The organism is Motilimonas pumila (assembly GCF_003596335.1).
Taxonomy (GTDB): Bacteria; Pseudomonadota; Gammaproteobacteria; order Enterobacterales; family CBDFNC01; genus Motilimonas; species Motilimonas pumila.
Genome location: NZ_QZCH01000008.1, coordinates 57,672 through 115,342, shown reverse-complemented (window position 1 = coordinate 115,342; position 57,671 = coordinate 57,672). Strand labels below are relative to the sequence as shown.

Below are 57,671 nucleotides of genomic sequence, written 5' to 3'. Positions count from 1 at the left end.
AAATTCCCACATCAGCTTTCAGGTGGTCAACGTCAGCGTGTTAACATTGCTCGTAACTTAGCAGTAGAAGCTGAAGTTATCTTAGCGGATGAACCGACGTCTATGCTTGATGTATCTATTCGTTTAGGTGTTCTTAACCTAATGGAAGATATGAAAGATGACGGTATCTCTATGATGTACATTACCCACGATATCGCAACAGCCCGCTACTTGGCTGAAGATATTGGCGTAATGTACGTGGGTCACTTGGTTGAATGGGGTGAAGTAGATGAAGTACTTCAAAAACCGGCTCACCCTTACACCCAGCTTCTTATGTCTGCGGTACCAAACCCAGAGAAAAGCATCCATGATAACTTAGAAGGCGGCCGTAAGGGTGAAATACCACTATGGACACCTGAAAGTATTGGTTGCCCATTTGCAGGTCGTTGTTTACAAGCGATGGACAAATGTACGGATGCTTTACCAGAGCCTAAAGAAGTGGCACCAAACCACTTTGTACGTTGTTTTTTACATGACTAAACAATAAGGATCCTGCCATGCAGCTGTTGACTAACCACATTGGTTATCAAGTTGGTGCAAACAAAGTGGCAGTTATCAAAGCAAAAGCCGGGCTCAATTTGAGCCCGGCTTCTTTGGTTTCATGCCAGGATAAAACTGTTTGTTTTTCGGCCAACATTATGGCACAAGGAAGTGTTGACCAGTGGAGCGACTGGTACTTTTATCATATCGATTTTTCGGCATTTGATGAGCAAGGTGAGTTTTACCTTAGCCTAGAACATCAAGGTGAGACCATTCACTCACACCCTTTTTGCATTGCTGAAGAGTTACTGATCCACCAAACCTTGTCCGACAATATTTTTTACTTTAAAGGTCAACGCAGCTCTGGTGAGTTTGATAAAGCGGACCAACGCCTGCCTTTCTGGGGTGAAACGGATAAATTCGCTGACGTGCGCGGCGGCTGGTTTGACGCCAGTGGCGACATGAGTAAATACTTGAGCCACCTTTCTGTTGCTAACTACCTTAATCCACAGCAAATTCCTATGGTTGTGTGGAACATGAGCCGTGTTCATCGCGAGTTCACAGGCAGCGACGATATTCGTAAAGTAAACCTCAATAAGCGCCTGTTAGACGAGGCCTTATTTGGTGCTGACTTTCTGATGCGAGTACTTGATGAGGAAGGTTATTTCTACATGACCATCTTTGACAAGTGGAGTAAGGACGTCAACAATCGTCATATTTGTGCCTACTCGACCCAAGAAGGTATTAAGTCTGCCCAATGGCAAGCAGCCTTTCGACAGGGCGGTGGTGTCAGTATCGCAGCTTTGGCAGCAGCCTCTCAAATGGCACCATTGGGAGAATACACGCCGGCGCAGTACCTTGAAGGCGCTAAGCACGCGTACGCGCATTTGTGTCAACACAATGAACGCTACTGTGATAACGGCAAAGAAAATATCATCGATAACTATTGTGCCCTACTCGCTGCTACCGAGCTATACCGCGCGACAACAGACACTTACTACCTATCGGAAGCCAGACGCTGGTCTGAAGCTTTGCAAGCGAAACAAAGCAGCGATGACAAGGTTTCTCACTTCTGGGCAGTTGAAGATGGTCATAGCCGACCTTACTACCATGCCGCAGAAGCCGGCTTGCCCATGATTAGCCTGCTAGAGTATCGTCAAATTGAAACAGACCAAGCTTGCATTGCGAAGCTTGACGCTTGTGTACAACAAGCCATGCAGTTTGAACTCGACATTACGGCTGAAGTCACCAACCCCTTTGGCTATGCCCGTCAATACGTGAAAGCGGTTGATGAAGCAGAAAATCGCACGGCGTTTTTTGTGGCGCAACAAAATGAATCAGGTTATTGGTGGCAAGGTGAGAATGCCCGCTTGGCTTCACTAGCCACAGCAGCCAAATTGGTCGCCTGCACCTATCAGACAACAGAGCCCGTTTTGGCTCAACAAGCTCGCGATTTTGCTCAGCAACAACTCAACTGGATACTGGGCCTCAATCCATTCAATGCTTGTATGCTATACGGCCATGGCCACAATAACCCTGAGTATGTTGACGGTTACCCAAGTGCACCGGGTGGCATATGCAATGGCATTACTTCTGGCTTTGATAATGAACGGGATATTTCATTAGTGCCAGAAGCGCAAAAAGACGACTTTTTGCAAAATTGGCGCTGGGGTGAGCAATGGATCCCTCACGCGGCTTGGTACATGTTAGCTATCAGCCTGTAACCCCTTCCCACAAACAAGCAAGTATATTTGCTTGTTTGTGGTTTTCAGCCTCATTTCATACTGGTTTCGGTCGACAGCGGCATTTCCTTAGATACACTTAAAGCAGTTAAACCGATAAAGCAGCCCATTATTCGAGAATTAGCCATGGCCTTAACCTTAACAATCACTGAACTCAACAACCTTGATAGTGCCTACAACATATGCTTTGAACTGTACAATGACTCTGAACAACCACTGCATAACTGGCGTTTGCACCTTTCCTTGGTGGGACTGATTAACGCAAGCAGTTGTCACGGCGCGACATTTGTTCGTCAAGATGGCAGCTACTTAGCACTGCAGTCGCAAACTGGCGCAACCTTAGAGGCAAAGCAAACCTTGGCATTTGGCTTTACCGGCGAAAAGCTGGCGATGAAAAAAGTCACAGACATGCCAATAGGTTGCTACTTGAGCGCCGATAATATTGAGCAGCCTATTATGCTGGAGTTAGTGCCGTTTACCTTACCCAGCATTGCCGTCAATCCATTACTGATGCCTGAGCGAAATAACGATTACTTGTCTGATGTTGCTATTATTCCTCGCCCTGCAGATATCAATCTCAATCAAACGCCATTAAAGCTGCCGCAACAGCTACTATTTGATGACAATGACTTTGGCCATTTAGCGACCCTATTTTCAGCTCAACTCAAACAGCATGACGTCAGTTTAGCCTCCGCGCGAAGCGCGAATATTCGATTACAGCTTGATCCCAGCTTGCCTTGTGAAGCATACCGCTTATGCCTCGATGACGTGGTGGTAATTTCTGCTTCTGGCGAGCAAGGTTTTGCTTATGGTCTGACGAGTTTGGCACAATGCTTAAACAGCTCAACCGCCCAAAGAAAAGGGGTGATCAATGATTACCCTCGATTCACTTACCGCGGTTTCATGCTTGACTGCGTGCGACATTTTCGTAGCGTTGAAAAAATTAAGCAGCTGATCGATCAGCTTGCCTATTATAAATTTAACACCCTGCATTGGCATTTAACCGATGACGAAGCATGGCGGTTAGAGATCAAGGCATTTCCACAGTTAACCAAACAGACTGCGTTTCGCGGCCATGACCAAGCCATAGAAGCGCAATTTGGCAGTGGCCCAGCACCTTACGGCGGCTACTACAGCCAGCAAGACGTCAAAGACGTTGTCAGCTACGCCCAGCAAAGGCAAATTACGATTATTCCAGAAATTGATATTCCAGGTCACTGCCGAGCGGCATTAAAAGCATTACCAGAGTTGCTAATTGAACCGGCTGATACCTCGAACTACCTATCAGTGCAGTTTTATCATGACAACGTACTAAACCCTGCGCTAGAAGGTACCTATCAGTTTATCGATGCGGTCATTCAAGAAGTATGTGCGCTTTTTCCTGGGCCTTATGTACACGTCGGCGCCGATGAAGTGCCTAAAGGTGTATGGCAGGACTCCCCTGCTTGTCAGGAAAAGATGCAAGCCCAGGGCTATCAAGACATTCGCGAACTACAGGGTTACTTATTACGCCATGTCCAAGATAACCTGCGCCAACAAGGTAAAACCTTGCTGGGTTGGGAAGAAGCATTAGACGGCGATAAACTCGCCCAAGACGCCATTATCTGTGCCTGGAATGGCACCCAAAACGGTATCAGCGCTGCCAATAAAGGATATAAGGTGATCATGACGCCAGCGCATTATACTTACCTAGATATGGCATACGACAACTCAGAGTCAGAGCCAGGCACGACTTGGGCCAGTGCACTTAATTTACAACAGTGTTACGAATACGATGTATTTGATGCTGAATTAACCGCCACGGGCAAAGATAATATCTTAGGTATGCAGTACGCCATTTGGACCGAGTTCATCAATACTGATAAACAGTTAGACTATATGGTCTTTCCACGCCTTTTGGCCGGAGCAGAAAATGCTTGGACAGGCCGCAGTAACAAAAACTGGCAAGGCTTTGTACAAAGGCTGTATTTACAGCAAGACTATTTAGATTGGCAAGGTATTCAATACCGTCCGCTATAAATAATAAGTCCGCCTACTGGCGGATTTTTTATTTGCGGCTAACTTGTAAACATCACTTTTGCTAAGAGATTTTTTATGACAAAAACTGGCTTATTTTCAGTCCGTCGCGCAGCAGTAAACCCTTTATTATATCGGCCCTGCTCATCCATATTTAAGCTATCCGTTGGCACCTTGCTCACAGTCCTAATAATGAGCTTATTGCCAAGTAAAACCCAGGCTAGCGCTCAAGTAACCGATAGCTTTACGCCAGAGTCAGCGACAGCACGCCAGCAAAGCCAAGTGGTCACGGCACGCCACACCATGGTGGTGACCGCGAACCCGCATGCTACCAACGCAGCGTTAGCGATCCTCAAGCTAGGAGGCAGTGCCGTTGACGCCATGGTGAGTGCCCAATTGGTGTTAGGCTTGGTTGAGCCGCAGTCTTCAGGTATCGGCGGCGGCGCATTTATGCTCTACTTTGATCAGCACAAACAACAGCTGTTATCGTATGACGGCCGCGAGACTGCGCCCAGTAATATCCCAGATAATATATTTATCGATAAAGATGGCAAACCATTACCCTTCTTTGAAGCCGTGGTCGGCGGACGCTCAGTCGGCGTGCCCGGCGTCATTGCATTGATGGCGAAAAGCCATCAGCAACATGGCAAGCTCCCTTGGCAAACACTGTTTCAGCCCGCAATTGAATTGGCGCAGAAAGGGTTTGTTGTTTCTCCTCGGCTACACACGTTATTAACCAAAGACGCTGCGCGCCTCAGCCAAGATGAAGCGGCCAAGGCTTACTTTTACGATAATCAAGGTAACGCCGTTGCGGCCGGTGCAACGCTTAAAAATCCGGCCTATGCTCACAGCTTAACTTTGATTGCCAAGCAAGGAACCGCAGGGTTTTATCAGGGCCCACTGGCCAAAGCCATGGTGGATAAAGTGTCTCGCCATACTACTAACCCTGGTTACCTTTCGATGCAAGACATGCAAGAGTACCAGGCCAAGTTACGCTCACCTGTTTGTTCTGATTACCGTCAAGTTAAAGTCTGCGGCATGGGGCTGCCTTCGTCAGGTGGTTTAACCGTCAACCAAAGTTTGGCTTTATTAGCGAACAGCAACCTTGCCGAAATGGGCCCAAACAGTCCCGAGTCATGGCGGTTAATTGGCGAGGCCTCTCGTTTGGCGTTTGCCGACCGAGGTAAATATATGGCTGATCCTGATTTTTATCAGGGGCCGAACCTTAATTTGTTGGCACCAGAGTACATCCGCCAGCGTCAAAACCTGCTTCAACCGGGCGGTAAAGCGCGCGCGGCTATGCCTCCGGGCCAACCTGATATGGCCATGCCGCAAGCTAACCTGAGCGCAGAAGTAAGCATTGAGCAACCCTCTACCACACACTTCGCCATTCGAGACCAAGCAGGAAATCTTGTATCGATGACCTCAAGCATAGAAAATGTGTTTGGCTCGCGCTTGATGGTGGGCGGCTTTTTACTTAATAACCAGTTAACCGATTTTGCTTTTTCCCCCAAGCAAGCTGGCCTGGATGTGGCAAACAAAGTTGCGCCGGGGAAGCGGCCGCGCTCGTCCATGGCACCGACCATTGTTTTTAAGTCTAATCAGCCTTACTTAGTGATAGGCTCGCCTGGTGGCAGCCGTATCATTAATTACGTACTGACAACACTGATAGCGCACCTTGATTGGGGCATGACGTTACAACAAGCCATTGAATTACCACATATGGTTAATCGCTTTGGCAGTTATGAGCTCGAAGCAGGCACCGCCGCTACTAAGTTTGAAGCGTCATTGAAAGCAATGGGCTATGAGGTAACCGTAAAAGATCTTAATAGTGGGTTACATGGCTTTATAATTGACGGCAACAGCATCATTTCAGGTGTCGACACTCGACGTGAAGGCAGTGCGGCGACGCTTGATTAATGGCATAAGCAGCGGGTAATAAAATAACCCGCTGTTTGCTTTTTTGCGAAGCTACTCCCAGTCAAATTCGTAGTAGATATCAAATGCATTGTTGAGCCCACTGACCGCCTCAAGATATAGCTTAGGCAAGACCTCATAACGAATAGCAACGTCGGTCACTGAATCAAATAGGCCAATGCCATAACGTACCTGAACTCCGGGTAAAATGTAGCCACTGATGGTCAATTTAGAGCTATCACCCGAGCCTGAAGAATCGACCGATAAGTCTTTGACACCAAATGCTTCGCCGATTTGGTTTATCGTGCCTGCCGTTCTACCTACCCCCATGGATATCAACATGGTGGTGACCATAGAGTTATCGCCAGAATCAGAGTCCATGCCACGGCCTCGTAACAAATAAGACAGGGCATTTTGCTGATCCATCGCCGGTTGCGAGTAAATAGTCACTTCTGGCTCTGACACTGGGCCTTCTAGTTTTATACCGGCGGTCACGTCGTCTTCAATTAAGTCTGGGTCACGGATCGCATCTACCGACAAAAAGGGTTTATCCGGTGGGCCAGAAAAGATTATTTGGCCACGGTTAATAACCAGACTTTGGCCAAAGGCACGGTAGGTACCATCCACTAAGTGAATTTCACCGTTAGTTAAAACCGGGCCATCCACTTTTTTCTTCACCGCCAACAAGCCTTGTAAATGAGTACGAAGACCGAACGCGTCGATCTCTACCCGGTCCAAAATCCTGATGGCTAAATCCATAATAATAGGCATATTGGACGTTTGTTTAGGGGCAACCTCATCATCAACGACCACGATATCATCTGACATGCTCACCGCACCGGCAGGTAAACTTGTCACATGAATCAGCCCAGAAGGTACCTCAACTTGACCAGTTAAGCTGACAGCTTTGTCTGCAACCGCTAACTTAATATCCGGGCTTACATTCAGCCTAACTTGTGATAAATAATCAACTTCCAGCTTGTCGCCCTTTAAAGTAAGCCACGCATCCAGCTCTTTTTGCCAATCAAACTCGCCATCAAGCTCTGCTTTACCTTTTCCACTGTAAAACTCACCACTTAATGCACCTTGATAACCATCCAGAGTCAGCTTAGTTTGTAGGCCTGTCAGCATCATTGGCATACTGCCTCCGCCTAACTCAGCATCGGTTAAAACTAACTGGCCTTGAATTGCAGGCTTCTGGAGCGGACCTGAAACCATCATGTCTAAAGACAGGGCGCCTTTTAGGCGCTCAAGCACGGGCACGAGATAATGCAATGCCGCCAGATCTAAGCCTTGATAACGCAAAGTACCTTGTACGTTTTGCTGCTCACTATAAGGGGCAACGCTCAGGGCGACATCGGCTTGGCCTAGGGCTGCTGCGTCTAATTTAAAGTCAATCTTCGCTTTGCTTTGATCGAGTTGACCGTCTAGTGATAACTGCTTAATTGGCACCGCATGTTCAGTCCCCTTGTCTTCAATAAACGTGAAGCCGGCATCTTCTGCTGCCAACGTTAGCTTCGCCGTGGGTTTAGTGTCAGGGCTCCATTTCAGCGCAAGCTGGCTACTAATGCTGCCATTAAGCACAGCTTGTGCAGGCATAAAAGGTTGCACCCGGTTCAGTAAGTAACGTTCAAGGTTTAAGCTAGCTTGGCCACTGCTGCCTACTTGGCTTGGCTCAATACAAAAACGGCTGTTGTCCGAGTGCCAACATTGCTGAGCTAAATCTAACGCCGCTTTATCTATGTCGGCCGTGATGGCCGCAGGCGCAGCTAATTGCCAGCGCCCCTCTATACTACTAAACCAGGCCTGATTAAGGCTGCCTTGCCAGGTATTTTTTTGTAACTTACCACTGACAACCACATTGGCTGCAACAGGTGTACCTTCGATAGCCAATGCGGCTTGGTGCGCATTCGCATCACCATCAAGCGAGAGTGCAACCTTGGTCAAGTTGAATCCGGGTTGCATAATATCCTCAGCGACAAGGGAGATATTGCCCGAAGGTTTCTCTGCAGCCACGACCTTACCTTGAACGTTAGCTTGAGCAATCGAGAGCTCTGCAAAGCCTAATGCCAATGCCGATAAGTTTATGTCTAATTCAGGCGCAGTCAGCGCACCAGACACTTTGATTTCACCTTTAATCGATCCCCTACCGTCGGGGTAAGATTTGGTGATATCGGGTACATCAATGCGAACGTGTAAATTGGCTTGTTGACTTACTTTGCCCTTGGCGTGTATTTGATTCAGACCATTGACGATATCTACCCCGGGAATATCAAAAGCAAGATCTTGGTTGGTACTAAACTGCCCCGAAATATGCAGCGGCTCATTCATCAAGCTGCCATCTAACTTAAGGTCAGGCACATTAACCGCCCACTTATCTCCCGCCAGCTTAAATTCATGCGTTATATTTCCAGATACATCGGCTGGAAAGTCAGGTGCCAATTCATCGCTGCGAATATTATCAAGGCCAAGTTGGCCTTGCCACGCAATGCTATCACCTAGGCTTAAGTCACCGCTTAAGAGGGCTTTGCCTTGTAAGGTATCCAACTGTAACCGCTTCACTTTTATCTTAGATAAGTTACCGGTCACATCGGCCGCAAAAGCAAACTCAGGCACGCCATCGATATTGGCTTTGGAAAACGCGCTGGCGGCAAATTGCTTTAGACTGCCTTTACTGCTCATTTCCCCGGCGGCTAAGCGATAATCACCTTTCCCCGTTAACGGCCACTGTAATGTTGGCCACGTCAGCTTAAGCTGATGAGGAAAGTCCAAATTGAGTGGCGCAACGTGCCCGGAAAGCTGAGCTTCAATAAGTTGATTCAAATGCACATCGGCATGAAGCTTGTCCAGGTCGCCTTGCAGATTTAGCGTCAGTTTTTGCCCCGTCACCGGTGCAAAATCTTTGACCTCGGCGCTGGCATCTAATTGCATTGGCCAAGTATCTTGCATCTCTACATTAGCCGACATAGCCGCGTTAGCTTGCGGCATGACCAAATCTAACTCCGTAATCTTGATATTGGCATCTTGCGCTTTAGCACGCAGTAATACACTGGTGACGTCGATACGCGTAGCATCTTGAGTAAACACAAATTGGCTCAGTGAGGCCGGGGCAAGTTCAATGGCAATGGGCAAATGTATTTCAGGTAAGGAAAGAAGGCTCTTATCTTGGGCAGTAAGGTTCCCCTTTCCTGCCGCCGAGCTTGAATTATGCTGCGAATGCGCTGGTTCTGTCTCCTGTGCGGGTTGATCAGGCAGCATGGCAACTGTCAATCCATGGATACTTGGGTTGGCCCAAACACCTTGCTGATTATTGACTTTCAATTGCGTGAAAAAGTGCTCTAAATCTACCACTAAGCCGGGCTGGCGATAGCTCACCTGCTTAAGGTCAATATTACCTACCTCTAAGGCGATGGGCAGTGATATGGAGCCAAGGGAAGCTTCCGCATCATTGGAGGGCGTATCACTATCCGTTGACAAGGCGAGTAACGCAATATTTGCTTGCGCAGCGGCTAACTCGGTCAAACACAAAGTTTGCGGTAAGCAAGACCAATCCATCCGGTATCGAATATTCGCAATGTCTAGTTCGATCATCTCATCTTGCCAACTTAAATGAGAAATTTCTGCGCCAAACAGCAAGGTGCCTTGGGATAGCTCTATTTGTAACTGAGGAACCCAGCGAGTTGTCAGCTTAAGCAGCCAAGCATTGCCCTGATGACTGAGCAGCAGACCAATGATCACTGTGATGAAAAAAATACCCGCTAAGAATATACGCCTGAGCCACATCATAATTCCGGCCCCATTAAGAAGTGAAACTTAACGCCGTCTTCTTCATCATCGTTAACTGGCACCCCGAGAAACATTTTCAACGGCCCCACGGGTGATGACCAAGCAACACCAATACCCGCTCCCACTTTTAACTCTTCGTCAAAGTCATTGGTGGCATTGCCAAAATCAACAAACGCCGCGCCGCGCCATTTCTCCAAAATCGGATAACTGTATTCAACGCTACCAACGCCAAGGTAGCGCCCACCAATCAATTTACCGGCTTCGTCCTTAGGCGCGATACTTTTATAGTCGTAACCCCGGATAGACTGGTCTCCCCCTGCGAAAAAACGCATCGACGACGGCACATTATAGATAGAGTCGGCCTGAATAAAACCAAGCTCAAGCCGGGTTAACAACCTATGGGTTTGGTTAAAAGTGCGCAGCCACTTGGTTTGGCCGTGTAGCCTGATGATGTCTTCATCTGAAGTCCAAATTTTGTTAGAAAGCTCTACCGACATTAACTGTTTGTCGCCCCAATAGGCATTAATGCCCCCCCTTACTCGCGTTCTAACATAACTTATACCAGGGATAATTAGATTGGTTTTAAGCGCTTGGCTACCTTGAATACTGTCCTCAATATCATATTTTAAAAAAGCAGTTCGCTCCCAATTACCGGGTGTACGCCAAAAGCGCCTGACAGTCAGGGTGTATTTTTTACTGTCAGTGTCATTCTCGTCAAGGCGCTGGTAACCAGTTTGAAAATTGAAATAACTGTCGTTAGGATCATCCACAGGTACCTTATAGAACGCAGAGATAATCTGCTTGGGTTCACTTAACTCTAATTCCGTCCCCAAACTGTGGCCATGCTGGTTGACCCAAGGCCGCGTCCATTTAAATTTCACTCGCGGCCCAGCATCGGTTGTCACCCCCGCTCCCACCTCGTAGGTGTTCTTGGGTTTTAAATCAATGCTGACTTCGATAGGTACCTGATTGCCCACCGCCTTTTCAATATTGGGCCGAACCAATACGCTGTCAAAATAGTTGGTATCACTCAGATCTAAACTGTATTGGGAGATAATATTGCCATGGTAATAGTCACCCTGTTCAAATGGGACCATTTCACGACTCAGAGCTTCTGCTGGCGAGTCTAATACAAATTCCACTTGACCAAATCGATAACGAATGCCCGAATCAAAGTGAAGCGTGATCTTGGCGGTATTTTGTTTAGCTTTTACCTCTACTTTAGCTGTTTGGTACTTGCCGTTAAAATAACCGCGTTGCAAAGCTTGACTGACCACGCTGGATTTGGCGCTACTATAAGTACCATGATTCAAGTTCATGCCTTCTTTGAGCGGTAACTTATTGACAAACTCTAAGAAGGTTTCATCATGACGTGCCTCACCGAGTAACTTTAAATCGAGCTCCGTGACTTTGACCGGTGGTCCAAGCACAACTTTCACCTTGACCTTGAGTTGCTTTTTCTTATCGGGATTTTCGCTGACGTCGAGAGAGACGGTACTGTTGTAATACCCTAGAGCTTTCAAACTTTTGTATGCTTCTTCCGTCAAGCTATCTTGGTAAGGGCCAAGATTTTTGGCCCCTGATTTAGGCGCCGCGATAGACTCTAGGTAAGCTAAAATATTATCTTCAACTTCACTTTTTACACCGGTTACTTCAAAGCTGACTTTGGCATTGGCAAATGCGCTAAAAAGCACGCACAAACACACCAATAAACGAACGAGAAACAAATTCAAACCCTATTGAACATTGCACTACACATCAAAATAAGAAGGCATGTGTAAAAATATTGATTAGATTACTTTCGACCGTCGTACTATTAGAAACATACGAAAGCAGACGACGATAAAGCAACGCAAAAACGTGCCCTTAGATTCATAATAATACACTATGAGGCTAAGCTGAATGCTTGTAAATTAGGAATTTATTTTCACTCGCTGCATTAATTTTGCAATAAACTCATAACCGCCCCGGTCACATCAATAACAACAATACAGGTAAGCCGCAGATGAGAGTAAACGTAAAACCCCTCAAACAATACCCTTTTTGGTTAAAGCCCTTCTTCGCCACCCAAAAAAAGAACTATGGTCAGGTACTCATTCCTGGCATGCTGTGGGGTCGAAGCCCTAAATTATTTGCTGCTGTGGCCTGCCTGTATGGCGTCATCAATCGACGCCGCTCCCCCATCACACCGGTCATTCGCTCTCTGGTCACAGTCAAAGTATCGCAGATCAACGCTTGTCACTTTTGCGTCGATATCAACAGCATGACGCTGGCGAAACGGGCAGGTTCAGAAGACAAGGTGTTAGCCTTGCATAACTGGCGTCACAGTGATTTATTTGACGATATTGAGCGAGCGGTTTTGGCCTATACAGAAGCCATGACAGACACTCAGCAAGGGGTCACCGATCAGCACACCAAAGATTTAAAAGCTTGGTTTAACGATGATGAACTGGTTGAGCTCACCGGCCTTATCGCGTTTCAAAATATGTCGGCAAAGTTTAACGCTGCATTAGATGTGCCTTCACAGGGTTTTTGCCATTTACCGACAGGGAGTCAACAAGATGGATAGTAAAAAAATCACCCTATTGGTCAGCTTTTTGGTGTTATTCATTGCTTTTTTTGCCTTTGAATTAGACCAGTACTTAAGCTTGTCATACTTACAAAGCCAACAAGCTCACTGGCAACAGCAAGTCAGTACTCACTTTTGGCGCTACTTGTTGGTGTTTTTTGTTATCTACTTAGTCAGCACAGCGCTTTCTTTTCCGGGGGCGGCGCTATTAACTCTGCTCGCGGGCGCCTTGTTTGGGTTATTTTGGGGGCTGGTCATCGCCTCGTTTGCCAGTACCTTAGGGGCTAGTTGCGCTTTTCTATTTTCTCGTTATGTGTTTAAAGATGCAGTACTTAAACGCTGGCAGCATAAGTTATCCGGTGTCCAACAGGGGATGACAGAAAACGGAGCCAAATACCTTTTTAGTCTTAGGTTAGTGCCTATCTTTCCGTTTTTTTTAATTAACCTATTAATGGGCTTAAGTGATATTCGGCTGCGCACCTTTTACTGGGTAAGCCAAATAGGCATGCTGCCGGGCACTTTAGTGTACGTGAACGCGGGCACTGAGCTGGCAAAAATCCAAAGCTTATCGGATCTTACCTCACCATCGCTACTGATAGCTTTCGCGTTGCTGGCTCTTTTACCCTACGTCACCCAGTTTATCAGTAAACAAGTTAATCGCTGGCAACAGGCTAAGCGCTTTAACAAGCCGACTAAGTTTGACTACAACATGATGGTGATTGGCGCCGGTGCCGGTGGCCTAGTGAGTAGCTATATAGCCGCCACCGTAAAAGCGAAAGTGGCCATTATCGAACAACACAAAATGGGCGGTGATTGCTTAAACACAGGCTGTGTCCCCTCAAAAGCATTATTAAAGTCAGCCCATGTGTATACCCAGTGCCAACAAGCCGAAAAATACGGTATAAAACACGTGCAAGCACAGCTCGACTTTGCCGAAGTCATGGCCAGAGTGAAGCAAGTGATCAGTAAAATTGAACCCCACGACTCAATTGAACGCTATGAAGGATTAGGGGTTGAGTGTAAAACCGGCCGAGCTCATATTGTCGACCCTTACCGGGTGAAGGTTGGTGAGCATACCTTCACCACACAAAATATCATTATTGCTACAGGCGCTAAGCCTTTTGTGCCAAATATTTCGGGGATCAATAACATTGATTACCTCACTTCAGATACCATCTGGCAGTTACAAACCTTACCCAAGCGATTATTGGTATTGGGGGCAGGCCCTATTGGTTGTGAACTCGCACAGTGCTTCGCTCGTTTTGGCAGTAAAGTCATCATTGTCGATATGGCAAAGCAAGTACTCCCCCGAGAGGACAGTGAAACCGCACAGTTATTAGCTACGCAATTGCAACAAGACGGTTGTGAACTATTGCTTAATGCGAGCGCCGATGCGTTCAGTGTTCAGCAAGGGCAACCACAATTAAACGTTAGCCAAGGCGATAAATCACAAACGATCTTGTTTGACCAAGTATTGATCGCGGTAGGTCGCAAGGCTAATACCCGCGGCTTTGGTCTAGAGGAACTGGGCATTACCCTTAACGACAATGGCACGATCAAAGTTGACGATTATCTGCGCACTCAATACGACAACATGTACGCAGTGGGTGATGTAGCCGGCCCGATGCAATTTACTCACTTTGCATCGCATCAAGCCTGGTACGCGAGCGTCAATGCTCTGTTTGGCCGTTTAAAACAATTTAAAGCCAATTATGACGTCATTCCGGCGGTCACATATTGTGAGCCACAAGTTGCACGCGTCGGCCTGAATGAGCAAGAAGCCAAACAACGCAACACCCCCTACCAAGTGACACAATACGACTTGAGCGACTTAGACAGAGCTATCGCCGACGGGGCTACACAAGGCTTTGTCAAAGTCCTCACTGTGCCAGGAAAAGACAAAATATTAGGGGTGACGATTGTCGGACATAACGCAGGAGAAATCATTGGCGAATTTGTTTTAGCAATGAAACACGGCTTAGGCTTAAACAAAATATTGGCCACGGTTCACGCCTATCCAACCATGTTAGAAGCCAATAAATACGCTGCAGGTCTTTGGAAACAAGGACAAAAGCCTGAGCGAATATTAAATATACTGAAGAGATACTTCAACTATACAAGAAGCTGACTCTACATCAGCGCCTAACTGCGACGAACCAGATATTTTGCCACTTTAATAGTAAAGTGGCATGCGAAGCAGTAATACAGCTACAAAGCATCGATTTTCGATTGATAGCCTACTACAGCCAAAGTTACTTTGTGTGACGACAAATAGAGGGGCTAGATATGTTATCAGCATGGAGGGATGCGTCAATTTTAGCTAACTTCCTAACATTAACTAAACCTTTGACATCCTTGTGCAAAGAAAAACAGTTGTTACTAACCGTGACGTCCTTAAATACCACTTTATTTTTGCGGGTAGAATAATCACCTGGAGATAACACAATGATATAACCATGCTGCTTTCGTTTTTTAAGCTCGTAAATGGACATATCCACTTTATTAAAAGTGTTTCCTTTTATTTCAATACCAGAAACGAAATCTCTCGCTTTTTGTTCGCCTGCAAAACTGGCTTGAAATCTTACCCCACCTTTAGCACTATTTACTTCATTGTTTGAAAAGGAAATGTTACCCCACCCAATAGGGTAAGGGACGATTTTATTTTGATTACCCTTGCTCTTATTTACATTTGCCATATTAGGGTATGCACTGAGCACCCAACCATCAATATCCTCAAACTGATTATCCAATATAGATACATCTGAATAACTCACAATTTGTATTCCTGAGCAGGCCTTAAACTTATTTCCCTGTAACCTCGCGCCCTTCACCTGGACCCTTGAAGCTAATTTTAAGCATCCCCTCAAATTCTCAAAGGTATTATTAATGAAAGTTATGTCTTCCACCCCACCTACAGCCTTAGCACCTTTGCCCCAACCATTTGTCGTCGAGACTTGATAAGAATTTTTGAATAGGTTATTTGAAACAATCACATTTCTCGAGTTAACTCTATTCTCGGTAACTAATACCTCTGCTAGAGAAAGCTTGCTATGCTCAGAATTAGGGATCACGGCATTATGATCCGAAGTAATTAAAAGTGCAGTATTACCAAAGTTTAAAAATCGACTATTTTTAATTGTAAGGTCTTCAGCGCCAAGAAAGTGCACTCCAAAATTATCCCAATGGTAGTCGCCTTTTTTAAAGCTTCTAACATCGATAACTTTACCATGCCTTTTCATGCCGCCTTTGAACTCAATATTATCAATAACGAAACCCTTTACGCCTACCGCTTTTAATAAGGTATAGTTAGCGTTTTTGTAGTCCTTATCACACTTTTCGAAAACAACCTCTCCTAAGCCAATTAAACTAATATTTTTAACATTATTGATTCGGATCGTTTTGCAGGTAGTGTAAGTACCCTCGGCGATATAGATATTGGTGTTCTCTGCCGCTTGCTCAATGACTTTTTGAAGATAACCGGAGAAATCTTGCTGCGGAATGATCGGGTACAGCGACTTTCTGTGCTCCAGAGCGACAGCGGAGCTGCAGTAAAGGCATAAAATAACTAACAACCTCAAGGGCTTCACCTTTTTTTTCAAAGCAAAAAATAAATAACGTGTTAAACCAGAAACATTATATCGGCTTTACTTTGCAGGGCTGGCCTACCGAAGTAAATAGTTGCTGACTGAACTCTTCTATTGATAACGCTTTTCCAAACAAGTACCCCTGAAATAAATGACACCCTTTACTTTTTAGGTAGCTTAGCTGGGCTACATTTTCGACACCTTCAGCTATTACATCAAGATCAAGATGATCGGCCATCGCAATAATGGCAGATACAATCGCTTGCTGGCTGACCTCCGTTTCTAAATTCTCCACAAAAGAGCGGTCAATCTTCAAAGCTGTTATTGGTAAAGTGCTGAGGTAAGACATAGACGAATAGCCGGTGCCAAAGTCGTCTATCGCAAAACGGATGCCAATAGCTCTTAGCTCTTTTATTTTCTCAACGGCTTGTTCTAACTGTGTCACCAATATTGACTCTGTTATCTCAAGCTCTAGGAGCCCTGGTTGTACTTGGTATTTCGCCACCAGCGCTTTAACGTCAGCCACAAAGTTACGTTGCTGAAATTGCTTAGGACTAACATTCACTGACAAAGTAGAGAACCTGTCGTTTAAACCACTTTTCTGCCACTGCTGCAGAACCGAGCAAGATTGCTCAAGCACCCATTGGCCTAGCTCTAAAATAAGGCCTGAATCTTCTGCTGCGGGTACAAACTCTTCAGGAGAAATCCAACCACGTTGCGGTTGCTGCCAGCGCAGTAATGCTTCGCAACCTACCATATTCCCCTTATTGTCGACTTTAGGTTGCAAGAACATTTTCATTTCATCTTGCTCTAATGCCAGTCGCAACATCTGTTGTAGGCTGTGATTCCGTTGGACCTTACTTTCCATCTCATCAGAGAAAAAATGGATCGCTTCACGGCCATCATCTTTACCGTGGAACATAGCAATGTCTGCTTGGCGAAGTAACTCAGTGGGTAATAAACCGTCTTCAGGAAACAAACTGATGCCAGTAGTACAAGTTAGGTTGATTCTCTGCCCTTGCAAAACAAAGGGTGAGGAAATGCGTTGGCTTACCTCTTGTGCAAAGTTCATCGCTTTCTCGGCCGCTTTGTCACGACGACTGCTTAATTGCGGCAAAATGATGGCAAATTCATCACCCGATAAACGCGCAATAAAATCAATCGAGGCGATGGTCTGCTTGAGGCGATTGCCTACCATCTTCAGCAATAAGTCGCCTGCGCCATGACCATGAATATCATTAACCTGCTTAAATTTGTCTAGATCAACAAACAACAAGCCACCAAATTGTTTTGATTGTTTAGCGCGCTGTAATTCAAGTGACATCGTCTCCAGTAATTTGCGGCGGTTTGGTAACTGGGTGATTTCATCATGAAAAGCTTGAAAGGCAACGGTCTCTTGAGCTTCACGGTACTCTGTAATGTCGGTGTGAGTGGCAATAATCCGAGATGGTTGACCATTTTCAGCCCATTCAATCACTTTGCCGCGGTCAAGCACCCAACAATAAGTACCATCTTTACAACGCAGTTGGTGAATATGCTCATAAAACGGCGTTTTGCCTTGCAGGTGATAATTCAGGGCACCAAATGCAGCCTCTAATTCTTCAGGGTGAATACGATATTCTAGCTCTTCAATATCCGTACCAATTTCGTCTTCTGAGTAGCCCAACATCTCTTTCCAGCGCGGCGAGAAGAATACCTTACCGGTTTCAATATTCCAGTCCCACACACCGTCTCTGGCACCGCTTAGCGCATAGTGCCAGCGTTGCTCACTTTCCCTTAACTGCTGGAAGTTGACTTGCATCTTATGAGACATTTCAGCAAAAGCGCTTTGTAATAACCCAATTTCACCTTGGCCGTGGCGATGATAGTGAAACTCACCATCGGCTTCAAATTTATGCGCCGACTTCACTAAACGATTAAGTGGGTGAATGATCATTTTGAGCATTAACAAAGTCAAAATAACCATCGCAAGCAATACTACTAATGTAGTTTTAACCGATTTCTTCACCGTATTAATGAACAAATTTTCAAATGGCTTAGCTAACGAGTAGCTGAAATAGATTGAGCCGGTGTTGTTACGCTTTAAACTATGATCTTTGCGGGCTAATTGCAGCGGGGCGTATACCCTGATCTGCTCTTTCGTCTCGTCATAATGATAAGCCAATCGGTTCTTGTCTCGAGCTTGATAGAAACTGTCCCACTCAAACGGTTCGACTACTGAGCTGGCAAACATATACTTCCAACTCATTTTATTGGCTAGCAACACTTCGGCGTTTTCATCCAAAACCAATAAGTCTTGCACATTGATATCAAGTGCAGCCAGAGTCAGTTCTCGCTCCGCCACCGCATTATCGTGGCGCATCAAAGCATCCGACAAACTTTGCTGTAAGCGATTGACCTTACCCAAAACCTCAAGGCGGCTATCTTGTAGCAGGCGAGCTTTGTCATTGCCGTAATCTAGACTGATAAAAATGGCTTGTAGCAAAAAGAAAAAGGTAAACAAGAGTGCAGGGATAACAGAAGCCAGTGACCATTGGCGAATACTATTCATAAATCACCTTTTCAAGTACTTGGCTACATACAAAATTGTCCAAATTTGGCGCCTGGTCAAGCATTCCCCGATAGACCATTAAATCGGCCAACTCTTGGGCTTGTAAGTTTAAAGCTGAAGTTTTATCACCAGTTAAGCGCATCATCGACTCGACCTGACCAATGAATTTAACCCCCTGTAAACTGCTTTCCATCTCACTGGTATAGAGCTGTAAACGCATTGCCATTAACTGTGTCGCTTTTTGCGGACGCCCTTTTTGGAATTTACGCGCCTTGTAATAGCTCTTTAGCAGGTCAACCAAGGCTTCTTCTTGACGTTTGACAGCGCGATCTGAGGCGACGACTAAATTAACGATACGACCGGGTAATCGACTACTGTCGAACAAGGTCACACCACCAAGGGCGAGCAACTGCTGCTTCACAGGTTCGCTGGTGATCAAAGCATCAATTTGCGAGCGGTGAAATTCTTGCCTTTGCTCATCAAGTTTAACTTCAACTAGCTCAACGTCATGAGCGGCAATGCGCGCTTGACTGAGGGCTTCAGCTAACAATAAAGAGCCTGCCGCGTTGTTCTCATAGCCAATGCGTTTGCCTTTTAGATGCCGAAGCTTAGTAACACCAGGCAAACCAATAATCGCGTCACCGCCAACGGACTCATCCACAATCGCCACTACTTTGAGTGGCACTCCACGTGTTACTAACGTTAATGCTTCATCAAGGGAAAGAAAAGCCACATCAAGTTTACCCGCTTCAAAGCTGTGAGCAACGTGACTGGCAGACGTCATCTCGTAAAGCGCAATATCTTTTCCAACCAAATACTCCATTTCACGAGCCAAGAACATAGGTTCAAAACCTGGCCATGGCGCTGCGCCCACTCGTAAAGTTTCAGATACAGGAGAGCAGCCTGTCAGCAAGCTAATAGATAGGATAAAGAGGGATTGTGCAAGACGGAGCGATTTTCGATGCATAGTAAACAGCTTTCCCTGCTGTCATTATTTTTTTTTTACATATTTTGCCAGACAGCAGTGAAAAAGCCTAGTGAATATTAATTACACAGAATCTAAAAAAAACAATAAGTTATGTTTCTATAAATCAGAATCTTGAGTTATTGGTGAAATATGAGAAGAGGATCACTGCTTTAAAAACATGAACAGCCAGTTTATTAAACTGGCTGTAATGAAAAAATGCTACTGGTTTTTTAGCGCTTCAATTCTGTCTTCCAGTGGTGGGTGGCTCGAAAATAATGATGAGAAACCGCCGTTTATACCAAAGGCGGCAAACTGACCTTGCATCTCTTTTTGCTCACCGCCACGTAAACGCTCAAGTGCCGCAATCATTTTTTCTTTATTGACGAGTTGGCTTGCACCTGAGTCAGCGGCAAATTCACGCTTACGGCTAAACCAAGCCACTACGACAGAGGCTGCCACACCAAATACCATGTGCAATACGGTATTGATAGCTAATACGGCAAGGAAACCTGGGCCACCTTCACCGTCTTCATCACTCATGGCAGATTGGATAAAGCTAGATACCAAGGAAACTAAGAAGTAAACAAAGGTATTCACCACACCTTGAATCAATGTCAGGGTGACCATGTCACCATTGGCAATGTGGCTGACCTCGTGCGCTAATACCGCTTCCACTTCGTCTTGGGTCATTTGATCCATTAAGCCGGTACTGACAGCAACCAAGGCATCATTTTTCTTCATACCGGTGGCAAATGCATTCATGTCGGGGCTATCGTAAACCGCCACTTCCGGCATCTCAATGCCTACCTGTTGAGCTTGACGTGCAACTGTGTCTAGCAGCCATTGCTCCTGAGCATTGCTGGCAGACTCAATGACCACAGCGCCAACCGAGCGCTTGGCAATAAACTTTGACATGGCCAGGGAAATAAATGCGCCGCCAAAACCAAATACTGCGGCAAACATCAAGATGCCGCCCATGCTACGAGAATCGATCCCCGTCATCGCAAAAACGATATTTAGGACGATACCCAATACCAGCATCACCGCCAAGTTAGTCAACAGAAATAGACCAATACGTTTCATTAAAAGCCTCAAACAATAGGTTAAAAACACCGAGACATAATATGTCTAAAGCCGCAAAGTTCAAGCTTTCTTTACAATGTTTTACAACTGATTAACTGCGTGTTTATCAGCGTAGTAAAAATAACTGTTTTGAGCCCTAAAAAAACCACAAACCCGCACAAAATGTCATAGGCAGGTGAATGCCACAACAACATAATTAAAACAACCGCACAAAGTGCATTAACATAAGCAGAAACGTCGATCCGTCGGCCGTTACTCTTCTATCTTTAAAGTGATAAAAAACTGCCAGACTTGCTCGTTAGACTGGTAAAATTATGTAATTTCCTTATGCTAGCACTCGTTTGAAAAACTCAGCGAGAATTTAGGACGCAAGTTTCTTCTATAGCGCTGGTGCAGTAACTAACCCATAAATTGGATAAGACTTTCTTCATGGTAATAGCTAGTTGGTTTAATGAAATTAACCTCTCTAATCTAAGAGGTGATTTATTTGGCGGTGTCACGGCAGCGATTGTTTCCTTACCACTTGCTTTAGCTTTTGGCGTTGCTTCTGGAGCAGGTGCCGAAGCAGGCTTATACGGAGCTATTCTAATTGGCTTATTCGCGGCACTTTTTGGCGGTACTTCAACCCTCATCTCTGAGCCGACGGGCCCAATGACTGTAGTAATGGCTGCAGTACTGACCAATCTTGTTGCGCAAAACCCTGAAAATGGCTTAGCAATGGCCTTTACCGTGGTAATGATTGCCGGCGCCTTTCAAATTTTGCTTGGGATTCTCAACCTAGGCAAATACATCACCTTAATGCCTTATAGCGTTATATCCGGCTTCATGTCTGGTATTGGCTTAATATTGATTATTTTACAGTTGCCATCTTTACTAGGCCATGACAACCCTGGGGGCGGTGTAGTTGGAAACCTGACGGCTATCCCCTCTTTGCTTTCGGAAATCCGCTGGCCTGAGCTAGCGTTAGGATTGATAACCCTTGCCATTTTATTTTGGTTTCCTAAAAAATTGGCAGTAAGAGTACCACCACAACTGATTGCGTTAATTGTTGGTTCAGTCATCGCTCTTACCTTGTTCAGTGGCGATAGTATTCGAGCGATAGGCGAAGTATCCCTTGGCGTTCCTTCGTTGATTTTGCCCACCTTCACTGCTGATCAAATCACTCAAATGGTATTAGACGGCATAGTATTAGGCACGCTAGGTTGTATCGATGCCTTGTTAACTGCTGTGATTGCAGACAGCTTAACCCGTAAGGAACACGACTCCAGAAAAGAGCTTATCGGGCAAGGCATTGGCAACATGGTATCTGGCTTATGTGGAGGCTTACCTGGCGCTGGCGCAACGATGGGGACGGTGGTAAATATTCAAGCCGGAGCTAGAACCGCTTTATCTGGCATTACTCGAGCCATGGTATTATTGATTTTAGTGGTTTTTGCAGCAGGCCTAACCGCTTACATCCCGCTTGCAGTTCTCGCGGCCATTGCCATAAAAGTCGGTTTAAATATTCTTGATTGGAGCTTCTTAAAGCGAGCCCATCGTGTATCAAAGACCGCAACCATGATCATGTATGGTGTCATGTTGTTAACGGTATTTGTCGATTTGATTGTAGCGGTAGGTATCGGGGTGTTTATTGCTAATATTCTTACTATCGAAAAACTGAGTCGCCTGCAAGCGAAGAACATCTACCGGATCAGTGACACTGACGACAGTATCCCTCTTACTCAAGAAGAGATTAGCACCCTTGCCAAAGGTAATGGTAAGGTGATGCTGATGTATTTTAGCGGCCCCATGATGTTTGGCGTTTCAAGAGCCATTGCTCGTGAGCACGAAAATATACATGCATTTGAAAAAGTTGTTTTTGATTTAACAGATGTACCTTTAATCGACGCCACGGTTTCTCTGGCAATTGAAAATGCGGTAAAAGACGCAGTAGATAATGATAAGCAAGTATTTATTGCTTGCCCTTCTACAGCAACCCAACAAACATTTCAGCGCATGGGACTCATAGACCTTGTTGGCGAGCAAAATATTGTTGAGTCACGAGAAGAAGCGCTAGAAAAAGCGGTTGCAAGTTAAACCTGCTCACAACGAGTTTTAAAAGGAAGCTTTTGCTTCCTTTTAACTACTTGTAAACACGCTATGTGACCTTGGTTTAACTAAAGTCGGTTATAGGCAACAGATCTAAACTGCGTACGCCTTGAGCTAAGGGATCACTTGCGTAGCCGATTTCAGCCAGCATTGGCGCCGCTATATGCTGCTTTAAGTACGCTAAGTTTTCTTGATAAAAATCCTGTTGGCTGTCGCTTGGCGTATTCGCCACCCAACCAACCAAAGGTAATCCGTCATCAAGGATAGCCTGAGCAGTTAACATGGCATGATTCAAGCAGCCCAGTTTCATGCCTACCACTAAGATGACGGGCATTTTTTGAGCAATAACCCAATCAGATAAAAAGCCATCGTCGCCTAAAGGCAGACGCCAACCACCCGCACCTTCAACAAAAGTGAAGTCACTGTTGTATTGCGCAAGCATTGACAATCCGGCGTCTAACGCCGCCAAACTGATAGGCTGTTGGTATTTTGCCGCGGCAATATGCGGAGCGATAGGCTCAGCAAATACAATCGGGTTAACCTGCTCATATGGCAGTGACATTGACGCGGCCTGTTGAATAAGCAAAGCATCGTCATTTTCCAAACCTCGGGCTGTCATTGCTGCACCCGCCGCAATTGGTTTATGGCCAATCACAGTGTGACCTTGTTGTATGAGGCCTTGCATCAGTATTTGCGTGACGACTGTTTTGCCTACATCGGTGTCGGTGCCGGCAATAAACAAATGCTGACTCATTTTTGCAACTCTCCATAAAACACAAAATAACTGGCCGGGTAATGACCGTCTTGGTTAAATTCTTGATAGGCCAAGTGCAAGGCATTGAATTTACCTTTACCAGCAAGCCCCGAAGGTTTATTCCCAAGTACGTGATTGGCACCTATGCCTTTTAACTCTTTCAACAGTTGAAACGGATGCCTGTACTGCACCACTTGTTCACGCACTTGGCTGGTTACCGACATAAAGGGGCTGTTCTGGCAAATGCGTGCAAGCTCTGCTTCCGTCTTAAATTCATTCACATGCTGTAAATCATCGACTTGGCGCCACGCATGTTGCAACTGCCACAAAGACTTGCCGGCCAAGGTACTAAAAAAGAGCTTTCCACCCGGCTTTAATACTCTATGTACCTCGGCTAAAGCGACGGATAAATCATCGCACCATTGCAACGCTAAACTGGAAAACACCCAGTCTAGGCTGTTATTGGCTAACGGCAAATGCTCAGCATCACCTTGTAACCAGTGGCGCACTGTCGGCCGCTGCGTTTTAGCATATTGCAACATGCCTAATGCTAAGTCTAAGCCAATCAGCTGCTGGCAATGCTGGCTTAGGTCGGTGGCAAAAAAGCCTGTGCCACAGCCTAGGTCCAAACCCACTTCATGCTGCTTATTTGCATGTTTCGCTACTTTTGACAATAAGTGCTGACCGGTTTCGCGCTGTAAACCAGACATGCTGTCGTAGCTATGCGCCGCCTTCGAAAACGCGTGTGCAATGGCGAGTTTACTGCTCATTGCTAAACTCTCTATTTGTCATCCCTGCGTCAGCATTACCTGCGAGTCCTTGTGCCAAAGCCGTCACTAAAGCATGAATATCCGCTGTCGTATGAGCACTGCATAAGGTGACCCTTAGTCTGGCACTGCCGGGCGGTACCGTTGGCGGACGGATTGCGGTGCAATAAAAGCCTTGCTCACGTAGTCGTTGAGCCAAAGCTAAGGTGGCATTATTCCCGCCAATAATAACCGGTTGAATCGCCGTTTCAGAAGGTGCTATTTCAATACCCTCTTGCTGTGCAGCCTGTTTGAAGGTAGCAATATTTTGTAGCAATTTTTGCTGTCGCCACGGCTGTTGTTGCAATAGCTCAATGCTCGCTTTAATGGCCACGGCTTGTGCTGGAGGCATCGCCGTGGTGTAAATATAAGGCTTAGAGAAATTGGTAATGTAATCAACTAAATCAACTGTGCCCGCGACCATAGCGCCGGCAACACCAAGGGCTTTGCCAAATGTCGCCATATGAATGTGACAATCTTGCGGATGAATGCCTTGCTGCGCCAAGCTACCTTGGCCATGGGGACCAAGTACGCCAATGCCGTGGGCATCATCCACCATCAGCCAAGCTTGATATTGCCGAGTTAAACGAACGATTTCCGCCAGCGGCGCTTGATCGCCGTCCATACTAAAAACGCCTTCGCTAATCACCAGTTTATTCTCGCCGCCTTGAGACAAACGTTGTTCAAGGTGAGACATATCATTATGGCGAAAACGCACCATGTTCGCGGCCACATATTGGCCGGCCTCAATCAAAGAAGCATGGTTTAATTTATCTTGAATAAGCAGGTCTTGTTTGCCAAGAAGCAATTTAAGCACAGCTTGGTTTGCGCTGTAGCCTGAATTAAACAAGGCAACCGCTGGCACATTCAGCCACTCTTTAATGGTTTGTTCTAACGCATAATGAGCATCAGAATAACCAGTCACTAAGGCGCTGGCTCCGCTGCCACAGCCATACTGAGCGAGCCCTTGCTGCCAAGCAGTCACCAGCTCAGGGGCTTGTGCGAGAGAAAGGTAATCATTGCCGGAAAAATTTAACAAGGAAGCTTGTTGATATTGAATCAGGCGCCCTTGGCATTGTACCGCCGTTGTTTGACGGTACAGGTGCTGACTTTTACGCTCGGCTAACTGCGCCGAGATAAAATCAAAGGCCATTAACGAGCTCGTGTCGCGTCATAGAATAAGTCGGTGTCTTGGGTTACAGGGCCCAATGGCAAATCGGCCTCTAGCTCTGTTGGGTCAACGTGATATTGTTCGCGGTTAATGCCTAACTTATTGAATAGTTTCATATCGGCATTTTCTTCTGGGTTTGGCGTCGTCAATAATTTACAACCATAGAAAATCGAGTTGGCGCCGGCCATAAAGCACAAGGCTTGAGTTTGCTCATTCATTTTTTCACGGCCTGCGGATAGACGCACGTGAGACTGAGGCATCATAATACGAGCAACCGCAATGGTACGTATAAATTCAAACTCGTCTAAGTCATCCACATTTTCAAGTGGCGTACCTTGTACTTTTACCAATTTATTAATTGGCACACTTTCCGGGTGTTTCGGCATGTTCGCCAATTGCACCAGTAAACCAGAACGATCGTTGGCCGACTCGCCCAAGCCAACAATGCCGCCGCTGCATACTTTCATACCTGAATTGCGCACATGATCTAGCGTGTCTAACCTGTCTTGATAGGTACGAGTGGTAATGATTTGATCGTAATACTCGGGCGAAGTGTCCAAGTTATGATTGTAATAGTCTAACCCGGCGTCGGCCAATCGGCCTGCTTGATCTTCGTTTAACATGCCCAACGTCATGCATGACTCTAAACCTAATGCTTTTACGCCCTTCACCATTTCTTCAATGTATGGCAAATCGCGATCTTTGGGGTTTTTCCACGCCGCCCCCATACAAAAACGGGTTGAGCCCGCAGCCTTAGCCTTTTTGGCTTCCGTCAATACCTTTTCGACTTCAAGCAAACGCTCTTTTTCAAGGCCCGTATCATAACGTGCGCTTTGTGGGCAGTATTTACAGTCTTCTGGGCAAGCGCCGGTTTTTATCGATAACAAAGTGCTGACTTGCACTTGGTTAGGATCGAAGTGTTGACGGTGAATTGACTGGGCCATAAAGACCAAGTCCATAAAAGGACGTTGAAATAACCCATTAACCTGTTCGACCGTCCAATCGTGTCTTAATTCTGCCGCCATTTTGCTTGCCTGTTTTGCTATTAAAATTATTTGGCTAGTGTATGTATCCACGTTAAGCTGTCAACTTTAATTACGGCAATCAGTTTACCTTTGGTTATTTTATGAGCATAAATTACCAGTTTGACCAACAACATATCTGGCACCCTTATACTTCCAGTGTTAACCCATTACCTTGTTACGGTGTTAGCCACGCCAGTGGCGTAACCCTGACTTTGGACGATGGCCGTGAACTCATTGATGGCATGGCTTCTTGGTGGGCTTGTATTCATGGTTACAACGTGCCAGAGCTCAACCAGGCTGCGCAGCAACAGCTGCAAAAAATGTCCCATGTGATGTTTGGCGGCTTGACCCATCAACCCGCCATTGATTTATGCCAAGAACTGATTGCTATCACCCCCGAAGCCCTCGATAAAGTGTTTTTGTCTGACTCTGGTAGCGTTGCGGTGGAAGTGGCGTTGAAGATGGCGCTGCAGTATTGGCACAGCAAAGGCGAACCGAGGGCTAAATTTCTAACCGTACGAAATGGTTATCATGGCGACACCTTTGGCGCGATGGGCGTTACCGACCCTGAAAACTCGATGCATGAATTGTATCAAGACTTTTTACCCCAGCATCTGTTTGTTGCTGCGCCGCAAAGTCGATTTGATCAGGCTTTTGACCCCAGTGAGCTGGACGAACTCAAAGCCACGTTGGCAAAACACCATTACGACATCGCCGCCATGATCATAGAGCCTATTGTGCAAGGGGCTGGGGGCATGCGCATTTATCACCCAGAGTATTTAGCAAGTGCCAAGCAGTTGTGCGCGCAATACGGCATCTTATTCATCGCCGACGAAATTGCCACCGGCTTTGGTCGCACCGGCAAAATGCTCGCGTGTGAACACGCCGATGTAGTGCCCGACATTCTTTGTTTAGGTAAAGCCATCACAGGGGGCTACATGAGTTTGGCGGCCACCTTAACTACCAAGCACGTAGCAGATACCGTATGCCAAGGTAAGGCTGGCGTCTTTATGCATGGCCCCACCTTTATGGCCAACCCACTGGCTTGCGCAGTGGCAACCGCCAGTATACGTTTGTTGCGACAAAGCCCGTGGCAACAAAGAGTGGCCGCGATTGAGCAAACTTTGCAACACTCGCTCAAGCCATTGCAACAATTACCAAATGTGGCTGATGTAAGAATATTAGGCGCAATCGGTGTGGTTGAAACCACTCACGCGTATGACGTGGCAACGCTGCAACAGGCTTTTATTGAACACGGTGTCTGGCTGCGCCCGTTTGGTAAGTTGATATATATGATGCCGCCCTTTGTGATGACCAGTGCGCATTTGCAACAGTTAATCAATGCGATAAAGCAAACCTTGAGTGAACTTCCTCATCAAGAATAAACGGCTTGGAAAGCGATGTGATGTAAAAGGCTTATACCTTTAAGTAGAAAAATAACAAGCTTACGGCGCAAATCACCAATAGCATAATAAAGTTAAACCAGACTTTGTCTTGTTTGCGCCGCGAGTAACGCAGGTTAATGACAAAGCTCAAGAGCGACAGGCCAGAACAGCCCCAAAGCACATAAAGCAGGTAGTTCTTTAGATGGGGTTGCCAATGGGTTCGCACATCGAGCTCAAAGTACCGGACGAGACCCGTTTCTAGTTCAGGTCTGGCATAATGAAACAGCAATAACGCCACCAATAACAAACTCCAGCTGGCAAAAGCCAAGCAAGCCAATAATACTTGGACCTTGTTCCCTCGCCGTCTTCGCTCTTGTTGCGCCATATATTCTCCTTCTACTCGTTTGAAGATACCTCAAACTCAGCAATATCGCTGTGATTTGTGCCATAGCGACAGATAAAGGCGGAAATTTCCATTTTTTACTTGTTTCCTGAATAGGCAAAGGTAAGATTACGGGTTTTGAACATTGAAAATTTGGGTTAACCGTACGCCAATCCTAACGGGTCGCATACTTGATTAACTCGTGCAGCTGGAGAGCATACTAAGATGACGCAAGCGTCCATAGTTGAAGTATTTAAAGGTCAGTACCCGGTAGGAAGCCAGGTGACTGTAAAAGGTTGGATCAGAACACGCCGTGACTCAAAAGCCGGTATTTCTTTTCTTGCAGTCTACGATGGTTCATGTTTTGACCCGATTCAAGCCGTTGCTCCAGCAGACTTAGACAATTACGAAGCTGAAATCGTTCGCCTTACAGCGGGTTGTTCAGTGGAAGTGACTGGTGAAGTAGTCGAAAGCCCAGGCAAAGGTCAACAGTTTGAGATCCAAGCAACCCACGTTAAGGTTGTTGGCTGGGTGGAAGATCCCGACACTTACCCAATGTCAGCGAAGCGCCACAGTATTGAGTACTTACGTGAGCACGCGCACCTACGCCCAAGAACAAATATCATAGGTGCAGTAGCCCGTGTCCGTAACTGTTTGTCTCAAGCAATCCACCGTTTTTTCCACGAACAGGGTTACTACTGGGTAAGCACGCCGATTATTACCGGCAGTGATACCGAAGGGGCAGGTGAAATGTTCCGCGTATCAACGCTGGACATGATGAATTTACCGCAAGACGATCAAGGCAACATAGATTACAAAGAAGATTTCTTTGGTAAAGAAACTTTTTTGACCGTATCTGGCCAACTTAACGGTGAAACTTACGCTTGTGCCTTAAGCAAAATTTACACTTTTGGTCCTACTTTCCGCGCCGAAAACTCAAACACAAGTCGCCACCTTGCAGAGTTTTGGATGGTTGAGCCAGAAATTGCGTTTGCCGACTTAGCTGACGCCGCACAGTTATCTGAAGATTTATTGAAATATGTTTTCAAGGCCGTGCTCAATGAACGTGCAGACGACATGCAATTTTTTGCCCAGCGCGTTGACAAAGAAGCCATCTCTCGCCTTGAAAACATGATTAATTCTGACTTTGTCAGAATGGACTACACTGACGCCATCGAAATCCTTAAAACCTGTGGTAAGAAATTTGAATACCCGGTTGAATGGGGCGTTGATTTACAGTCTGAACACGAGCGTTACCTTGCAGAAGAGCATGTAGGTGGCCCGGTGATCATGCAAAACTACCCGAAAGACATTAAAGCTTTCTACATGAAGCTGAACGAGGACGGTAAAACCGTTGCCGCCATGGACGTATTAGCTCCTGGCATTGGTGAAATCATTGGCGGTAGCCAACGTGAAGAAGACTTGAGCGTACTGGATGCGCGCATGGACGAAATGAATCTGGATAAAGAAGAATACAGCTTCTATCGTGATCTTCGTCGCTACGGCACTGTGCCACACGCAGGTTTTGGTTTAGGTTTCGAACGTTTAGTGTCTTATGTCACTGGCGTAAACAACATTCGCGACGTTATTCCGTTCCCACGTGCACCTAAGTCTGCTGAATATTAATAGTGATGCAGTAAAAATCGCGTAGCAAAAAGGCCGCTTACTGCGGCCTTTTTTAATAGTATAAATTGAGACAGAAAACGCGCCTCTTAGCTGACGCTAGAGATAGCTAACAAAGTCATCTGGGTCGAGCTTTTTAGTAGCAGACGGTTCATTGACTAAACTGCCAAGATACAAATAGCCCACAATTTGTTCTTTCCCCTTTAAACCTAAATCGGCTTTTACTTTGTCATCGTAGCTCATCGCGCCAGTTCGCCAGATACCACCGTAACCCAACGCTTGAGCCGCCATTTGCATAGCATGCGCTGCACACCCTGCTGACAATACCTGCTCTACTTCAGGGATTTTATGATCCGGCGTGACACAAGCAACCACAGTAATGACTAAGGGCGCTCGTTGAGGCATATTTTGCGCTTTTTGAATCGCAGCTTCGTCCGCGCCATTCGCGACTGCCGCTTGCTGGTAAATATCGCCTAATCGTAATAAGCCATCGCCTTCAGCAATAATGAAACGCCAAGGGTGTAATGCACCATGATCAGGGCTACGAAGGCCTGCTTGAATAATGGTTTCTAGGTCGCACTTATCAGGCCCTGGCTCAGTCAAGCGCCCCCATGAACGACGATTTAATAATAATTCTATGGCTTGCATCAGCGATTCCTTTTCTTGCTGCTTACCCGGCACGCTTTTGCCGTGGTAAAGTCATGTTGGCGTGGCCTTCATGTTACCCGTTCAAGGCACTAATGAGAATGATAGTTGCTTAAAGTTAAGCAAGAAAATCAAGCAAATGTCTATTTCATAACAATAATAAATGGCATTACGAGAGAGAAACGGTTTTTTCTCGGTCATAACTTTAGTAGAGTTGAGCCACAATAAATGTAAACAGGATGTTTGTTTTGAGTGTTATCAAATGGGTTTTTCGCACGCTATTTAAGTCCATCAACTTTATCCGCTTATTAGTGCTCAATCTGGCATTTTTACTGATTGTGGCTGTATTAGCCATCGCCATGAGCGCGGACCCTACGCCTAACATTCCCCAAGGCGCAGCCCTGACACTCAACTTAAAAGGGCAAGTTGTTGAGCAAACACAACCTGTCGACCCTGTTTCCGAATTTACCAACGAATTGCTAGGCCAAGACACCGAGCAGTTCCGTGAAATCGCACTCACTGACATCACTCACGCCATTCGCTTTGCTCAAGCAGACAATCGTATCAGCGCTTTGATCTTAGATTTAGAAGGATTGCACAGCACCGGCATGAACAAACTGTTGGAAATTGGTTCAGCGATCAAAGAGTTTAAAGAATCCGGTAAACCTGTGTACGCCTATGGCGACTTTTATACGCAAAGCCAATACTTGCTTGCCAGCCACGCCGATAAAATCATGCTGAACCCTGAAGGCGCTGTGTTAATAGAAGGTTTAGGGGTTTATCGCTTATATTTTAAATCAGCCATCGACAAACTGGCCATTAGCTCACACGTGTTTAAAGTTGGCACTTATAAATCCTTCGTTGAGCCCTACATTCGTGACAACATGTCGAGTGAAAGCAAACAAGCGAACTTAGCTTGGTTAAACCAGCTGTGGGGCAAATACATCGAAACCATCGCCATGGAAAGAAACTTGGCGGGTAATGCGATATCCCCAAGCGTAGAACAATACCTCGAACGCCTAAAAGCCGCGGGAGGCTCACAAGGCCTCTATGCTAAAGAGCAAGAACTGGTGGATGAGTTAAAAAGTAAACAAGAAATGCGCCATTTCTTGATGGCTCAACTGGGTGAGAACGACAGCGCAGACAATTACTTAAGTGTAGGCTTTCAAGACTACCTGGCCGCCATTCCTGATGCTTTTGAAGAAAGCACAGGCTACAAAGATCAAATCGCGACCATTTTCGCCTCCGGTGAAATTATGGCTGGTTTACAGTCTGCTGGCACCATTGGCGGCGACAGCTTGTCTGAGCAACTGAACGACGCACGCTTAGACGAACAAGTTAAAGCCGTGGTATTACGCATTGATACCCCAGGCGGCAGCGCATTTGCGTCTGAGCAAATAAGGCAACAAATTCTAGCGCTAAAAGCGGCAAATAAACCCGTGATTGTATCCATGAGTAGCACCGCAGCATCTGGCGGCTATTGGATCGCATCGGCGGCCAATGAGATTGTCGCGTCACCCGTCACCTTAACCGGCTCGATTGGTATTTTTGGCATGTTTGCGACTTTTGAGAAAGCCCTGAAAAAAATGGGTATTTCTGGCGATGGCGTAGGCACGACACCTTTTAGCGGCGTAGGAGTCACCAGGCCTTTACCTAGCTACATGAAGGAAATTATTCAGCTGAGTATCGACAATGGTTACAACAAATTTTTGCAAGTAGTTGTCGAAGGTAGAAAGTTGCCTCCTGAAGAAGTGGCACAACTAGCCGAGGGCCGAGTTTGGACAGGTGAGGACGCCAAACGTTTGGGCCTAGTTGATCACCTTGGAGGCCTTAAGCTATCGTTGACGCGAGCGGCAAGCTTGGCCGAACTGGACGACTTTGAGATTAAAATTGTGCAGCCCTACCAGAGCAACAGAGACGCGATTTTGTCAGAGTTTTTTGGTCAGGTGAAACAGCAACTGCAACCAGAGATATTACAATCGCCAAGCGTGCAAGCCATCCTCACGGAAGTAGATAAACAAGCAGCGCCAATGCTTCGTTACAACGACCCGAAGGGCTTATACGCTTTGTGTCCAGCGTGTGATAGCGTCAAGCTATAACCCTCGGGCTAAGTTGGCTTAGCAAAAAAACCTCAAGCCCGCCTACGCGGGCTTTTTTTTTCTTTTATTCACCCTATAATCAGCATAAACGTTTTAATAAGAAAACATAAATGGCTAAAAAGTCTATTTACGTCGCGTACACTGGCGGTACCATAGGCATGCAAAAGTCGCCCCAAGGCTATATCCCTGTGGCCGGTTTTATGGCGAACAGCTTGGCAAAAATGCCCGAATTTTACCGCCCGGAAATGCCCGATTTTACGGTTCATGAATACCAACCTTTAATTGACTCCTCTGATATGGACCCTTCTCATTGGCAACAAATCGCCGATGACATTGCGGCCAACTATGACGATTATGACGGCTTTGTGATACTGCACGGTACCGATACCATGGCGTTTACCGCATCCGCGTTGTCATTTATGTTTGAGAATTTAACCAAACCAGTCATCGTCACAGGCTCGCAAATTCCCCTAGCTGAGCTTCGTTCAGACGGGCAAAGTAACCTGCTCAATGCCTTGTACTTAGCAGCCAATTATCCCATTGCCGAAGTCAGTTTATTTTTTAATAACAAACTTTTTCGCGGTAATCGAACCACCAAGGTACATGCAGACGGCTTTGAAGCATTTGGCTCACCCAACCATGCGCCATTGTTGAACGTAGGGATAAATATCGAAGTCGTGAGTGCTGACTTACAACAGCCAAAAGGTACGCAGCTGCAAGTCAACACCATTACACCGCAACCTGTTGGGGTAGTCACCTTGTACCCAGGTATTGCCACCGAGGTGATTGCTAATATTTTACAACAACCAGTGAAAGCCCTTATTTTACTGAGTTATGGTGTTGGCAACGCGCCGCAAAATCCCGCTTTGCTCAGTACATTGCAGCAAGCCTACGATAATGACATTGTGATTGTGAACCTGACCCAGTGCCTCAAAGGTAAAGTTAATATGGGAGGATACGCCACCGGCAATGCGCTGGCGCAAGTTGGCGTCGTCAGTGGTCATGACATGACCACTGAAGCTGCGTTAACTAAACTTCACGCCTTATTAAGCCGAAATAATAGCCCTCAAATGATTCGTCAAAAAATGAGTCAAGATTTAAGGGGCGAACTAAGCGCGAGCTAATCTTGCTGTTTAATCTCGATTTGCTCTTTGTATTGCTGTTTAAGCTCGGCTTTGCTTTTCATGTGCAACTCGCCGCCTTGAGCCACGGTAAAGTGTTCCGGGTCCGTATTATGCTTGGCTTGCCATGCCAGAACGGCCTGTAAGCACATTTCTTTTTGCTCTTGGCTCAATGCTTGACCATCAAACCATTTACCGCTTTCTACCACTTCAACTAAACGTTGGTAGATATCTTCGGTCATGTTATTCAATAAACTGTCCATAGGTACTCCTTTTCCTGGCAGGTTAATATCATGCTAATGGCTGAGACTCAAGCAAGCACTCGAAAGAACTTACGTTCTGGGACGATAACAGCAGTTTTAAAACAAGACTACACTAACAATATATTGATAAGGTTATGATGCCAATCAAACTCAGTTTCAACCCAAGCAACTCTCAGGATAGCATGGTTAATACATTTAAATTCGCAGTGTTACTCGGCGCCACTTTACTTGCGACAGGTTGTTTCAACAAAACAACAACAAAGGCAATCTGTGAAAAGTCACCGGAGCTTTGCCAAGGGCTCAACACCGATGGTTGGTGTAAAGCTGAACGCCGCGAAGTGATTCTTAAGCGTCAGAACTATGCCAACGAGTCATCAGAGTTAAATCAGTACTACATACTGCGAAGCTTCATAGACTATAAACAGTGTATTGAAATTGCTTCCAATGTCGAACCTATCCACGCTAAACATAAAAAAACAGAGCGAGTGGAAGGCTTTATTACCGCAGTCAATGAAATTGAGCGAATCGATAAAGCCACGCAGCACTCAGAGCTGCCACAGCTTGCTTATTATCATTGGCTAGTTAATGGAGACCTCGAGGCAAAAGAGCGCTTTCTGGCCATTGAAGGCACCTCGGCGGAAAATGATCCTGAACTGACACTGGCGTTAGCGACCTATTATTTTGAACGTGACAGTGAAAAAACGATCCGCTTGTTATACAAAACGTTGCGTTTGCAAAAAGACACCTTACCCAACCCCAGTATTTATAACTCGCTGACCACTCTTTACTTAAAGACCAAGAACTATCAAGCCGCTTACATTTGGATGCAAGTAGCTCATCGCCTAGGCGAGTACCCGATAAACGAAAGCTGGATTGACCGCCAACACAAGTTTAGCCCAGAAGAAAAGGACAAACTTCAAGAAATGGCTGGAGAAGTCATTGATGATATTAAAAATTTCCAATTTCAGTCCGGCGACTACAATATGTAGCATCTGAGCAACAAGCCTTTAAGCTACCTTGCTAGCTTAAAGGCCATACGTCTAGCCAAAACAATGCCTCTGTAGACTCATACTAAGCACCGTTAGCAACCTATTGCAACAACCTTCATTGGAGCTGTGGTAACGCAGCAGGAGTAGTTCACACCTTTGCGAGCAACACAATGGCCATGCGCCATTAAACTGCGCAGGTAAAAGCTATTAAGCCTTATCGTCTTGTTGCGTAAAATCCATCGCAATCGAGTTGATACAGTACCTTTGGCCTGTCGGCGTTGGACCATCATTAAAAATGTGGCCTAAATGGGCGTCGCATTGCCGACATTGCACTTCGGTTCTCACCATGCCATGGCTGTGATCTTCCAAGTAATTGATAGCGCCTTCTACCGCATTGTCAAACGAAGGCCAACCACAGCCAGAGTCGAACTTATTTTCTGATGAAAATAATGCTGCCTCGCAACATACACAATGGTAAATACCGGTTGCACGATTGTTGAGCAAAGTACCGCTAAATGGCGCTTCTGTGCCTTTTTCACGACAAATATGGTATTGCTGAGGGGTCAGTTTTTGACGCCACTTTGCATCTTCAGACATGACTTATGCATTCCTTACACTCGGGATATTCGACATAATTTTATCAAGTTCGAGATTTTAACGTAACATTAATTGAAAAAAGTTTACATCTCTTGCCTACACGGCTTGTAAACGTTTAATGAAGGAAGAAAACCGCCACGAATTCAAGCTCAAACTTTTTTTGTGTAGTAAAAAAACTTGCAAAAAACCGCCCATTAGCTTAAATTTCCACGTAAATAATGTAATTTTACCAACACCATGTTGTAAAATAACAGAATGATAATTTTTGACTACACTAGTAATTACTTGTGCCCAAGACGCATTTGGCCCAGTAGCAACTGGTATAGATATGACAGTGTTGTGCGATTACAAAGGCTCCTTTTTGTAGTAAAGCAACACTTTCACCAGCAAAAATTTGACTTTCAGCCTGTTTTAGCGCTGATTTTTTGATTTTTGAAAGAATCTAACATCAAAGGTGTAAACTTGATAAATATCAAATTCTATCACCTATGAGTTATGTAATATCGACACAGTTTCAAGATTAAACAAACCGTAAGGATCTAAAGATGATTAAAGTAGGTATCAACGGCTTCGGTCGTATCGGCCGTTTCGTATTCCGTGCTTCTGTAGAACGTAGCGACGTAGAAGTAGTTGCAATCAACGACCTAATCGACGTTGATTACATGGCATACATGCTTAAGTACGACTCAACTCACGGTCGTTTCAACGGTACTGTTGAAGTAGTAGATGGCAACCTAGTTGTTAACGGTAAAACTGTTCGTGTAACAGCTGAGCGCAACCCAACTGAACTTAAGTGGGACGCAGTTGGTGTAGACGTAGTTGCTGAAGCAACTGGTATCTTCCTAACTGACGAAACTGCTCGTCAACACATCACTGCTGGTGCGAAGAAAGTTGTTCTAACTGGTCCTTCTAAAGACGCTACGCCTATGTTCGTAATGGGTGTTAACCAAGATACTTACGCAGGCCAAGACATCGTTTCTAACGCTTCTTGTACTACTAACTGTCTTGCTCCAGTAGCTAAAGTTCTTAACGACAAGTTCGGTATCGAGTCTGGTCTTATGACTACAGTTCACGCTACTACAGCTACTCAAAAAACTGTTGACGGTCCTTCAGCGAAAGACTGGCGCGGTGGTCGTGGTGCTTCTCAAAACATCATCCCATCTTCAACTGGTGCTGCTAAAGCAGTAGGCGTTGTTCTTCCAGAACTAAACGGCAAACTAACTGGTATGGCTTTCCGTGTACCAACTGCTAACGTTTCTGTAGTTGACCTAACAGTTAACCTAAAAGAAGCTGCTACTTACGAGCAAATCTGTGCAGCAATGAAAGAAGCTTCTGAAGGCGCACTTAAAGGCGTTCTTGGTTACACTGAAGACCAAGTTGTTTCTCAAGACTTCATCGGTGAAGTACAAACTTCTGTATTCGATGCAAAAGCTGGTGTTGCACTAACTGACAAGTTCGTTAAAGTTGTATCTTGGTACGACAACGAAATCGGTTACTCAAACAAAGTTCTTGACCTAGTTGCTCACATCTCTAAATAAGAGTTGTTGCCTTAGGTAAATAAAAACCCGCTTAGTGCGGGTTTTTTTTGCCCTAATAGCGGCTAAATTAGCCCGCTTCTCGTGTTAAAACCTGCCACCGTTTTTCGGTTAACATTTGTTGCCCTTGTATTAATTTAAGGTGCACCCTTGAGCCCGGTATTAGCGGCCCCACCCCAGCCGGCGTCCCCGTCATCACCACATCACCATCTCGCAGCGTAAGAAAGGTTTGCGCCTCGGTTAATATACTTTCTAGATTGTGGATCATTAACTGCTCAGTAGCCGCTTGCCTTAATTCACCATCAATCCAAAATTCAATCGCCAGCTCTCCTGCAGTCGGGTCAAACGGAATAAAATCGGTAAAGGCCGCGGAGCCATCAAATGCTTTCGCCCGCTCCCAAGGCAAACCTTTCGCTTTTAACTTGGCTTGAAGATCGCGCTTAGTGAGATCTAACCCCGCCGCTACCGCAACAGCTTGTTGGCCTTGTAACATAAAGCAGATTTCAGCTTCGTAATGAATAGTTGCATTCTCCTCACCATATAACTCGGACGAAATGCTTGAATTAGGTTTTAAAAAAAACACCATGTCTTTAGGCACAGGGTTGCCAAGCTCTTCTATGTGAGCGAGATAGTTTCGACCTATGCACACCAGTTTACTGGGTGATAGGTCTAATTGTTGATACTGAATATGTTGCATGATACTCCTTACCTAAGTAAATCATGATGCTTGTAACAAAATCACCGAATGGGCATTTGCCATGATATTGCCAGATAAAACCTTGCACGTTGGCGTTTGTAAGCCATGGTTAACGCTAGTATCGAATACGCAAAGCCAGGAGGGCTGGTTCACAGCTGGCAGGTGGCAATTGATTTCATATGCCGAGCCATTAAACACCAACAGGTAATGCTCTTGCTGATAGGCCAACTCAAGAATGAGGACTTGAGCGGTTTCACTTTGCCAATGATTAAGCTGCATTCGACGCCCGTCTGGGTGGTACCAGGCTACTTGCATATTACTGGCTAACCGGTAGTAATCGTCATCTTCGAGTTGTAAGCGGTTAAACAATTTTGAACGAAGGCGTAATGCTATCAACTGCTGACAAAACCGGGTTAGTTGTCTACTTTCATCGGATTCTTGCCAGTCAATCCAGCTGATGGCGCTATCTTGGCAATAAGCATTATTATTGCCAAGTTGAGTGTGCCCTCTTTCATCCCCCGCAAGAAAATGCGGTGTTCCTTGGGCTAATAATAAACACGCCAACAAATTACGCTGTGTTTGTGCTCGAGCTTGGTTCACTGCTGAGTCTAAGGTTTGCCCCTCAATACCATGGTTATTCGATAAGTTATGGCCGTGGCCATCTTGGTTGCTTTCTAGATTGGCATGATTGTGCCTAACGTCATAGCTGACCAAATCAGCCAAGGTATAACCGTCGTGATAGCAAATGTAATTGACACTGGTTTCTATGCTACGAAGGCTTTTATGAAACAAGTCACGCGAGCCTAACAAGCGAGTAGCAAATTCTGCCAACTGCTGGCCATCGCCGCGCCAAAAAGCCCGCATATTGTCACGAAATTTATCATTACACTCAAGCCAATGATGAGGAAAGTAACCCAATTGATAACCTTCAGGGCCTATGTCCCAAGGTTCAGCAATTAACCTCACTTGAGACAACACCGGATCTTGGTGCAAGACTTTGAAAAAAGCACTGAGTGGCTGAAATTGACCATTTTCTCTGGCTAAGGTCACCGCCAAATCAAATCTAAAACCATCCACTTGCATGTGCTCAACCCAATAACGTAGCGCATCTATAACTAGCTTCAGGGTCCAAGGGTTATCCAGATTGACACTGTTACCACAGCCAGTGAAATTATGATGATGAACAATGTTCTGTTGCTCATCGACATCGACACTGTAATACACTCGCTCGGCCAACCCTTTTAGGCTCAATATCGGCCCCCCGATACCTCCCTCCGCGGTATGATTAAACACAACGTCCAGTATGACCTCAATGCCCGCTTGGTGAAATTGCTGCACCATGGTTTTAAATTCAGTAACAGGATCGGCAATGGCATACCTAGGCTCAGGGCTAAAGAAGTTGACGGGGTTATAACCCCAGTAATTGCGTAAACCTAAATCAGCTAACCTTGGCTCATCCATAAAGCTCAATATCGGCATGATTTGTACAGCATTGATGCCAAGTTGCTTGAAATACGCAAGGTTGACAGGGTGACTGAGGCCGAGGTAAGTGCCTCGTAAAGCTACTGGTATGGCGGGGTTGAGCCAACTGAAACCTTTCACATGCAGCTCATAAATGATCAGGTTGTGAGCTTGGTGGTTCGGTTTATTCACCCCTTGCCAATCAAAACTATCATCCACCACCACTGACTTAGCGATAAAGTCTGTGCTGGCTTGCTGATACGCTTCGCCATTCCAGTGCTGCGCTTTACTTAAGCACTTGGCGTAGGGGTCAATCAAATAGTAAGGGCGGCCTTGCTGATACACTAAAAAGGCGTAACGTTGTCCGGCGCAGATGCCATCAATAAAACAAGTATGGTAATTGCCCACCTTGTCTAATAGCCGAAAGCGTTGAATTTCTACTTCGTTGTGGTCAAACAACATCAGCCAAATTTCGGTATCAGCTTGACAGTACACCGAAAAATTACAGCCAGACGACATCAGTTGAGCCCCAAGGGGCTCTGGCCTGCCACTGCGTAATACGTAAGGCCCCACAGGGGGCGTATTCACAGTGACACGCTCAGTCATCAGTGCCTAGCCTTTTTTACGCAGATAAAGTGTCGACAAAGGTGGCAAGTTCAAACGTATAGAATGAGACTGCCCTTGATGGGCGATTTTCTCACTCACAAAGTGGCTGCCCGCTTCAAAGTTACTGCCCCAGTAAAACTCACTGTCACTGTTAATCAAGATCTCATATTCCCCCGCTTCTGGCACCCCTAAGCGATATTCCTGACGAGGAATTGGTGTGAAGTTAGCCGCGACCACTACTTGACGCGTTTTATCCACGTTTTGACGAATAAAGGCATACACCGAATTTTCGCCGTCTTCATGATCTAACCAAACGAACCCTTGTGGCAGGTAGTCAGCTTCAAATAATGCCGGCTCTGATTTGTACAGATGACCTAAGTCTTTGAACAACAACTGATGGCCTTTGTGTTTGTCGTATTCCAGCAACCACCAGTCCAGTTGACTGTTATGGTTCCATTCTCCTGCTTGCGCAATTTCATTGCCCATAAAGTTAAGCTTCTTGCCTGGGTGAGCAAACATAAAGCCCATGTAAGCTCGAAGGTTGGCCGCCGCTTGCCATTCATCACCCGGCATCTTGCCTAAAATAGAATTCTTACCATGAACAACCTCATCATGGGACAAAGGAAGAATGAAATGCTCGTTGTAGTGATACACCATAGAGAATGTCAGTTCATTATGATGATACTTGCGATACATAGGATCGGTCGACATATACTCTAGTGAGTCATGCATCCAGCCCATATTCCATTTAAAGCCAAACCCTAACCCCCCTTCGAAAGTCGGCTTAGACACGCCAGCAAACGCCGTCGACTCTTCGGCAATGGTCATCGCATGAGGATGCTTCTGATAGACTTCTTCATTAAACCAACGCAGTAAACTGATCGCCTCATAGTTATGGTTTCCACCATCAACGTTTGGCACCCACTCTCCTTCTTCGCGAGAATAATCCCAGTACAGCATCGAAGCAACGGCATCCACCCGAAGACCGTCAACGTGAAACTTATCCAGCCAAAATAAAGCACTTGCTACCAAGAACTGGCGTACAGAGTCATTACCGAAGTCGTAAATGTATGAATTCCAATCAGGGTGCCAACCACGGCGCGGATCCTCATACTCGTACAATGGTGTGCCGTCAAAACGGGCTAAACCGTGAGGGTCCGAAGGGAAATGCGCCGGCACCCAATCCACAATCACGCCAATACCGTGCTGATGACATTGGTCCACTAAGTGTTTAAAGCCATTTGGATCGCCAAATCTGCTGGTCGGCGCATACAAGCCTACTGGCTGATAGCCCCAAGAGCCGTCAAAAGGAAACTCAGAAACCGGCATCACTTCAATATGGGTGTAGCCCATTTCTTGTACGTAAGCGATAAGTTCTACCGCCAGTTCTTCATAACTGAGAAAACGCTCTTTCCCCGCTTCTTTCTTACGACGCCAAGAGCCAAGGTGAACCTCATAAATGTTCATCGCAGCAAAACGTTTATCGCCCTGCTGTGAGAGTTGCCATTGTTTGTCGTTCCATTGGTAATCGTCGTGGTCAAATACAATCGACGCATGAGAAGGATATTGGTCAGCATAAAAGCCCACCGGATCCGCTTTATGGGGCAAGCGGTTACCCATAGGGTCTTTCAATTCAAACTTATATTTGGTGCCTGCCATCAGTTCTGGCACAAACAATACCCAATGGCCGCAAAGGCTGCGCTGCATAGGATGGCGACGCCCATCCCAGTGGTTAAAGTCGCCAATCAAACTCACACTCGATGCGCTAGGTGCAAATACCGCAAAGCGGGTTCCACTGACTTTCACGCCATCGACTTCAACCGTGGTCAATTGCGCGCCAAGCACTTGATACAAATTCTCAGGTTGATGCGTCATTTCCGCTAAACCGTCGAATGCGGGTTCACGAAATTGATAAGGGTCGGTGAGGTTATCTGCGCCAACTTGATACTGCACTAACAAACGGTAATTAAAGCTCTCTTTGGCTTGAGGAAAGCTGGCTTCGAATAAGCCCGCCTCAGACACTTTCTTCATACTCGCGAGCTCTTTACCATCAGCTAAGCTAACCACAGTGACGGTTACAGCGTCAGGTAACCATGCAGTCAGCTTATGGCCTTTAGTGCAAGGTTGCAGGCCTAGCTTTTCAAATGGTTGATTTAATCTCGCACCCTGTAATACCTCAACTAACTCGTGATCTTGAAAGCTGTCAGCCACAGTATTTTTGGTTGCTTTGGCTCTTGGCTTTACGCTTTTGGTGCTGGTCGGTTTTTTATTCATGGGACTCTCTAATGCTTATACCTATTCGTAACTTATTATTTTGCTGCTTGGTTGCGCGCAGCACTGATTTGTTGGGTCAGCTCAGAAATATGTTGCTGAGAGAATAAATCGGATAGCGTTGTGCTTAATTTACGGCGCCAGTTAGGATACTCATCACTGGTTCCGGGCACATTCACCGGCTTCTCCATTTCCAAGAAGTCCTCGAGTTGCAAGCTCAGTAATGCAGAGTTGGTTTGTGCCATATGCTGTTGAATGCCAAAACTTAAGCCTCGGTCCATACCTACTACATCGACGCTCTCTGAGATGCAGTCAGGGATAGAGTGGTGGCCATGTAAGCTGTTAAGCATTTGCTGTTTAGCCTGATGGCGGTCAGCCATTAACTCATCAACCAGTGCTTGATCTTTATATAGACCTAAGGTTAAACCCAGTTTCAAGTCTTCACAGTGCCAAAAGCCGGTAAGGGTTGGCATATCATGGGTTACCACTGTCGCCATCGCTTGCGTAGGATAATGGCTCGGAGAGATAAAGCCGCCGTCTTCGGCCACTTCAAAACAAAATACACGGTAAGAATAGACCCCAGCATCTTTGAGCAGCACATCCATACCATCAGGTACCGTACCTAAGTCTTCCCCTATGATTAAGCACTGCTGACGTTGGCTCTCTAGCGCTAAAATAGCCAGCATAAACTCCACCGGGTAATACACATATACACCACTGTCAGCTGAGTCACCTGCCGGTACCCACCACAGTCGCAACAATGCCATCACGTGGTCAATGCGCAACGCGCCGCACGCTTTCATATTCGCCTGTAATAGGTTGATATATGCTTGGAAGCCATTTTCTACTAGCTTTGCAGGATCAAGGGGTGGTAAGCCCCAGTTTTGTCCTAAAGGCCCTAAAATATCAGGCGGCGCGCCTACGGTAGCTTGCGAGCAATAATCAGATTTATTAGCCCAAATTTCGCAACCGCCAGAAGCAACGCCAACCGCAAGGTCGCGGTAAATGCCGATTTCCATTCCTAACTGTTTGGCTTTTGCGTCCGCGTCATTAAGCTGTTCATCAGCCAACCACTGTAAATACGCCCAAAATTGCACCGCATCTTTATTTGCTTTGAGCCACTTTTTTACGTGAGGACTGGCGAAATCTTGCCATTCCTCGGCCCATACAGGCCAGCCCCAAGCGTGCGGGTCTTGGGCGATTAAATGTTCGTGTATCGCATCAAAGCCGGCTTGTTGCTGCAAAGCATCTCCGTGCTGCTTGACGAATGCTTTAAAACTTTTGACCCGTGCAGACTTGCCTTTTAATTTCGGTTTAAAGCTTTCATAGGCCAACTTAAGCGCACTCAGTTTGAGTCGGTTTACCGTGCTGTAATCAACATTTTCTGCCGCTCTGGCCATGGCCAAGTCGCGTTGAAAATCTTCACTGTGGTAAAGAGCCTGTGCGTCTTCACTGCTACTGAACTCTTCCACCTGATTGACATCAATGTAAATGATATTGAGCCATTCACGAGAAGAAGGACTATATGGACTGGCATTCTCTGGCATCATGGGATACAAAGAATGAATGGGGTTTAGACCAACAAAATCGCCGCCTTGGCCTTTGATGCCCGCGAGCAACTCAGGTAAGTCACCAAAGTCACCAATGCCCCAGTTATTTTCACTGCGTACGCCATAAAGCTGCACGCTGACACCCCAAACCTTCTTACCTTGTTGAATACTCGTTGGCGTAAAACAAGCGCGTGGGGCTACAATCAAGCGGCTACTGGCGAGCGGCTCCTCTAGGTGTTTTTCAAACAATATTAAGTCGTGATAACCCGCCTTAAGCTCAATCGGTAAGGTGATTAGATAAGCTTGGAATTCCACCTCGTTAATATGTTCAATGGCTTGCAGCTCACCCTCTATGGGGGTGATTTGGCCTTTAATGATTTCTCCAGTTTCTGTATTAACCTGAAACGACACTGGGTCGTTAACAAAGTCTATCGGTAACCTGAGTTCAAGTTGCACCGGCTCGTCAAGGTAAGCCAAAGTGCTCGCAGACAATCCAGCCATCCAATATTGCTTTAGGGCTTGTTCCACTTGCGCGGGCAAAGCTTGCTCAGACGTATCACAGCCCATGGCTTGTAAAATGGTCGAGACCACTTTTGGGGAAACTTGTGCTTCATTACCCCAAGCGTCTATGTAATTGGCGTCAATACCTTTAATGTGAGCGAGAGAGGAAAGTAAGGTGTCAGACATGATGATCCTATTAGTTATAAGATGTTAAGACGACCACAGTTATAGTCGTAATAGATTTATCTATTATTACGGTCAAGCATAAAACATTCTGTGCTATCGCATCAGCTTTTTACCTTAAAAACTACTGATAGTTATCAAAAAAAACACTATCAGCATGATAAATTGATACTGAGCAATTTTTAGTGCTTAAAACTGTCGTGAAGAAACCTGTTTTTACTATTCATATCCATAATAGTTTAAACTGCTCAGCAGACAAGATCCGATAATAATTAACTTTATTAATAGAGGCATTATGATTGAGCATTTAGGTTTGACCGAGCACACTCGCGTTTCTGACACCACTAAAATTATGGTAGACGATCAAGGCGTTGAATTTGTTTTGGTTGAAAACGCATTTAGCCAAGCTTGTTTTACGCTGCACGGCGCGCACCTTATCCATTTTCAACAAGCAGCTAAAGCGCCGCTAATTTGGCTAAGTAAAACTGCCATATTTGATAATAAAAAAGCGATCCGTGGCGGTGTACCAATTTGCTGGCCTTGGTTTGGCGCGGCACCCGCGAGCTTTGGAGCCAACTTACCGTCGCACGGTTTTGCCCGGAACAGCCTTTGGCAGTTGGCGGAAACTAAAGAAGTGGATGGTGCCACGCAAATCAGCTTTAAATTAACCGATACAAAAGCAAGCTTGGAACTTTGGCCTCATCAATTTGAACTCACGCTTGTGGCAACCGTAGGCGAAGCAATAGACCTGCGTTTGATTACTCATAACCAGAGCGAAAAGCCGGCCCCTTATCTCGCAGCTTTGCATACTTACCTAAATATTTCTGCGCCAGAACACGCTAAAGTGACAGGTCTGGGCTCGCAATACCTCGACAGCTTAGCAGGTAAACAGCAAAAAGCTTCTACTGGCACCTTGAGCATCGATGGCGCCATTGACTCACTCTACACACAAGCGGAGCCAAGTTTAACGCTTAGCGATCAAGGCTTGCAGCGAGAGGTTGCCATTCACAACGAGGGTAACGACACAGTTGTGGTATGGACGCCATGGATTGAAGGCGCAGCAGCAATGGCAGACATGCCTGATGATGGTTACCAAACCATGTTATGCGTGGAGTCAGCAATCACTCAGCAAGCGGTGATCATCGCCCCCGGCGAAAGCCACACCTTGAGTACCCGAATTGGTTAGTAACTAATGTAAATTAGCGATAAAAAAAAGAGGCGAAAGCCTCTTTTTTTGTTCTGGAGCAGTGATTGCACGCGGTTATTTATTGGCCGCAAACTGCAACATGCGATCCAGCGGGATCATGGCTTGCTTGGCCAGTTCAGGGTCAACGAATACCTCATGACCCGTTGCATCTAATAAAGCGCTTTCAATCGCTTGTAAGCCATTCATCGCCATCCAAGGACAGTGAGCACATGACTTACACGTTGCGCCGCTGCCTGCGGTGGGCGCTTCAATCATTTCTTTATCTGGACAAGCTTGCTGCATCTTGTAAAAAATACCGCGATCAGTTGCCACAATAAGCTGTTTATTAGGTAAGGTTTGCGCCGCTTTAATCAGCTGGCTGGTAGAGCCAACAGCATCGGCTAGCTCAACAATGTTCGCAGGTGATTCAGGGTGAACCAACACCGCGGCATCAGGGTAAACCGCTTTCATGTCTTTTAACGCTTTGGCTTTAAACTCATCGTGCACGATACAAGCGCCTTGCCACATCAGCATCTCTGCGCCAGTTTGCTTTTCAATGTAAGAGCCTAAGTGGCGATCGGGTCCCCAAATAATAGGCTTATCTTCACTGTCTAAGTGCTCTACGATATCCAATGCAATAGCAGAGGTGACAACCCAGTCAGCGCGAGCCTTAACCGCCGCAGAAGTATTGGCATACACCACCACTGTGTGGTCAGGGTGTTGGTCACAAAAAGCCGAAAACTCTTCTACCGGACAACCTAAGTCCAACGAACAAGTAGCCTCTAAGGTAGGCATCAATACGGTTTTATTTGGGGTTAAAATTTTAGCTGTCTCCCCCATGAACTTCACCCCAGCAATGATCAAGGTCTTGGCACTATGGTCTCTACCAAAACGGGCCATTTCAAGGGAGTCAGCCACGTAACCGCCTGTTTCTTCAGCCAGTGCTTGAATCTCAGGGTCCGTGTAATAATGAGCCACCAACACTGCATCTTTTTCAATTAAAAGCTGCTTAATTCGCGCTTTATATTGCGCCTTTTCGTCCTCATTAAGAGGGGTAGGCTTAGGAGGAAAAGGGTAATCCGATTCAATGATTGCTTGTTCTATTTGGCTCATGTGTCTTCCAGAAGGTGCCGCTTAACTGTGGCGTATTATACACCCGAGGTGATTAAAATCCATGCCGCTAAAAACGAAAAAACCTCGCTATTGCGAGGTTCTTAAGATGGTGGGTTGTGAAGGATTTGAACCTTCGACCAATTGATTAAAAGTCAACTGCTCTACCAACTGAGCTAACAACCCACATGGTTACCGAAATAACCGCCTAGTACTAACCGCTGAGAAGTTCTCAAAGCCACCTAGGCAACGGCGGCTTATAATACGGATTTAATGATTCAGTGCAACTTAAAAATGTGTTTTTTTTTCCGTTTGCTTAGATAACCGTCAATTCATTCAGAATATGTCGATTTATCCATCAAATCACTGTAAAGAAGACAATCTTGGCTGCGCAAGCTTGGCTGGCGAAGAGCCAGGATATGATGAAATCACTTCATTATATCTTTGTTTCGCTTCTTCATTTTTACCGAAGTACTCAGAGATCATACCGGATTTTAACAAGGCTTCGGCGCGTTTATTTGATTTAGCGTAATCATTCGCCACTATATCAAACTCTTTTTTTGCTTCTTCGCGCTGTCCCGCATTAAACAATAACTGCCCTAACCAATAATGCGCATTCGCCGCATAACTGGAATCTGGGTAGGTTTCGATAAAGGACTTAAATGCAGTGATTGCTTGCGAGTATTGTTTGTCTTGCAATACCAGCTTCACTGCCGCTTCATACGCGGCTTTTTCACCTTCAGGGGCAACCGGTGTGGACGCATCAGCTTTTGGCGCTACCGCAACAGGTGCCGCTTTAGTTTTTGCATCCAACTCTTGATAAATCTCACGCTGGCGCGTTTGAATTTGCTCAATCTGGCGGTTTTGTCGCTCCATATTGCCGTTCAAGCTGTTGACGTCTTGCTGCAGTTCATCCAGCCGTTGCTGAATATCAAACTGCACTTGGTTGCGGGCCTCAAGCATGCGCTCTAAAGTCGCAACTCTCGTGGCTAAATCGCCCCCCGTTGCATCTGACACCGGCGCCGCCGCAAAACTTGAAAAGCTAGAGCTAAGAACGGCCATCGAAATGGCCGTTTTAATTATAGTGTGCATAAGCAAAGGCTTACCTTAGTATACTAATACTGCACGACGGTTTTCAGCGTATGCAGCTTCAGAGTGTTCCATGGTTAGCGGCTTCTCTTCACCGTAGCTTACAGTGTTAAGTTGGTCAGCTGGTACACCCATGCTTTGTAGGTAGCGAACTACCGCTTTAGCACGACGCTCACCTAGCGCGATGTTGTATTCAGGCGTGCCGCGCTCATCTGTGTGGCCTTGAACGGTCACAAATTTACGAGATGAAACAAGGTATTGTGCGTGTGCATTTAGCACTTTACGAAATTCTGGCGCGATGTCAGATTGATCGTAAGCAAAGTTAATCGTCGTTTCTAGGATGCCAGCACCGTATTTTGCAACTAGCTGCTCTTCCTCAGTCATATCTACTGGCTCAACAGCACCAGTTTCACCTGCTGGGAATTCTGGTTGCGGGTTCATGCCATCTTGGTTTTCGAACGTTTCTTCATTGTTTGCACTACATGCAGCAAGAGTCATCATTGGCAGCGCCACAGCTAGACTTTTAAGAACTTTGTTCAGTTCCATACCTTGTTTTCCTCTGTTTTTTTACTTTTATTATCAGTTTAGATAAGGCGACCATGCCGGAGAGCGAACATCGCCACTACGTGCCGGTAATTTAGCCTTAAATCGACCGTCCATCGAGACTAATGCCAGTCCCTTCTTTCCTTGATAAACAGTACTGTAAATAATCATACTGCCGTTTGGAGCCACGCTAGGCGACTCATCAAGACTGGTTTTGGTTAGTACGTCGAGGTATCCGGAATTGAGCTCTTGTCGAGCGATACGATATTGACCTTGGTTACGACTAACCATTACTAAAGATTGTCCATCAGGGGTGAAGCTGCCGCCGAGATTCATTTCCCCTTCCCAAGTCATGCGCTTGGTGACACCTGTAGCTAAATTTACTTGATATATCTGCGGTTTACCACCCCGCTCTGAAGAAAATATCAACGATTTTCCATCCGGCGACCAATTAGGTTCAGTGTCAATAGCACGGTTATTGGTGATGCGTTTTACGTCTCGAGTGGCGATATCCATGACATAAATTTCGGGCTGGCCGTCTTTAGACAAGACCATCGCCATTTTTTTACCGTCCGGGGACCACCGCGGGGCACCATTGATAGCCGGGAAAGAAGTCAGCTCTATGCGCTCTTGGGTATACACGTCTTGAATAAAAATTTGTGAACGATTGTTTTCAAAACTCACGTAAGCCAACTTACGTCCGTCAGGAGACCAAGAAGGCGACATTAACGGCTCTTGTGAACGTACCACAAGCTTTTCATCATAGCCGTCATAATCCGATACCCTTAGTTGATAGGGATGAGGATTATTTAAATCAACCGCAACATAGGCTAAGCGAGTTAAAAAGGCGCCGCGCTCACCGGTTAGCTTCTCGTATACAATATCACTGATACGGTGCGCAAACTGCCTTACCTGCACCGGTTTAATTTTGGTTCTACGCTTATCTAACACATGATTCGCAGCCGGGCTTTGTTGCTCAGATAACACATCAATCAATTCAAACGTCACCTGATATTTGCCGTCTGTTGGGCCGTCAACCTCGCCCACCACTATCGCTTCTACACCCAGTGCATTCCAAGGGGTAAAGTCCGGGTTTTGACTGTCAAATGTCTTGGCCGGTAATTTAGACGTGGACAGTGGCTTAAACTGCCCCGTACGTTTTAAGTCTGCAGCAACAATCTTACCCATATCTTGGGGGGCTTTGCCTTCACCGACATAGGTAAAAGGTAAGACAGCAATCGGCCTGGCACTGTCTACTCCTTCGGTGATGACTATTTCAAGTTTTGCTTGGGCATTAAACGCCAGCATTAACCACAAAGATAACAGCGTAAATAACTTAGTTTTCAACATCTGTTTTTCCCTATTAAGGCTCTAATCGTAAGTTAAAATCTTTAAATTCAGCAAACACTGCAGGGTCTGACGGCACAGGTAAAGTATTTGCTTGTCGCACTGCTGCTACCGCCGAACGGCATACCGCAGGGTCCCCTTCGACGCTTTGAGTATTGAGTACTAAACCGTCTTGTGCCAGGCGGATATTTAATACGCAATGTTTTCCTTCGAAACCTGAGCCTATACGCCAATTACGCTCTACTTTGCTTTTGATTAAGGCTTGATATTTGCCTTTTTCAGACAGCTGCTGAGCCGACAACTGCGCGCTTTGCTCTGCCGCAAACTCTGCGGCCATCAAAGCTTCTAGTTCAGCTTGTCGCTGCGCTTCAAGCTCCCTTTCTTTGCGCTCTGCAGCTTCTTTTTCAGCTCGTTTACGTGCTTTCTCGGCTTCTTCAATTTGTTTCTTTTTTTCAGCTTCGGCTTTTTTGGCGGCTTCTTCGGCTAATCGTTGCTGCTCTTTCGCAGCAATCGCTTCTTGCTCTGCCTTTTGACGCTCAGCTTCTTTCGCTAACCGCGCGCGCTCCGCTTCTTTCGCAGCATCTTCAGCGGCTTTTTGCTCAGCCAATTTCTGTTGCTTGATAGCTTCGGCTTTTTTGGCTTCGGCAATCGCATTTTGACGCTCTATCTCTTGTTGTTTTGCCACTTCAGCGGCTTGTTTAGCAGCCAGCTCTGCAGCCACACGCTCTTGCTCTTTTTGGGCGCGGTCTTGCTCTAGCTGTTCTGCTTTTTTCTGTTCAGCTAATTGTTTTTGGCGCTCTTGCTCGGCCAGTTTTTTGACCCGTTCTAACTCTTCATTGGCTTTGGCTAAACGTTCAGCTTCTTTACGGCGCTTGTCTGCTTGTTGCTTTTTAATTTTATCGACTTGTTGTTGCACGGCTGTTTCATTGACAACCACTGCATCAATGACAGTGCCCACGGGCTGGGGTTTGCTTTCTGATTTAAACTCTACGCTCATAACAAGCACCACACCCAATATAAGGTGCAATGCACATGCGATGATTAAAGGTAATGAATAACTCGACTTCACGGCGTTCCTTAACGTTACTCTTCAGGCTGAGTCATCAAACCCACTGAAGGTACTCCCGCTTGCTGTAATAACACCATCAAGCGCACGACCTGTTCATACGCCACCGCGCCATCGCCTTTCACTACAACAGGGCTGTCTGGCTCTAATTGTAAGTGGGCCACCACTAAGGTGGTGAGTTCATCGTCAGATAATGCGGTTTCACTGCTGTCGCCGACGTCAAGGTAGTAATTACCTTCAATGTCAACCGACGCCACCAAAGGGGGCTTAGAGTCTTCTGGCAAGGACTCCGCCTCTGTCGTTTGCGGCAAATCCACCTTCACACCTTGGGTGATCAGAGGGGCTGTCGCCATAAAAATAATCAACAGCACCAACATAACATCAATGTATGGTACTACGTTGATTTCAGCGACCGGACGACGCCGTTTGCGTTGATAACCGCCGTACATCATGCTTGGGCTGTTCCTTGTTCTGTCATGGTTTGACGTTGCAAGATGGAAGTAAATTCTTCCATAAAGTTGATATATGTATTTTCAAGTCGTGCGACTTTAGTGCTGAATCGGTTATATGCTATTACCGCAGGTATGGCGGCAAATAGTCCCATAGCGGTCGCGATCAGAGCCTCGGCAATACCTGGAGCAACCATACTTAACGTTGCTTGTTGTACTTCACCTAGTGCAATAAAAGCACTCATGATGCCCCACACTGTTCCAAATAATCCGATATAAGGACTGATTGAGCCTATCGTGGCCAAGGTAGGCAAGGATTTTTCTAACTCGTCAATTTCACGAGATAAGGTCACACGCATGGTGCGATACGTTCCTTCCATCACCGTCTCAGAAGTTTTACCGGCGGTTTTATGTAGCCGGATGTATTCTTTAAAGCCGTGATGAAATAACTTCTCTGGCCCTTCTAGCTGTTCTTTGCGCGCGGTGCTTTCTTGATAAAGCTTAGACAGGTCAATACCTGACCAAAACCTGTCTTCGAATCTGTCGGCACTATTGGTGGCTTTTTTTAAGACTTTATGGCGGTGAAAGATCATGGTCCAAGACGCAATCGACATGGCTAATAGCAATAACATAACGGCTTTAACCAATAAACTTGCCTGCATAAACAGGCCAATAAACGACATATCTGCGTGCACTAACTCTCTCTCCTAACATGCAGCCAAAGTTAGACTGCAACTAATTTTTGTAATCTGTGTTATATCACTGCGGCTCGTAGCCGTCAGTTAAATATCAAAGAATATGTAACTTGAGTTTGATTTAAGTTCAAAAAATACAACAAAATTAAACAAATTTAACTTAGTAACAAGGTCTTAGTTAAATCGGGTTAAAACTTGTGCAAATCTCATTCTAGTGGCTGATAAGACTCATTGATAAACAACTAAAATAAAACTCAATATCCGCTAACTTACTATACCCCATGGGGCCAAGCAGTGGTAAAGGAATTAAGTAAAAATGCGTAAAGCCTTGAACAAGTTCAACTAACCTTGCTGAACCAGGCTTAAACACAGCCCTAATAAGGTGTATTTAAGCCTTCAGAAGAGACACGATTAAGGGAGAAACTAGGACTCTGGTCGCTGGTAATCGAGGTGCAAATAAGCTCGGTCAGTGGCAATGCGCCCTCTTGGCGTGCGTTGTAAGAAGCCTTGTTGAATTAAAAATGGCTCCAGCACGTCTTCAATGGTTTCTTTTTCTTCGCCAATGGCAGCCGCTAAGTTATCTAAACCAACAGGGCCGCCCATAAACTTATCGATGATGGCTTCAAGTAACTTGCGGTCCATATAATCAAAGCCTTGTTGGTCTACTTCAAGCATGTCTAGGGCGCTGCAGGCCGCACTTTGATTTATCACACCCGCGTGTTTCACTTCAGCAAAGTCGCGCACACGCCTTAACAAGCGATTAGCAATACGAGGGGTCCCTCGTGAGCGCCGCGCAACTTCATGGCAAGCGGCTTCATCCATATTTAAAGCCAAATAGTCGGCGCTGCGGCTAACAATTTTTGTCAACGAGTCGACATCATAAAACTCAAGCCTTTGTACGATACCGAAGCGGTCGCGTAATGGTGATGTTAAAGAGCCCGCGCGTGTGGTCGCGCCAACTAAGGTAAATGGCGGTAAATCTAATTTGATTGAACGTGCTGCCGGCCCTTCCCCAATCATGATATCGAGTTGGTAATCCTCCATCGCAGGGTAAAGGATCTCTTCTACCACGGGGCTCAATCGATGTATTTCATCGATAAACAAGACGTCATTGGGTTCTAAATTGGTTAGCAGCGCGGCCAAGTCGCCGGCTTTTTCCAGCACCGGGCCCGAGGTGGTTTTGATATTTACGTCTAACTCGTTAGCCACAATATTGGCTAAAGTGGTTTTACCTAAACCCGGAGGGCCAAAGATAAGTAAATGATCCAAAGCGTCTTCCCGTCTTCGGGCCGCTTCGATGAAGATTTTCATTTGCGTTTTAACATGATCTTGACCGGTATAATCATCCAACAATTTGGGCCTAATGGCGCGGTCGACTTGCTCTTCAAAGTTTTGCGGTTCAGCGCTAATCAGTCTATCTGCTTCAATCATGAGGCCATTGCCCTTAGTGCGTCACGGATCAAAACTTCACTGCTCATGTCCGCTTGATAAATTTGTTTCACCATTTTTTCTGCTTGGTTACCTTTATAACCTAGCGCAACTAAAGCGCTGATAGCTTCCGATTTAGCATCACTGGCCATGGTCATCACTGGCTCATCAACAGGGCGGGTATCTGGGTTAAACAAGTCTACGCCAACCCAACCTTTTAGCCTGTCTTTCATTTCCACCAGCAGGCGTTCAGCCGTTTTCTTGCCCACTCCTGGCAGTTTAACTAAGCCCGTCACATCATTGTTTTCGATGCATTGCACAAATTGATTGGCAGACATACCTGATAAGATAGCAAGCGCTAACTTGGGCCCAACACCGTTGACTTTTATAAGTTCACGAAACATCGCCCGTTCCAGTTTATCAGCAAAGCCATATAACAGTTGCGCGTCTTCTCGCACCACAAAGTGGGTATAGATAATGGCTTCTTGGCCGGCTTCTGGTAAGTGATAAAAAGAGCTCATCGGCATTTGCACTTCATAGCCAACGCCCGCCACTTCAATCAATACGTCTGGCGCTTGTTTTTCTAACAGCGCACCTCTTAGTCGTCCAATCACGTTATCTTCTTCTGCTCAGGTAAATTATCAGTAGCATAAAAAACAACTGGGTAAATATCCAGTCTTTAATCCAGTATTCGTAGTTGCATGGTCAAGTCTTGGCGCAAGTCACACCATTTCAACATCGCTAAGGGTAAACATAGAGGGGTTGCATTAATAAGCCAGGATAAAAAAAGCCATGGGCAGAGCCGCATGGCTTTTGAGAGTCTTTACTCGGAATAAAGGATTATTGCGGTAAAGTATCTAGGAAGGCACGGTGTGGTTTCGAGAAGTTGAAACCGTCAAACTCATCCCAGTTAATTGACCATGTCATTAAACCACGGAAGTTTGGACGTGCTTGTGCTGGTACATAGTTACCACATTTAGTTAAGCTCACTAAACAGCTCACCGCATCTTGCGCAGCTTGAGTAGAAGTGAAGCCACTTGATGCAGAGCTCTTACCTGATGGTAAACCGTACGCCATTTGGTCGTCGCGCAGACCCGGGAAGTAGTTTTGTGGATCGTTGCCGCCACCTGCTTGGAAACCTGTGATCATCATGTCGCTAAGTGCCACGTGGAAGTCCGTCGTACCAGGGAAGTAAATCACACCGTCAGCACCGGTTAATGAGCCAGTGTTGTAATGCTGCACGTGCAATAGATCTAAGTCGTCACGTAGACCGTGGATCAGTGGTAAGTAAGCACCCCAGATGCCGCCAAAGTTTTGGAAACCACCTTGCACATAAGCCGTTTCAGGGGCCATGGTTAAGATGAAGTTCTCACCAAAACGGGCTTTAAGTGCATGCACGGCTTCAATCATGTAAACAATGGCAGGTGTTTTAGCTACTTGTACTTTATCACCGGCAGTCATATTCATTGAGCCACCTTCGAGGTCAATGTCTAGACCGTTCAGGTTATATTTCGCAATGATTTCACCCATAGTGCGGATGAAGTTATCACGCGCTAATGGTGTATCTAGAGAGATATGCGCATTAGCGCCGCCCAAAGAAATGTTGATGATTTTACCTTGTGCTTGCAGTGCTGCTACCGACGCTTTAAATTCCGCTTCGGTTTCAACATTGGTACAACCAATCGGACAAAGTTCAAATTCAACTTCACCTTCTTGACCGCCACGCTTATTTTCTGCGAATGACAGGTTAATCACGTCCCAATCTTTTGACACATTCTCTAGACGAATGTAGCCAGAACCATTATCGAAGTTGTGCCAGTAACCTACTAGGGTACGTTTAGGTAATTTGTTGCTCGGTAATGTGCCGCCTGAAGAGCTAGAAGACGAGCTGCTTGATGCGCCAGAAGAACTGCTTGAGCTTGAAGAGCTGGTCGAACCGCTTGAGCTCGAAGAGCTTGATGAACTCGTAGAGCCACTTGAGCTAGATGAGCTGGTTGAGCCGCTTGAACTGCTTGAACTGCTTGAGCTGCTTGAGCTGCTTGAGCTTGAACTGCCACCGTCACACATTTGGCCTTGAGACCAAGCGTCTTGCCAGTGTGCACCTGTACCCGGCGCATAAGCCCATTCAGCTTTTGAAGAACACCAACCACCAATGTTACAGGTGTAAGCGTAGCCGGCATTGTCTACCATATCACCAGCTTGGTATTGCGTACCCGCCACGTATTCAGGATTGCCACACTCGCCTGTACCACCTGTGCCACCCGAAGAGCTTGAAGAGCTGCTTGAACTGCTGCCGCCAGAAGAAGAGCTGGTTGAACCAGAAGAACTGCTTGAGCTTGATGAGCTACTTGAACTGGATGAGCTAGATGAACTTGAAGAGCTGCTTGAGCTAGACGAGCCGCCATCACACATTTCACCAATGCCCCACACAGTCCATTGACCGTTGTTTGTAGCCGGGCTATTTCCTTGAGTCCACCAAGCAGCTTTATATGCTTTACCATCTTGCTGTACTTGATCACCACCAGTGTAAATAGTGGCGCTGTCCCACTGCGCGATATTGCTACAATCTAGCGCAAACGCATTGGTTGAAAACAGTCCAGCAGCCAGCAAAGCCGCAGGAATTAATTTCATTTCCATATTGATTTCCTTTGTCCATTTATATCAATTTCACAAGTCAAGCTTGTGGTTTACTTCAGCCAGTGCATGCTGCAGCGGCTGAAATCCTTTACCCTGCGTCTTTGGCCCTTGCGGCATCACCTGCATGAGCTTGCCGCTGATCTTTTTCATCAAGGTTAAATAGGTGGCCGGGTTTAAATTTTAAAATTGGCAACGCGCTTCCCACCCATGCGAAGCAGCCTTTTTGTTCAATAAACTGGGCGTAGGCTACGTAATCAGGATCTTGAGAAAGGTGCTTTTCTTCGGTGCGAGCCCGCATAAAGTAGACCAGGTTTTGCAGTAATAGCAGTAGGCTCAGCCTGATCTTATCGTCGAATTCGGGTGCTACCAGAAACGGCATAAAAATCAGCCACCAAGATAAGTTCTTACTGATGTACGCTGGGTGTTTGGTATACCGGAACGGGCCATTAGTTAAAATGCCACGATGGGTCAAATTCGAAAAACGAATGCCAAAAGCCATGCTGGCCCAGACGTAAATCACTACTAGAGCCAAAATAACTATGGCGTATAAAAAGTGTAGATTAGGACTTTGCCAAAAGTGATTGCTCCAGTCCTGACCTGAACTGTAACTGATATAAAGTGAGCCAAATACCGCCCCCCAGAATGGCTGATAACACAAAAGAGCAACCACCCACCCCAAAAAAGTAGGTTCGGTTGAGCGAATATGGGAATCAAATAGACGAAAAGTGCAACAGTAGCCAACAGTGACAAAAAGCAGGTCGATGTAAAATAAAAAATTATTAAAAAACTGGTAGATGTTAAGGGAGTGACGAGCACTAAAAGGGGCTTGCCAGTGCCACAAAGCGTTAAAGTCTTGTTCAATGATAAGGTTTAAATTGTTACTGGCGTAAATAAACATCAAAGGCAAAAAGAACAGCTTTACTGTCCAGCCAAGTAACAACTGCACAATGCTTTTCCAATTAACATATTGCGCTTGCCCTAAACACAACATGCCTAATTGCCAGTAGCTGTCTTTTGGCGCCACCATGGCGCGATCTACCCAATAAAAGTAAGGCAGCGCCAAAATCACCAGCATTAATAGCGCGTAACGCGCAATATCAAAAAAACGGTCGTAGTAGCCGCCGCGATATTCCGGGAATAACCAATAAATAAAAGCCACAAATGCAAAACACACGCCCAACCCTAATAGCTTAACGAGGGTACGCGTGAAACTGCCAGAGTGTTGGGTATGTGAACGGGTAAAATTTAAACCAGCCGAAGGGTTCGCGTAGGGTTTAAGCCAAATAAATTCCATTACGATGATTGGCACAGCCAATGCCAATCCAGCAACCACTATATATAATTGATCCATAACCAATAAATGGCCGTAATACTTGAGCCAGATTATCGATGCAAGGGAACACAGCAAACCTGCGAAGTTAATCGCCAAATGGGTGGGCGACTTAGGACATTCCATATCTCTACTCTCATACTGCTTGAGTGCCATTCCTTGGCAACTACTAAATCATGAAGCAACACAATTATAGCAACAGATATTGAGATTAATTTGAGAAAGGCCTGATTTTGCGCTTTAGCTCAAACTTCCACCGTGTGCTCTATTCACCTTGTGGCTGAGCCATGACCCAGCGCACATAA

General features: G+C 45.9%; 43 protein-coding genes and 1 tRNA gene (1 of these 44 only partly in view). 14 read left to right on the top strand and 30 right to left on the bottom strand.

Annotation, left to right across the window (positions count from 1 at the left end):
- From D1Z90_RS08230 to ggt, 4 genes are all read left to right on the top strand, one after another.
- Positions 1-519 carry the 3' portion of an ABC transporter ATP-binding protein gene (locus D1Z90_RS08230; RefSeq protein WP_119910279.1) on the top strand. Its footprint begins 462 nt before the window's first position, so only the last 519 of its 981 coding nucleotides appear in the window; its start codon lies beyond the left edge, outside the window; the stop codon is at positions 517-519.
- Positions 520-536: 17 nt separating this feature from the next.
- The gene (locus D1Z90_RS08225) at positions 537-2,243 is read left to right on the top strand and encodes a glycoside hydrolase family 9 protein (RefSeq protein WP_119910278.1); all 1,707 of its coding nucleotides are present in this window, start codon (positions 537-539) and stop codon (positions 2,241-2,243) included.
- Between the two features lie 27 nt (positions 2,244-2,270).
- Entirely contained in the window at positions 2,271-4,280 is a 2,010-nt protein-coding gene (locus tag D1Z90_RS08220) for a beta-N-acetylhexosaminidase (protein ID WP_119910277.1), read from the top strand.
- Between the two features lie 189 nt (positions 4,281-4,469).
- Positions 4,470-6,197 carry a gamma-glutamyltransferase gene (gene ggt, locus D1Z90_RS08215; RefSeq protein ID WP_119910311.1) on the top strand — a complete coding sequence of 576 codons (1,728 nt, stop codon included), beginning with the start codon at positions 4,470-4,472 and terminating at the stop codon, positions 6,195-6,197.
- 51 nt (positions 6,198-6,248) lie between these two features.
- On the opposite strand, the gene tamB is transcribed toward ggt, so the two are convergent.
- On the bottom strand, positions 6,249-9,980 hold the full coding sequence (gene tamB, locus D1Z90_RS08210) for an autotransporter assembly complex protein TamB (RefSeq protein ID WP_119910276.1): 3,732 nt from the start codon (positions 9,978-9,980) through the stop codon (positions 6,249-6,251).
- Entirely contained in the window at positions 9,977-11,707 is a 1,731-nt protein-coding gene (gene tamA / locus D1Z90_RS08205) for an autotransporter assembly complex protein TamA (RefSeq protein ID WP_147378743.1), read from the bottom strand. The genes tamB and tamA overlap by 4 nt, the downstream gene beginning before the upstream one ends.
- A 278-nt stretch (positions 11,708-11,985) precedes the next feature.
- Between tamA and D1Z90_RS08200 the strand changes: the two genes are divergently transcribed.
- Positions 11,986-12,549, top strand: a complete 564-nt coding sequence (locus D1Z90_RS08200) for a carboxymuconolactone decarboxylase family protein (RefSeq protein ID WP_119910274.1) — start codon at positions 11,986-11,988, stop codon at positions 12,547-12,549.
- Positions 12,542-14,677, top strand: a complete 2,136-nt coding sequence (gene lpdA / locus D1Z90_RS08195) for a dihydrolipoyl dehydrogenase (RefSeq protein ID WP_119910273.1) — start codon at positions 12,542-12,544, stop codon at positions 14,675-14,677. Before D1Z90_RS08200 ends, lpdA begins: the two co-directional genes overlap by 8 nt.
- A gap of 124 nt (positions 14,678-14,801) precedes the next feature.
- Here lpdA and D1Z90_RS08190 read toward each other — a convergent pair whose 3' ends face one another.
- The 4 genes from D1Z90_RS08190 to htpX form a co-directional block, all read right to left on the bottom strand.
- Positions 14,802-16,127, bottom strand: a complete 1,326-nt coding sequence (locus D1Z90_RS08190) for a right-handed parallel beta-helix repeat-containing protein (RefSeq protein WP_119910272.1) — start codon at positions 16,125-16,127, stop codon at positions 14,802-14,804.
- A gap of 55 nt (positions 16,128-16,182) precedes the next feature.
- The gene (locus tag D1Z90_RS08185) at positions 16,183-18,684 is read right to left on the bottom strand and encodes an EAL domain-containing protein (protein ID WP_119910271.1); all 2,502 of its coding nucleotides are present in this window, start codon (positions 18,682-18,684) and stop codon (positions 16,183-16,185) included.
- Complete coding sequence (locus tag D1Z90_RS08180) at positions 18,677-19,651, bottom strand: ABC transporter substrate-binding protein (protein WP_119910270.1); 975 nt, start codon at positions 19,649-19,651, stop codon at positions 18,677-18,679. Before D1Z90_RS08180 ends, D1Z90_RS08185 begins: the two co-directional genes overlap by 8 nt.
- A 219-nt stretch (positions 19,652-19,870) precedes the next feature.
- Positions 19,871-20,734: a protease HtpX gene (htpX, locus tag D1Z90_RS08175; RefSeq protein ID WP_119910269.1), complete on the bottom strand. Its 864-nt coding sequence runs from the start codon at positions 20,732-20,734 to the stop codon at positions 19,871-19,873.
- Positions 20,735-21,163: 429 nt separating this feature from the next.
- Between htpX and D1Z90_RS08170 the strand changes: the two genes are divergently transcribed.
- Positions 21,164-22,810, top strand: a complete 1,647-nt coding sequence (locus D1Z90_RS08170) for a SulP family inorganic anion transporter (RefSeq protein ID WP_119910268.1) — start codon at positions 21,164-21,166, stop codon at positions 22,808-22,810.
- A 76-nt stretch (positions 22,811-22,886) separates the two neighbouring features.
- On the opposite strand, the gene bioD is transcribed toward D1Z90_RS08170, so the two are convergent.
- Genes bioD through bioB form a run of 4 tightly spaced genes read right to left on the bottom strand, consistent with a single transcriptional unit; the run spans position 22,887 to position 26,578 of the window.
- Complete coding sequence (gene bioD / locus D1Z90_RS08165; protein ID WP_119910267.1) at positions 22,887-23,576, bottom strand: dethiobiotin synthase; 690 nt, start codon at positions 23,574-23,576, stop codon at positions 22,887-22,889.
- A complete protein-coding gene (bioC, locus tag D1Z90_RS08160; protein WP_119910266.1) occupies positions 23,573-24,346 on the bottom strand; it encodes a malonyl-ACP O-methyltransferase BioC in 774 nt (257 codons plus the stop codon). The genes bioD and bioC overlap by 4 nt, the downstream gene beginning before the upstream one ends.
- Positions 24,336-25,535, bottom strand: a complete 1,200-nt coding sequence (gene bioF / locus D1Z90_RS08155; RefSeq protein WP_119910265.1) for an 8-amino-7-oxononanoate synthase — start codon at positions 25,533-25,535, stop codon at positions 24,336-24,338. The genes bioC and bioF overlap by 11 nt, the downstream gene beginning before the upstream one ends.
- On the bottom strand, positions 25,535-26,578 hold the full coding sequence (gene bioB / locus D1Z90_RS08150) for a biotin synthase BioB (protein ID WP_119910264.1): 1,044 nt from the start codon (positions 26,576-26,578) through the stop codon (positions 25,535-25,537). Before bioB ends, bioF begins: the two co-directional genes overlap by 1 nt.
- A 101-nt stretch (positions 26,579-26,679) precedes the next feature.
- Between bioB and bioA the strand changes: the two genes are divergently transcribed.
- Positions 26,680-27,963 (top strand): adenosylmethionine--8-amino-7-oxononanoate transaminase, encoded by a 1,284-nt coding sequence (bioA, locus tag D1Z90_RS08145; RefSeq protein ID WP_119910263.1) that lies wholly within the window; start codon positions 26,680-26,682, stop codon positions 27,961-27,963.
- Between the two features lie 31 nt (positions 27,964-27,994).
- On the opposite strand, the gene D1Z90_RS08140 is transcribed toward bioA, so the two are convergent.
- A complete protein-coding gene (locus D1Z90_RS08140) occupies positions 27,995-28,348 on the bottom strand; it encodes a hypothetical protein (RefSeq protein ID WP_119910262.1) in 354 nt (117 codons plus the stop codon).
- Between the two features lie 222 nt (positions 28,349-28,570).
- Here D1Z90_RS08140 and asnS point away from each other — a divergent pair, with 222 nt between their 5' ends.
- Positions 28,571-29,971: an asparagine--tRNA ligase gene (gene asnS, locus D1Z90_RS08135; RefSeq protein WP_119910261.1), complete on the top strand. Its 1,401-nt coding sequence runs from the start codon at positions 28,571-28,573 to the stop codon at positions 29,969-29,971.
- A 96-nt stretch (positions 29,972-30,067) separates the two neighbouring features.
- Here asnS and D1Z90_RS08130 read toward each other — a convergent pair whose 3' ends face one another.
- Positions 30,068-30,616: an NAD(P)H nitroreductase gene (locus D1Z90_RS08130; protein WP_119910260.1), complete on the bottom strand. Its 549-nt coding sequence runs from the start codon at positions 30,614-30,616 to the stop codon at positions 30,068-30,070.
- A 245-nt stretch (positions 30,617-30,861) separates the two neighbouring features.
- Here D1Z90_RS08130 and sppA point away from each other — a divergent pair, with 245 nt between their 5' ends.
- Positions 30,862-32,712 carry a signal peptide peptidase SppA gene (gene sppA / locus D1Z90_RS08125; protein WP_198419077.1) on the top strand — a complete coding sequence of 617 codons (1,851 nt, stop codon included), beginning with the start codon at positions 30,862-30,864 and terminating at the stop codon, positions 32,710-32,712.
- A gap of 110 nt (positions 32,713-32,822) precedes the next feature.
- Entirely contained in the window at positions 32,823-33,836 is a 1,014-nt protein-coding gene (gene ansA, locus D1Z90_RS08120; protein WP_119910258.1) for an asparaginase, read from the top strand.
- Here ansA and D1Z90_RS08115 read toward each other — a convergent pair.
- The gene (locus D1Z90_RS08115; RefSeq protein ID WP_119910257.1) at positions 33,833-34,096 is read right to left on the bottom strand and encodes a YeaC family protein; all 264 of its coding nucleotides are present in this window, start codon (positions 34,094-34,096) and stop codon (positions 33,833-33,835) included. The two genes, ansA and D1Z90_RS08115, sit on opposite strands and share 4 nt — an antisense overlap.
- A gap of 182 nt (positions 34,097-34,278) precedes the next feature.
- Between D1Z90_RS08115 and D1Z90_RS08110 the strand changes: the two genes are divergently transcribed.
- Entirely contained in the window at positions 34,279-35,085 is an 807-nt protein-coding gene (locus D1Z90_RS08110; RefSeq protein WP_158587085.1) for a DUF2989 domain-containing protein, read from the top strand.
- A gap of 207 nt (positions 35,086-35,292) precedes the next feature.
- Here the strand turns inward: D1Z90_RS08110 and msrB are convergent, their stop codons facing one another.
- Positions 35,293-35,682, bottom strand: a complete 390-nt coding sequence (msrB, locus tag D1Z90_RS08105) for a peptide-methionine (R)-S-oxide reductase MsrB (RefSeq protein WP_119910255.1) — start codon at positions 35,680-35,682, stop codon at positions 35,293-35,295.
- A 545-nt stretch (positions 35,683-36,227) separates the two neighbouring features.
- Here msrB and gap point away from each other — a divergent pair.
- Positions 36,228-37,220 (top strand): type I glyceraldehyde-3-phosphate dehydrogenase, encoded by a 993-nt coding sequence (gene gap, locus D1Z90_RS08100; protein ID WP_119910254.1) that lies wholly within the window; start codon positions 36,228-36,230, stop codon positions 37,218-37,220.
- A 67-nt stretch (positions 37,221-37,287) separates the two neighbouring features.
- Here the strand turns inward: gap and D1Z90_RS08095 are convergent, their stop codons facing one another.
- The 4 genes from D1Z90_RS08095 to malQ are packed head-to-tail and all read right to left on the bottom strand — an operon-like array spanning position 37,288 to position 44,489.
- Positions 37,288-37,914 (bottom strand): fumarylacetoacetate hydrolase family protein, encoded by a 627-nt coding sequence (locus tag D1Z90_RS08095; protein ID WP_119910253.1) that lies wholly within the window; start codon positions 37,912-37,914, stop codon positions 37,288-37,290.
- 21 nt (positions 37,915-37,935) lie between these two features.
- Positions 37,936-39,981, bottom strand: coding sequence for a glycogen debranching protein GlgX (gene glgX / locus D1Z90_RS08090; protein WP_119910252.1), 2,046 nt, complete (start codon positions 39,979-39,981; stop codon positions 37,936-37,938).
- 6 nt (positions 39,982-39,987) lie between these two features.
- A complete protein-coding gene (gene glgB / locus D1Z90_RS08085) occupies positions 39,988-42,255 on the bottom strand; it encodes a 1,4-alpha-glucan branching protein GlgB (protein ID WP_119910251.1) in 2,268 nt (755 codons plus the stop codon).
- A 35-nt stretch (positions 42,256-42,290) separates the two neighbouring features.
- Complete coding sequence (gene malQ / locus D1Z90_RS08080; protein WP_119910250.1) at positions 42,291-44,489, bottom strand: 4-alpha-glucanotransferase; 2,199 nt, start codon at positions 44,487-44,489, stop codon at positions 42,291-42,293.
- A 292-nt stretch (positions 44,490-44,781) separates the two neighbouring features.
- Here malQ and D1Z90_RS08075 point away from each other — a divergent pair, with 292 nt between their 5' ends.
- A complete protein-coding gene (locus D1Z90_RS08075; RefSeq protein ID WP_119910249.1) occupies positions 44,782-45,672 on the top strand; it encodes a D-hexose-6-phosphate mutarotase in 891 nt (296 codons plus the stop codon).
- Positions 45,673-45,747: 75 nt separating this feature from the next.
- Here D1Z90_RS08075 and nadA read toward each other — a convergent pair whose 3' ends face one another.
- From nadA to D1Z90_RS08015, 12 genes are all read right to left on the bottom strand, one after another.
- Entirely contained in the window at positions 45,748-46,785 is a 1,038-nt protein-coding gene (nadA, locus tag D1Z90_RS08070; protein ID WP_119910248.1) for a quinolinate synthase NadA, read from the bottom strand.
- A gap of 107 nt (positions 46,786-46,892) precedes the next feature.
- Positions 46,893-46,968: transfer RNA gene (locus tag D1Z90_RS08065), tRNA-Lys, on the bottom strand.
- Between the two features lie 177 nt (positions 46,969-47,145).
- The gene (gene ybgF / locus D1Z90_RS08060) at positions 47,146-47,874 is read right to left on the bottom strand and encodes a tol-pal system protein YbgF (protein ID WP_119910247.1); all 729 of its coding nucleotides are present in this window, start codon (positions 47,872-47,874) and stop codon (positions 47,146-47,148) included.
- Between the two features lie 15 nt (positions 47,875-47,889).
- Positions 47,890-48,417 (bottom strand): peptidoglycan-associated lipoprotein Pal, encoded by a 528-nt coding sequence (gene pal / locus D1Z90_RS08055; protein WP_119910246.1) that lies wholly within the window; start codon positions 48,415-48,417, stop codon positions 47,890-47,892.
- Positions 48,418-48,450: 33 nt separating this feature from the next.
- Positions 48,451-49,764, bottom strand: a complete 1,314-nt coding sequence (gene tolB / locus D1Z90_RS08050; protein WP_119910245.1) for a Tol-Pal system beta propeller repeat protein TolB — start codon at positions 49,762-49,764, stop codon at positions 48,451-48,453.
- A gap of 13 nt (positions 49,765-49,777) precedes the next feature.
- On the bottom strand, positions 49,778-50,830 hold the full coding sequence (tolA, locus tag D1Z90_RS08045) for a cell envelope integrity protein TolA (RefSeq protein WP_119910244.1): 1,053 nt from the start codon (positions 50,828-50,830) through the stop codon (positions 49,778-49,780).
- Positions 50,831-50,844: 14 nt separating this feature from the next.
- Positions 50,845-51,276, bottom strand: a complete 432-nt coding sequence (gene tolR / locus D1Z90_RS08040; RefSeq protein ID WP_119910310.1) for a protein TolR — start codon at positions 51,274-51,276, stop codon at positions 50,845-50,847.
- Positions 51,276-51,971, bottom strand: coding sequence for a protein TolQ (gene tolQ, locus D1Z90_RS08035; RefSeq protein WP_119910243.1), 696 nt, complete (start codon positions 51,969-51,971; stop codon positions 51,276-51,278). The genes tolR and tolQ overlap by 1 nt, the downstream gene beginning before the upstream one ends.
- 423 nt (positions 51,972-52,394) lie before the next feature.
- Positions 52,395-53,402: a Holliday junction branch migration DNA helicase RuvB gene (ruvB, locus tag D1Z90_RS08030; RefSeq protein WP_119910242.1), complete on the bottom strand. Its 1,008-nt coding sequence runs from the start codon at positions 53,400-53,402 to the stop codon at positions 52,395-52,397.
- Positions 53,399-54,013 carry a Holliday junction branch migration protein RuvA gene (gene ruvA, locus D1Z90_RS08025; protein ID WP_119910241.1) on the bottom strand — a complete coding sequence of 205 codons (615 nt, stop codon included), beginning with the start codon at positions 54,011-54,013 and terminating at the stop codon, positions 53,399-53,401. Before ruvA ends, ruvB begins: the two co-directional genes overlap by 4 nt.
- A gap of 226 nt (positions 54,014-54,239) precedes the next feature.
- Positions 54,240-56,036, bottom strand: a complete 1,797-nt coding sequence (locus D1Z90_RS08020) for a carbohydrate-binding protein (RefSeq protein ID WP_119910240.1) — start codon at positions 56,034-56,036, stop codon at positions 54,240-54,242.
- Positions 56,037-56,124: 88 nt separating this feature from the next.
- Complete coding sequence (locus D1Z90_RS08015) at positions 56,125-57,387, bottom strand: isoprenylcysteine carboxylmethyltransferase family protein (RefSeq protein ID WP_158587084.1); 1,263 nt, start codon at positions 57,385-57,387, stop codon at positions 56,125-56,127.
- Positions 57,388-57,671 lie beyond the last annotated feature (284 nt).

Bases quoted from the DNA above. Each gene is read 5' to 3' on its own strand.
- D1Z90_RS08225 (WP_119910278.1), top strand. From the start codon at position 537: ATGCAGCTGTTGACTAACCACATTGGTTATCAAGTTGGTGCAAACAAA.
- ggt (WP_119910311.1), top strand. From the start codon at position 4,470: ATGAGCTTATTGCCAAGTAAAACCCAGGCTAGCGCTCAAGTAACCGAT.
- tamB (WP_119910276.1), bottom strand. From the start codon at position 9,980: ATGATGTGGCTCAGGCGTATATTCTTAGCGGGTATTTTTTTCATCACA.
- D1Z90_RS08200 (WP_119910274.1), top strand. From the start codon at position 11,986: ATGAGAGTAAACGTAAAACCCCTCAAACAATACCCTTTTTGGTTAAAG.
- lpdA (WP_119910273.1), top strand. From the start codon at position 12,542: ATGGATAGTAAAAAAATCACCCTATTGGTCAGCTTTTTGGTGTTATTC.
- D1Z90_RS08185 (WP_119910271.1), bottom strand. From the start codon at position 18,684: ATGAATAGTATTCGCCAATGGTCACTGGCTTCTGTTATCCCTGCACTC.
- D1Z90_RS08180 (WP_119910270.1), bottom strand. From the start codon at position 19,651: ATGCATCGAAAATCGCTCCGTCTTGCACAATCCCTCTTTATCCTATCT.
- htpX (WP_119910269.1), bottom strand. From the start codon at position 20,734: ATGAAACGTATTGGTCTATTTCTGTTGACTAACTTGGCGGTGATGCTG.
- D1Z90_RS08170 (WP_119910268.1), top strand. From the start codon at position 21,164: ATGGTAATAGCTAGTTGGTTTAATGAAATTAACCTCTCTAATCTAAGA.
- bioD (WP_119910267.1), bottom strand. From the start codon at position 23,576: ATGAGTCAGCATTTGTTTATTGCCGGCACCGACACCGATGTAGGCAAA.
- bioC (WP_119910266.1), bottom strand. From the start codon at position 24,346: ATGAGCAGTAAACTCGCCATTGCACACGCGTTTTCGAAGGCGGCGCAT.
- bioF (WP_119910265.1), bottom strand. From the start codon at position 25,535: ATGGCCTTTGATTTTATCTCGGCGCAGTTAGCCGAGCGTAAAAGTCAG.
- bioB (WP_119910264.1), bottom strand. From the start codon at position 26,578: ATGGCGGCAGAATTAAGACACGATTGGACGGTCGAACAGGTTAATGGG.
- bioA (WP_119910263.1), top strand. From the start codon at position 26,680: ATGAGCATAAATTACCAGTTTGACCAACAACATATCTGGCACCCTTAT.
- D1Z90_RS08140 (WP_119910262.1), bottom strand. From the start codon at position 28,348: ATGGCGCAACAAGAGCGAAGACGGCGAGGGAACAAGGTCCAAGTATTA.
- asnS (WP_119910261.1), top strand. From the start codon at position 28,571: ATGACGCAAGCGTCCATAGTTGAAGTATTTAAAGGTCAGTACCCGGTA.
- D1Z90_RS08130 (WP_119910260.1), bottom strand. From the start codon at position 30,616: ATGCAAGCCATAGAATTATTATTAAATCGTCGTTCATGGGGGCGCTTG.
- ansA (WP_119910258.1), top strand. From the start codon at position 32,823: ATGGCTAAAAAGTCTATTTACGTCGCGTACACTGGCGGTACCATAGGC.
- D1Z90_RS08115 (WP_119910257.1), bottom strand. From the start codon at position 34,096: ATGGACAGTTTATTGAATAACATGACCGAAGATATCTACCAACGTTTA.
- D1Z90_RS08110 (WP_158587085.1), top strand. From the start codon at position 34,279: ATGGTTAATACATTTAAATTCGCAGTGTTACTCGGCGCCACTTTACTT.
- msrB (WP_119910255.1), bottom strand. From the start codon at position 35,682: ATGTCTGAAGATGCAAAGTGGCGTCAAAAACTGACCCCTCAGCAATAC.
- gap (WP_119910254.1), top strand. From the start codon at position 36,228: ATGATTAAAGTAGGTATCAACGGCTTCGGTCGTATCGGCCGTTTCGTA.
- D1Z90_RS08095 (WP_119910253.1), bottom strand. From the start codon at position 37,914: ATGCAACATATTCAGTATCAACAATTAGACCTATCACCCAGTAAACTG.
- glgX (WP_119910252.1), bottom strand. From the start codon at position 39,981: ATGACTGAGCGTGTCACTGTGAATACGCCCCCTGTGGGGCCTTACGTA.
- glgB (WP_119910251.1), bottom strand. From the start codon at position 42,255: ATGAATAAAAAACCGACCAGCACCAAAAGCGTAAAGCCAAGAGCCAAA.
- malQ (WP_119910250.1), bottom strand. From the start codon at position 44,489: ATGTCTGACACCTTACTTTCCTCTCTCGCTCACATTAAAGGTATTGAC.
- D1Z90_RS08075 (WP_119910249.1), top strand. From the start codon at position 44,782: ATGATTGAGCATTTAGGTTTGACCGAGCACACTCGCGTTTCTGACACC.
- nadA (WP_119910248.1), bottom strand. From the start codon at position 46,785: ATGAGCCAAATAGAACAAGCAATCATTGAATCGGATTACCCTTTTCCT.
- ybgF (WP_119910247.1), bottom strand. From the start codon at position 47,874: ATGCACACTATAATTAAAACGGCCATTTCGATGGCCGTTCTTAGCTCT.
- pal (WP_119910246.1), bottom strand. From the start codon at position 48,417: ATGGAACTGAACAAAGTTCTTAAAAGTCTAGCTGTGGCGCTGCCAATG.
- tolB (WP_119910245.1), bottom strand. From the start codon at position 49,764: ATGTTGAAAACTAAGTTATTTACGCTGTTATCTTTGTGGTTAATGCTG.
- tolR (WP_119910310.1), bottom strand. From the start codon at position 51,276: ATGTACGGCGGTTATCAACGCAAACGGCGTCGTCCGGTCGCTGAAATC.
- ruvB (WP_119910242.1), bottom strand. From the start codon at position 53,402: ATGATTGAAGCAGATAGACTGATTAGCGCTGAACCGCAAAACTTTGAA.
- D1Z90_RS08020 (WP_119910240.1), bottom strand. From the start codon at position 56,036: ATGGAAATGAAATTAATTCCTGCGGCTTTGCTGGCTGCTGGACTGTTT.
- D1Z90_RS08015 (WP_158587084.1), bottom strand. From the start codon at position 57,387: ATGGATCAATTATATATAGTGGTTGCTGGATTGGCATTGGCTGTGCCA.